Source organism: Halococcus sp. AFM35, assembly GCF_051195015.1.
GTDB lineage: Archaea > Halobacteriota > Halobacteria > Halobacteriales > Halococcaceae > Halococcus.
Window position 1 is genome coordinate 1 of the sequence record NZ_JBNTJU010000020.1, and the last position, 50,394, is coordinate 50,394.

Genomic DNA, 50,394 nt, shown 5'->3' on the forward strand with positions numbered 1-50,394 from the left:
AGTTCATTGGCTGCTTGGTTCGGTCGCATCAACTGACCAAGCAGCCCGTTCATCTAACCCGCTTTGTGAGGTACTGATATTTAATTTGATCGGGGGACAGGAGGACGGAGAGAAAGGAATATCTGACTGTGCCGGAGCCATATCTCAAGACTGTGGAATACTTGCTGATGAGAATCTAAGGGAGATGGGTGAAGACGCCTCGAAAAGAATGGACAATTTGAAAGAGCCTCTTTTCGACGATTGTGAATCTTTGATTGATGAAATAATGAAACTCAGGAACGAAGATCTACAAGCGGACTTCAAAGAGTGAGAACTCTCATATGGCAGCTTATTTGTGTCAATTTTACTATCTTTTTAGGTGGAATTGTCAAACTTTACACTCTGTAAAAATCGTTTTGCAGGACCTCTATTGACAATTCAGGCTTCGGCGCTCGACCCGGTGAAGAGTTTGTGCGCGCTGAACACGACGAATCCGAGGACAGCGGCGTACCAGAGCGTGCCGACGCGGATGACCATCGTCGCGCCGACCGCGATTGGTTCGGCAATGCCGAAGGTGAGCAGCAATCCGGCCATGCTCGCCTCCGCGGCACCCAGCCCGCCGGGCAGCATGCTCACCGCGCCGACGACCGACCCGAGCGCGAAGACGAACGCGCCCACCAGCAGAGAGGTCTCGATGCCGAACCCGCGCAGGGTGAGCCAGAGCGCGACACCTTCGAGACCCCACGCGATGAGACCGAGCACCGTGGCCACCGAGAGCGGGCGGAGCCGGAAGAGCGCGTACGTGCTCTCGTACAGCGTTTCGAGTGCTTGAGCGTGTTCCCCCACGACAGGCAGCGACTCGGCCCACGAGAGTAGGCGCAGACAGCCCGCCCGCCACTGGAGCAACCCGATGCCGAGCGCGAAGACGACGGCGACGGCCACCAATACCACGGGCGAGCGCCCGTAGGCCACCACGCCGAGCGCGGCGAGCAACGACAGCGAGAGCAGGTCGGTGATTCGTTCCGCGCCTACCACGGAGGTCGTTCGGCTCGCGGGCACGCCCGCCTCGTCGCGCAGCAGCCACGCCTTCCAGACCTCCCCCGCTTTGCCGGGCGTGACGACCATCATCAGCCCGCTGAAAAAGACCGTCAAACTGGTCTTCAGCGGCACGTGGATGTCGAGTTCGCGCAGATAGAACTCCCACTTGGCGAAGCGAAAGCCGTAGCCGACAGTCGTGAGAGCGATGACCGCGCCGAAGGCCCACAGCTCGAAGCGCGAAAAGGCCGCTATCACCCGCTGAGCGTCGGCGACGACGAACAGCGCCGCGAACACCACGACTGTGAGCATCGCCGTTACCCAGACGCCGTGCTCGCTCACCAATCGCCGGAGGCGTCCCGTCGGCTCGTCCTCGCCCAAGCCCTCGTGGGACTCGCTCATCGCAGCCCCCCGAGTGCCCGCCGACCCTGTTGGAGCTTCGTGGCGACGTGACCGGAGAGATAGCGCCCACGCCCGCACGGCGTCGTCGTCCCCTCACGAAGCGCCTCCCGAAGCGTCCCATCGAACTCGGTCGCGGCGCGGCCGACCTCCATCGGGAAGTGTGCATCGCTGCCGCCCGTGATGGCCAGCCCGTGATGGGTGGCGAACGCGCGCGCCTGCCGGTTGAACAGCGGGCGCACACACCGGGAATTCACCGCTTCGACGCCGTCGACCGCCGCCGCGATGGCGGGAAGGTCCCGCTCGTAGAACTGCCGCATCGTGTCGAAGGGATGGGAGAGCACCGCAATCCCCCCTTGGTCGTGTATCGCATCGATGACGGTCAGCGGGTCGGCCTGCGGCGGCACTTCCTCGACGTCGATACCGAGCAGGTGACCCTGCGTGGTCGTCACCTCGACGCCCGAGACGACGTCCAACCTGTCGGGCGCGTGCTCGCGGACGCGGGCGACGTTCGCGAGCGTGTCGTGGTCGGTGACGACGATGCCGTCGAGTCCCGCGTCCGCTGCCGCCCCAGCGACTTTTTTCGGGGGAGTGGCCGAACACGGCGAGGCGTCGGTGTGTACTTGGAGGTCGTACCGCATCAGCCGAACACCCCGACCACCCACGCGCGCGGGCGACCGTAGAGGACGAGTACCGCGATGAGACCCCAAAAGAGGAAGTTGACGAGGAGCTGTCGGTCCACCAACAGCGCGCCGGGCGATGCGCCACCCTTCGTGGTGTAGACGAGGTGGTGATAGCGGAAGACGCCGAAGAAGGCAAAGGGCAGCGTGAGCATCATCGCCAGCTTCGCGCCCGTGAACGTGTAGATGGAGTAGGACATCAACAGCGTCGAGATGACGATACCGAGCAACTGGTCCAGCGTCTCGGGCGTGTACTCGGCGAGGGTCGCGCGGGTCTCGCCGGGCACCTCGCTCGCGGCGAACTCGTGGCGGCGCTTGCCGAGCGCGAGCAGGAGCGCCGCGAGGAACGTACAGACGACGAGCCACGGGCTGAGCGCGACGCCGATGGCGACGACACCCGCGACCGCTCGCAGGACGAACCCGATGGCGATGAGCAGCACGTCGACCAGCACGACGTCCTTGAGGTACAGCGAGTACGCCGCGTTCTGGACGAGATAGGTGGCGATGACCGCAATGAACAGCGGGCCGAGGGTGTACGAGAGCGCGAAGCCCGAGACGAGCAGGGCGACTGCGAACGCACCCGCCGTCTGGACGCTCACCTGCCCGCTGGCGATGGGACGGTTGCGCTTTTCGGGATGGTTGCGGTCCTCCTCGACGTCGCTGATATCGTTGAAGATGTAGGTCGCGCCCGCGACCGCACAGAAGGCGGCGACGGCGAGGGAGACCCGCCCCCACGCCATCGGGTCGAACAGCCGCTTCGAGAAGACGATGGCGATGAGTATCACGCCCTGTTTGTACCACTGCCACGGACGGATTTCGTAGGCGAGACCGGCGGCCGTCCGCACGAACCCGGCCTGCTGTGTCTGCGCCTCACCCATTGCTCGTCATGGCGGGCCGCGAAGCATAAACCTGACCGATTGATACGCACCGTTTCGGATGGTTTCAGGCGTGATAATCACACACGAGCGGTCACATTGTATCGGTAGATAGTTGAAACGCCCCCCACTACCGCGAGCCAATGCAAGCAGACACACGCGACGACGAACGACTCGCCGACCCCGGCTCGCTGCTCGTGACTGGCGGCACCGGCTTCCTCGGTCTGCACACCTGTGAGTACTTCAAAGAGCGCGGCTGGGACGTGACGGCGCTCGACCTCAAGCCGTTCAAACCCGAGGACGAGATCGAGGGCGTCGAGTTCGTCGAAGGCGACGTGCGCGACGAGGAGTCCGTTAGTGACGCCATCGAACAATCGGACGCGGACGCAATCGTCCACACCGCCGCCGCGCTCCCGCTATGGGACGACCAGCGCATCCGCGAGACGACCATCGACGGCACGCGCAACGTACTCTGGGCAGCCAACGATTCTGACGTCGAGCGCGTGGTCTACGTTTCCTCGACCGCGGTGTATGGCACCCACGACTCCCATCCCATCACCGAGGAATCGCCGCTCGACGGTGTGGGAGCCTACGGCGAGGCGAAGATCGAAGCCGAGAAGATCTGTCGAGACTTCCGCCGGATGGGGATGTGTGTGCCCATCCTGCGACCGAAGACGTTCATCGGCCCGAAACGCCTCGGCGTCTTTCAGGTCCTGTTCGATTGGATCGAGTCGGGCGCGAACGTCCCGATGGTCGGCTGGGGCAACAACCAGTACCAGCTGATGCACGTCTACGACCTCGTGCGCGCGATGGAGTTCATGTTCGCAAAGGACGAAGACGACGTGAACACCACGTTCAACGTCGGGGCCGAGGAGTTCGGCACGATGAAGGAGGACTTTCAGGCCCCCATCGATTATGCAGGAACCGGCAAGCGAACGGTGGGAACGCCCACACCGCTGACCGTCACCGCACTCCGGGTGCTCGAAAAACTGAACCTCTCGCCGCTGTATCCGTGGGTCTACGAGACCGCCCACGAGGACTCCTACGTGTCCGTCGAGAAGCTGCAATCGCTCGGCTGGGAACCCAGCTACTCGAACAAGGAGGCGCTGGTCGAGACCTACGAGTGGTATCTCGAAAACTACGACGACCCCGAAAGCGAGGGCACGGGATTGGACCACCGCGTCGCGTGGGACCAAGGCGCGCTCACGCTCGTCAAGGGCGTCTTCAAACGCATCTGATACTGTCGGTCAGAAGGATAGCAACGGTCGTCGCCCCACATCGATTGGTACGACCGAAACGATTGAATCGATGACGACATGTCTCTGACCGACAGTACAACCGTCGCCAACCAAAGCGCGGATACCGCGCCGCCGCCAACCTTCCGCAACCGTGACGAACACGCAGATCACCCTCGTGCAGATCGACAACTACGGGCCGTGGACGGTCACGCCGGAGCCACGGCGCGAGGTCGACCTCCAGACCCTCCAATCGCGGCTGTACGCCGACCTTTCCCAACTCTTCGGCAACCGCGACGGCTACGTCTTCTTCTCGCGGTTCGACAACATGGTCGCCGTCACGAACGGTATCGACGAGGACACCCACGCACTCATCCAAGAGTCAATCGGCAATCGCTACCCGGTGACGGTGAGCCTCTCCATCGGCACGGCCCCAGCACCCACCGCCGCAATCGAGACCGCGAGCGAGCAGCTCCAAGCCGCCGGCAGCGCTCAGGCCAGCGACCGCCGGGAGATTCTGCGCGGCAAGCCGATCCCCGAACCCGACCGCACCGAGGGGGACGTCCAAATCGCCCACTTCGACGTGAACGACGCCACCGGCAAATACACCGATAGGTTGAACGAGTTCGACACGTTCATCAACATCGAACAGAGCTACGCCGAGTTGATGCGCTATCTGCGCGAAACGCACGACTCGCTGTCGTTTTTCGTCGGCGGCGACAACATCATCTCGCCGTGTCCGGCGCTCGACGAGGATGCCTACCACGACGCCATCGGCCACGTGCGCGAGACCGTCGGCGTCGACCTCAAGGTGGGCGTCGGGCGGGCCGCGGACGCTCAGTCGGCGGGCATGGACGCCAAACACGCGCTCGAAACCTGCCGGTACGACGGTCGTGATGTCGTTTTCGGGGACCGGTAGCACCGGACCGCGGATCACCCGAGGTTGGCCCAGACGACCACGACCTGCATGCACAGCGTTCCCACGAGCACGAACAGTACACAGCCGTCGTAGAGCGGGCGGACCGCGCCCAACTCCCCGGTCCGTTCGAGGCGGGTCCCGAGCCAGCGACCCCCGACGTAGAACCCGGCGATGAGCAGCGAGAACGCGGCCAGCACGACCAGCGTCGGAGCGAACTCGGGACCGTAGTAGGGTCCTCCGAACGACCAGTGGACGCGCATCCGACCGGGGAGTGCCCCGGAGGCGAGCACGCTCGTGGCGATACTCGACACGGCGACCAGTGCTCCACCCGCATTCAACGGCCCGCGGGACGGCGGCGTACGGCTGGACTGAGTTGCTGTCTCCGTCATTGCGTCCGGCGGTACGAACCGAAGGCTAATATATCAATCCAGCATCACAGTACAGTAAGAGAGTTGACAACTCGTGGTTCGACGCGAACGGGCGTCGCATACGGTCTCGGAACCGTGCTCCGCCGTCGGAACGCTTGTAACATCCCGTTGCGTACTGCTCGGTATGGCCGATGCGGACCCGCCCCGGCGTGGGTTCGACGTCCTGAGCGACGAGACCCGTCTCGGAATCGTTCGGGCGCTCGCCGACCGGCTCCGGGAGACACCCGAAGACCCCACGGTCGGATTCGCCGACCTCCGCCGGCAGGTCGGCGTCAGCGATTCGGGGAACTTCAACTACCATCTCGAACGACTCGACGGGCGGTTCGTGAGAAAGACCGCCGACGGCTACCGCATCGCGCCGGCTGGCATCATGGTCGTGGCTGCCCTCATCACTGGCGTCTACGGGGAGAGTAGTCAACTCGGACCGACCGAACTCGACGACACCTGTCCCGCCTGCGGCGAAGTGTTCACCGCGACGTACGAGGAGAGCGTCCTTCGCGTTACCTGTCCAAACGAACACACGTTCCAGCACGCCCTCCCGCCGGGTGTAATCGACGACCGCACGCTGGCGGACCTCATCGAACTGTTGACGCTCAAAACCAGACACGACCTGCAACTGGCACTCGAAGGCGTCTGCCCGTTTTGCTATGCGCAGTTGGCGTGGTCGTTCGACGCCGAGGTCCGCACCGAGATGCCGAAGGTCGAGACACGCTGTTCGCGGTGCGGCGTCCACTTCACGGTCCCCATCATCATGAGCGTGGTACACCACCCCATCGTCGCGTCGTTCTACCACGACCACGGAATCGACGTTCGAAAACGCCCGCTCTGGGCACCCGAGTTCTTCGACGGCGTCGACGTGACCGTCCCGGACTCCGACCAGGTTCGCGTCACCATCGAGCGCGGCGACGGGACGGTTACTGTGACGCTCGACCAGTCGCTTTCGGTCGTCGAGGTCGTTCGCAAATAGGCGACCGATGACGTAGGAAGGCTGCGGTCTTAACCCTACTGGAGGTAGTTTTTAGCACATGCGAGCGGAACGGATTGGTATGAGTAGTGCTGTCACTGTTCGTGAGGTGATGACGCGGGAGTTCCTCGGCGTGAGCGAGGGCGACGATTTGCTCGAAACGGTCGAACTGCTCCTTGCGGAGGGGACCGACTGTGCGGTCGTCCTCCGGGGACGGGACCCCGTCGGGGCGCTGAACGAACGCGATGTCCTCTCGGTGCTCGTCGGCGACACCGACCCGGACACGGCGACGGTCGGCGACGTGATGAGCGACGGAGTCGTCCGCATCGCGTCTGACGCCTCGCTCGCGGCGGCTGCCGGGGCGATGGCCCGCGAGGACGCCGGCTGGCTGCTCGCCGTCGAGGACGGCCCCGTGGGAGTGGTCTCGGCGTACGACGTCGTCGCCGCCTCGACGATAGCACCCGACGCCAACGGGATTCCGACGGCGACGGCCGATTCGGCGACCTACGATACACAGGGCATCTGTGAGACCTGTGGGACGCTCGCGAGCGACCTCGTGAACGTGAACGGACAGTCGGTCTGTGCGAACTGCCGCAGTACCTGAAAAACCGACCGAAGAAGGTGCCAACTAGAGGGAAGACTTATATCGGTATCAACGAACACTACTGTTGACATGGCACGTAATCGCAAGCGACGGGAGTTCCTCGTCGGTGTCGGGGCAGTCGGTATCGCCGGCTTCGCCGGTTGTATCGGCGGCGGTGGTGGCGGAGGCGGGAACAACGGCAGCGGCGGCGGAGGCGGTGGCACCGACAGCGGCGGTGGCGGTGGCGGAGGCGGGAACAGCGGCAGCGGTGGCGGTGGTGGTCGCGCCATCAAGGTCGGCGTGCTCCAGCCGACGACCGGCGACCTCGCCTCGGTCGGCAAACCGATTCAGCAGGCCGCGCTGTTGCCTGCACGGCAGTTACAGAACGCCGACATGGGCTTCACCATCGAGACACAGACTGAGGATACCCAGACCGACCCGCAAGCGGGTATCAGCGCCGCCCAAGCGCTCGTCGATGCGGGCTTTCCCGCCATCACCGGTGCAGCGTCCTCGGAAACGACGATTCAGGTGGCCAAAAACGTCACCATTCCCAACCAGGTCGTGTTGACCTCGCCGGCGAGCACCTCGCCGGCGATCACCACGCTCCAGGACAACGGGTACGTCTATCGGACGCCGCCGAGCGACGCGCTCCAGGGCGAAGTGCTCGCACAGGTCGCCAGCCAGCGCGTCAACGCCTCGTCAGTGTCGGTGCTGTACGTCAACAACTCCTATGGGCAGGCGCTCGCCGACAGTTTCGTTCAAGCCTTCGGTGGAAACGTCCCCGCACAGGTCTCCTTCGAGAAGGCACAGTCCTCGTATACCTCGAAGCTCCAGGAGGCGATGGCGTCGAGTCCCGATGGCCTGTTGATCATCGGCTATCCCGAGAGCGGCAACCAGCTGTTCCGGGATTTCTACTCGAACTACAGCCGCGACACCACCATCATGGTAACCGACGGGCTGCGCGCACCCGAGCTGCCGGGCGACGTCGGCCAGTCGATGACGAACGTCATCGGCACCGCACCAATCGCCGCCGGCCCGGCCCAGCAGTTCTTCACGCAGTCGTTCAAAGAGGAATTCGGCAACGAACCCGGCGTGTTCACCTCACAGGCCTACGACGCGACCGCCGTACAGATACTCGCCAACGCCGCCGGCGGCGAGAACACCGGCTCGGCCGTCAAGGAGAACATGGACAAGGTCGCAAACCCCGGCGGGAGGCAAGTCACGCCGAAGAACCTCGCCGAAGGCATCCGGATGGCTGCCAACGGCGACGACATCAACTACCAGGGCGCATCGAGCAGCGTCAACTTCGACGAGAACGGCGACATGGAGTCGGTCGGCTACGAGATATTCACCTACACCGAAAGCGGCGACATCGAACAGCAGGACACCGTCGAGTTCACTGCCGGCGGTAGCGGTGGCGGTGGCAACAACAGCAGCGCGGGCACGACGAGCGGCTGAACGGGAGTCTCAGCCGCCGAGGAACTCCCGTCGCACTTCCTCGTCATCGAGCAGCGCCGCACCGGTGTCAGTATAGCGGTTCTGGCCTTGGACGAGGACGTAGCCACGGTCACAGCGCGAAAGCGCCTCCATCGCGTTCTGCTCGACCATCAGGACGGCTGTACCGGCGTCGTTGATGGTGTCGATGCGGTCGAACATCTCGTCGACGAGGTCCGGCGCGAGTCCCGCCGACGGTTCGTCGAGCAGCAGCAGTTCGGGGTCGAGCATCAGCGCCCGGCCCATCGCCAGCATCTGGCGCTGCCCACCGGAGAGGGTGCCCGCACGCTGGGACTGGCGCTTCTCCAGGATGGGAAAACGCTCGAACACGTCGTCGAGTCGCTCTTCGGGCACCGAATCGAGGATGTACGCACCCATCTCCAGGTTTTCACGTACCGAGAGTCCGGCGAAGACGTTCTCGTTTTGGGGGACGTAGCTCACCCCGCGACGGATGACCGCCTCGGGGGCGAGTTCACTGATGTCCTCGCCGTCGAAGGCAATCGTCCCATCCATATAGGTCGCCAGTCCGAAGACCGCCTTCATGACTGTGGATTTCCCGGCCCCGTTCGGCCCGACGATGGTGACGTACTCACCGGATTCGACCACGAGGTCGACAGCCGAGAGGATTTGGAGGTCGCCGTAGCCCGCATCGAGGCCCGTGACCGAGAGCAGGCCTTCGGTAGTCGTTTCGCTGTCAGCGTGAGCGCTGGCGTTGCCCTCGGCCGTACGCTCGTCGCTCATACGTTCGCTCCGAGGTAGGCGTCGATGACCTGTTCGTTCTCCCGAATCGCCGCCGGCGTGTCGTCGGCGAGAACCCGGCCCTGATGCATGACGATGACGCGCTCGCAGTTGTCCATGATGACGTCGATGTCGTGTTCGACCAGCAGGAAGGTATACCCCTGTTCGCGGAGTTCGTGAATCCGTTTCAGGAGTTTGCGTTCGAGCGTCGGGTTGACCCCCGCGAGCGGTTCGTCGAGCAAGACGACCTCGGGGTCGGTCAGGAGGGCGCGAGCCATTTCGAGGAGTTTGCGCTGGCCGCCCGAGAGGTTGCCCGCCTGCTCCTCGGCGAGATGGTCGATTTCGAAGAATTCGAGCGTCTCCCACGCCCGCTCGCGTAGTTCGCGCTCTTGGACCTCGACCGAACGGCGCGCACCCGGCAGCACCGACCGCCAGAGCGACTCGCCCTTTTGGGCTTTCGGCGCGAGCAGCATGTTTTCGAGCACCGTCATTTCCTTCAGTTCGCGGGCGATCTGGAAGGTGCGAACCAGCCCACGGTTCGCTATCTCGTGTGGGCGCAGCCCGGTTATCTCCTCGTTGTGGAGCTTCACCGAGCCGCCAGTCGGGCGATGAACACCAGTGATACAGTTGAACGTGGTCGATTTTCCCGCGCCGTTCGGCCCGATGAGTCCCGTGAGCGACCCTTCCTCGATGGCGAAGGTCGCCCCGTCGACCGCCGTCAGGCCGCCGAAGGCCATGCGGAGGTCGTCCACCCGGAGCGGCCGCCCGGGTGGGGTCTCGCGGGCGGCGCGTTCGACGTCCGAGTCCTCTTCGGGGTCGACCTCCGGGATGGTCTCGGGACTCTCACCCTCGATGGCCGCCCGCGTGTCGGGCGTGTCCGTGCTCTCACTCATCCCCGCCCTCCCCGGACCCATCGGCCCGGCTCGCCTCGGTCCGGTCGCGCGCGAGCGAGACGGCCGCAGCGGTCTCCGTGCGGTGGCCGAGCAGTCCCTCCGGTCGATTCTGCACGAGATAGACCAACACGACTCCCACGAGCACGAACCGGAGGCTGGCGATGTCCGCGAGCGTGTAGGCGAGCAGCGGGCCGAAATCGAGCGCGCCGAGCGCCCCGACGGCGTCGGTGAACGTGTTCGGCGCACCGCCGAGGTCCACCGTTTGTTGGACGAGCCGCCGGACGAACGTCGGTCCCTCGAAGAGCAAGCCCGCAAACAGCGCGCCGCCGATGACGCTGCCGGTATTCGACCCCGAGCCGCCGATGATGAGCGCGATGAAGATGTAAAAAGTGACGATTGGCAAGAACAGGGCAGGGCTGACAAGCGCCTGACTGCCCTGCCAGAGAATCCCGCCCAAGCCCATCAGCGCACAGCCGAGCATGAACGTCTTGATCTTGAAGCGGTTGGTGTTTTTGCCCAGCGAGTTCGCCACGAGTTCGTCCTCGCGGATGGCCTTCAACACCCTGCCAAAGGGCGAGTTGCCCACGCGCGTGAGCAGGAGGTAGAACAGGCCGACGAAGACCACGAGCACGAGGGTGTAGGTCCAGTCGACGACGACCGGTTCGCCGAGTCCGAGAGTCCCGAAGAGGCCGAAGACGCTCTCGCCGAGGGCCGTTGTTCCCGATGCGGGACTCGACGGGGTGGTGTAGTACAGCGCCATCACGGGGTTGGTCGGCGTCTGAATGCCTTGAGATGCGCCGGTTCCCATCTCCAGACCCGCAATCGAGAACGTCTGAAAGGTGGTGGAGTTGTACGTGAGCCGGATGATTTCCGAGAGACCGAGCGTGACGATGGCGAGGTAATCGGCCTTGAGTCTGAGTGCGGGCAGCGCCGCGAGCGCGCCGACCAGCGCCGACGCGACCATCCCGCCGACGACGCCGACCCACAGCGGCAGTCCGAGACCGGGCACGCCGCCGGCGGCGGGACTCGCGGGCGCGGTGAGCATCGCCATCGTGTAGACGCCGACGGCCATGAACCCCGCGACGCCGATGTTCAACAGTCCGGCATATCCCCACTGGAGATTCAAGGCGAGCGCGAGCAGCGCGTAGACCGCGGCGAAGAAGGTGATGCGCTGGAGGGTGCTCGCAAGCCCCGCGACGTCGAGGCCGAGCGCCATCCCCAACACCGTGAAACCGACGTACAGCCCGAACAGCACGCCGAGAATCAGCACGGCATCGTTGTCGGGCAACTTGGCCGCGACCCGCTCGGTGGCGCTGCTCATCGACCAACCACCTCGATAGCCGTCCGCTCGGGAGCGTGCTGACGGTTCATGCGGTCGTCACCCCGCCGAACAGCCCCGACGGTTTTACTAATAGCATGAGAATCATCACGAGAAAGGCCGCGACGGTGGTGAAATCGGAGGGTATCCAGACCAGCGATACCGTACTAGCGAGTCCAATGAGCAGGCCGCCGAACATCGCGCCGTAGACCGAGCCGATGCCACCGAGGATGACCGCGGCGAAAATGAGGAGGAGGAGGACCCAGCCGAAATCGAAGGCGATGGTCCCGGTCTCAAGGGTGATGAGATAGCCCGCCGCGCCGGTGAGACCGCCGCCGATGACCCACGTGGCGCGGACAACGCGCTCGGTCGGAATGCCGGTAACGCGCGCGAGGTCGCGGTTGTCGGCCATCGCGCGCATCGCCGTGCCGAGTTTCGTGTACTGGAGCACGACGTGGACGCCGACCAGCAGTCCAATCGCACAGACCGCGAGCGTTGCCTCGTGGGCGTTGATCTGGATACCGATGCCCGGAACGGTGACAGCCGGGAGCGACCCGCCGGTGACACCCGGTCGGCTGGTGCCGAAGACGAACGCGAGCAGGTACCGCAGCGCGAGCGCGACGCCGATGCTGGCGATGAGCAGCGAGATTCCGTCTTGGTCGCGCATCGGCCTGTAGACGATTCGGTCGATGGCGAGCGTGAGGAGCACAGTAAAGACCGCCGCGACGACGAGACCGACGAGAACTGCCAGCGGCGTCGAGACGACGCTTACGCCGACCGTGCCCGCGTTCGCGTCGCCACTGACGCCGAGCAGGAGGAGGTCACCCACTGAAAGCGTGCCGAAGCCCGCGACGACGTAGGTGGTCGCCCAGCCGGCGAAGGCCCCACTGGAGATGTAATCGCCGTGGGCGAAGTTGGCGAAGCCGAGGATGGCGTAGGTCATCGAGAGACCAACCCCCGCAAGCCCGATGACCAGCCCGAGGATGAGACCGTCCTTCAGGAAGATGGCGAGACTGAGCACCGACAGCGACCCCCCTACCAGTTTGCCGACCAGATCGAGCGCCAACAGCACACAGACGACCGCGACCAGCAGCGTGAGGGGTTGTTCGGCGACGACGCTCCGGCCGCGAGAGTAGGTTTCAGCAATACCCATGATACGATTCCACATGAAACGGTGGGGGAGACCATAATAAGTGTTGCTCCCTTCGTCCGTCGAGCGCCGGAGGGAAAGGGATTTGCCGGCGGCCGGAGGAGTGCGGGCAATGATACGAACCCTCGACGACCTCGATGTGGAGGGCGTCGCCGTCGGGGTGCGCATCGACATCAACAGCCCGCTCGCCGAGAGAGGATTGGCCGACGACGCCCGCCTGCGCGCCCACGTCGAGACCCTCTCGGAACTGCTCGAACGTGGCGCACGCGTCGCGATACTCGCCCATCAGGGCCGGCCCGGCGACGACGATTTCTCGACGCTCGCGGCTCACGCCGACCGCCTCGACGAGCTGCTCGCCGCTCCCGTCGACTACTGCGATGCCACCTTCTCGGCGGCCGCCAGAGAGCGCGTCGCGGAACTCGATGCGGGCGAGGCCGTCCTGCTCGAAAACACCCGCTTCTATGCCGAGGAGTACATGGAGTTCGCCCCCGAGCGCGCGGCCGACACCCACCTCGTCGAGGGGCTTTCGCCCGTGCTCGACGCCTACGTCAACGACGCCTTCGCTGCCGCCCACCGCTCACAGCCCTCGCTCGTCGGCTTTCCGCAGCGCCTGCCGGGCTACGCCGGCCGGGTGATGGAGCGCGAACTCGACGTGCTCGCGAACATCGAGGAGACCCCACGCCCCCGCGTCTACCTGCTCGGCGGCGCGAAAGTCGGCGACTCCATCGGCGTCGCGCGCAGCGTCCTCGAACGTGACCTCGCGGACACGGTGCTGACAGCGGGGCTGGTCGGCAACGTCTGTCTGCTCGCAAGCGGCGCGGAACTCGGCACGGCGAGCGCGGAGTTCGTCTACGACCAGGGCTACTGGGACGAAATCGACCGCGCGGGCGAACTGCTCGATGCGTACGACGAACTCAGGGTTCCGGCGGACGTCGCCATCGAGCGCGGCGGCGAGCGCCACGAGATACCGGTGAGCGACCTCCCACAGGAGACCGAAACACCGGCCAAGGACGTCGGTAGCGAGACCATCGCCGCCTATTCGGAGGTCATCGACGCCGCCGGCACGGTCATCCTGAACGGACCGGCGGGCGTCTTCGAGGAGGAGACCTTCGCCCACGGGACGCGCGAGCTGTACTCGACGGCCAGCGAGGCCGAGCATAGCATCGTCGGCGGCGGCGACACGGCGGCGGCGATTCGACGGTTGGGCATCGATGGGTTCGACCACGTGAGCACCGGCGGCGGCGCGTCGCTCGCGCTGCTCGCGGGTGATTCACTGCCGGCCGTCGAGGCACTCGGCGAGTGAGCATCGAAGCGCCCGACACCGAAGCCGCTGGTGCGGTCGCGGACCTCTGGGTGAAGCTGGCGCGCGAACAGCACGCGTTCGGCTCGCATCTCCGCGCCGAGGCAAACCGGGCGACCATCCGCGAGGCGGTCGTCCGGGACATCATCGCCGACGGCTTGCTGGTCGCCCGCGAAGAGGGTGAGATAGTGGGGTTCGTCATGTTCGGTCCCGACGCCGAACGCTTCGAACAGGACGTCTCGCGCGGTGTCGTCCGCAACATCGTCGTCCGTCCCGACTACCGAAACGCCGGCATCGGCGCGGAACTGCTCGCGACCGCCGAGGCGAAACTCGCCGAATCGGGCTTCGACGTCGTCTCGCTGTCGGCGCTCTACGAGAACCGGGCGGCGCGGCGCTTTTACGCGCGGGCGGGCTACGAGCCACACCGCATCGACCTCGAAAAGCGACTCGAAAGCGACACCGACAAACCCGAGCGCAGGTAAGCGAGAGTGCGCCAGGGGAGCTTGGGCGGTGCAAGCACTCGATTTGTAATCGAGAATTCGTGGGTTCAAATCCCACCCCTGGCTTGGAGACGAGTTTCTGCAAACGCGACCGAGTTGCCGTTCCAGACGAACCTCCGTTGGGACCGGATTTACTTTCACTCCGGTACCCAGAGATTTATTAGGTGATCAACAACACACAACTGTTGTGCCATGGAATTACATACTCGATAGAGGAACGATGCAATGCGCGTGCTGACGAAACTGTCCGCCCGCGCGGACGCGGCCTACGATAACGCCCACCATGCGAAGCTCCGCGGGCGGCTCTGGGGCGCGCTCGACGGGACCGACTACGACGCGCGCCACGACACCGACGAGCCGCCGGGGTTTTGCTTCAGCCTCGTCTTCCCGCCGCGAGACATGGAGGAAGGCGACGAGCGCTGGCTGCTCGTCGCCTCGCCCGACGAGGAGCTGCTCGCCCACGTCGCCCGCGACCTGAAGCGTGACCGGGAACTCAACGTGGGCGAGATGCCGTTCGAAATCGAGCAGGTGCATGGACTCGCGCCGGACGTCGGCGAACCCGGCACGCGAGGAGTGCTCGAATCAGGTACAGGGGTACTCGTGCGGATTCCGCCGTGGCAGCGCGAACGCTACGGCATCGACGACGGTCACGGCGACTCGGCGACGTTCTGGCGGCCCGAACACACGATGGAGCCGTTTCGCAAGCAGGTCCGGGCGAACCTCGACCGCAAGCACGGGCTGTTCGCGCCCGACTACCTCTCCGGTCCGAGCGACTGCGAGGGCGGGTTGTTCGACGAGTATGACCTGCTGAAGACCTACGCGCTGCCGGTGGATGTGACCGAGGGCGAGCGGATGACCTACATCGTGAGCAAGTGGAAACTCGGCTACACCGTGCGCGACGACGACCACCGCCGACATCTGAATCTCGCGCTGGACTGTGGCATCGGCGAGCGCAACTCGCTGGGATTCGGGTTTCTGAACATCATGGAGGACGACGATGAACAGTGAGGCGCTCCGCGAACTGCCCGACTCGGAAATCGAGGCGGCGCTTCCCGACCGGCCGGTCACCTCGGTCCGAGACGTGGAATCGCTATATGGCAAACTCTACACACTGGGCCGTGGATTCACCGGCGAGTACGGGCCGTTCCTCTCGCCGGATGCCGCGAGCGAACTGGTCGGCGAGGAACGCCTCGTGGTCGTCCGTGTAGACCTGACCGGCGGGGCAGCGTCGCTTCCTGAGGACCCCGTTCGAGTCGTCACCTATGCGTCCGAAGTATCAAGCCCAACCCGTGGAGGACTCGTTCCGGACATCGAGCACGTCGCACACGCGAAATTCGAGGCCGCCCGCGGCGTTGACCACAGCATCACCCACCTCTCTGGACAGACGAACACTCCCGAAAAGCACGCCGACCACGCCATCGAGCGATTCACTCGCTGGCCGAACGAGGATGCCGTACTGGCCGAGGCGGGCGTTCACGACGATGGCGAGCTGCTCGACGCGCTCGATGCGTTCGGGGAAAACGAGGACTCGATGGAACGAATCGCGTCCGCCGTCAAGGAGCAGACCGAGGAGGGTCAGTTCCTTCACACCGTCGCGTTCAAACTCGACGCCGACGCGGTAGCGACGACCGAGCAGTTCGACCCGGCTGCGACGTGGCATCTGCCGGGCGAAATCGAGGTGTTGCAGGAAGCGATGGTTCGTCGGAAGACAACGAAATTTCGGGCGAAGAACGAAGCGGAGGACGCAAGCGGCGATGGCGTCTGTTACGTTGAAGACACCGACGAGGAGGTGTACGGCGTCGTGGACGACCCGCTGAAGTGGTATCTCTCGAAACAGATGGAACGGTTCCCGCGATTCGACCCAGACCAATCGTGGCGGACGCAGGGACTCGGCCGCGAGGCCGCCATCGCCGCCCAGAACGCGACGACGTTTCTCGACGCCTGTGCAGAGTCCGGCCCTGGTGTTTCGGCGTTCTACTTCCCGTACTTCGAGGGCGAACTCGATGCCGAGGACGCCCGCGAGTTGTATGCCACACTCGCTGAGCAGGCTAACGAACTCAACGACCGGAACGCGGTTGCGGCACTATATGACTACATTCGTTCGGAATTGCCGGACAGTGATGTCGGCGACCTCCGGTTCGTTTTCATGGTCGTCAACAAGTACCAGAAGGACCGCTGGCGACTCCTCGCGTTCGAACCGAACGGAACCGTTCACTACGGTGACGAACTCGCTCGCAAACACCACGACGCTGTAAATAGCTCCATCTTCGGTGAAGACGGGCCATTGCCAATCCGTGAAAATTTCGACCTGCTCAACACGGGTCGCTCATCGCTGGAATGGCTGGACACCGTGACTGGCGTCGGCTACTTCGCCGAGACCTGTTCACCGCCCGATACCGACGACGAACCGAGCAGCGACGACTTCCGGTTTCGCGCGACGAAAAAAGTGGTCGGCGGAGAAGGTATTGAGGTACATTCGCTGCTGGCGGCGTACGTCGACCGCATCGCCGACCGATTCGATCCGGACGGCGAGTACCCGTTTCCTGGCACAATCATCGCCGAACAGCACGCACAGCTCACCGCACTCGCAAACACGGGGTTGCTCGACGCGCGCGGCGACACCGACTTCACCGCAGACACAGCCATGACAGAAAGCACTACGACTGATGAGACGGAAATGAACCGTACCGAACAGTTGAAGGAATTCATCGACAGGCATGACGCGCTCCGAGGGGAGGAATCGTATGAACGTCGTGCGGTGTTCCTACTCGGTGCACTCAACGGACGAATCACAAGACAGCAACGGCAAGACGAGAGAGGTTCGACAGCCGTGACAACGTATCCCGTCGAAAATATCACGAAACACAACATCAAACGAACCGCGAGGGAGCTACTGACATCCAACTTTGTCCGTACTGAGGAGGCCCGCAAAAGGGACGGAATTAAGGTCAGCGGCACGCTGTTTGCGGAACTCGTCCGTGAAATCGTGGACGATATGGAGCGGGAAGAGCCAACCGGCTGGGACCTTACTACCGATGACCTCCGATACCACTACGCGCTGGGAATCGCCTACGGACTGAACGACCGCAGCACTTCCGGGTACGACAATGAGTGAAAGAGATTCAGCAATCGTCGAGAACCGTTCGGAGATCGTCTTCCTGTACGACGCCGTGGATGCAAATCCAAACGGCAACCCCCTCAGCGGGGCGAACCGTCCACGAAAGGACCCCGTGACCGACCAAGCGGTCGTCACCGATGTCCGCCTGAAACGGTATCTCCGCGACCAGCTGGAAGACGACGGTCACGGCGTCTATATCACGAGCACCCGTAACTCGGAGTACGCCAAGACCCGTGAGGAGATGTTGAAGGACTCGCTGGGTATCACCGACCCGGAGGAGGTCGGCGAGGACGCCTTCGACGGCTTTCTCGACAATGCCGTCGATGCCCGCTATTTCGGTGCGACGCTGAGCATCGACACCGACGACGAGGGAATCATCGCGGCCGTCGAGGACCAACTCCCAGACCATCTCACCGGCCCGGTGCAGTTCTCGCCCGGCAAGAGCCTCCATCCCGTCGTCGAAAACGAGGAGTACAACAGCCTCACGAGCGTCATCGGAACCCAAGAAGGGAAAGAGCAGGGTGGGTTCGACCTCGACGACCACCGACTGAAATACGCGCTCATCGGCTTTCACGGACTCGTTGACGAGCATGGAGCCGAGGACACGAACCTCTCCGAAGACGATGTGGAGCGTCTCGATACGCTCTGTTGGCGCTCGATAAAGAACCAGACCATCACGCGGAGCAAGGTCGGACAGGAACCGCGGCTCTACCTCCGCGTCGAGTACGCCGACGAGCGCTTCCACATCGGTGGGTTGACACACGACCTCGACACGGTGGGCAACGACGATGACGCGCGCTCGTATCGCACCGTGCGGGACGTGACGCTGGATGCGACCGGCCTGCTCGACCGTCTCAAAGACCACGACGACCACATCGAGCGGATTCATCTCGTGGCCGACAGCGCGCTCGACGTCGAGGTCGATGGTGAGCCGGCCGACCTCGCCACGGCGTTGACTGGCTGGTTCGGCGAGGACCGAATCCACGAGATCGACGTGTACGACGAACACGAGGAAACTCGTCCGTGAGATGAGGACCGAACGCACACTCCGCACGGACGGTGGTGCTTCACCGCACGAGAAGTCACCGGAGCGCTGCCTGTCGCTCACCGTCGCCGGACCGTGGGGCCATTTCCGTCGAGTTGACGGAAACACGATAAAGGCAACCTATCGACTCCCGCCCCGGACGACCGTCGCCGGACTGCTTGCCGCCATTGCGGGTTACGAGCGGGACGGCTACTACGACGTGTTCGGCCGCGGCCGTTCGGGAATCGCTATCCAGCCGGTCGGTGGTCAGGCTGCTGGGGGTGTCGGCGAACAGGAGTCGGCAATACGGACGATGAACCTGCCCGAAAACAGTCTGACCACCTCGAACGAGGGAATGAAGGCAGTCAACAGCCGCGGGAAGGTAAGCATCCGTTATCCGAATCCGGCGACCGACCGCCAACGGATAAACTACGAGGTTCTCGTGAACCCGGCGTACCGATTCGACATTTGGCTCGCCGACGACGCGGCCTACGACCGACTCCACGACCGACTCGCCGACGGGCGCTCCGAGTACGTCCCGTCGCTCGGACTCTCGGAATTTCTCGCCTCGGTGACGTTTCACGGCGAATTCGCGCTCACGCCGAGTGGGGAAATCGACGGGCCGGTTGCCGTCGATTCCGCACTACCGAATCCCGAGGGCATCGTGCCAGCTCCCGGCCGACCACACGGAACCGAACGGTCGCCGGGCGATATGGAGCGAACGATCCGCGCTGGCGAGTTCGCCGGACGGAAGACGACCAAGTTCCTCCGGTGGGCGTACAGTCGAGACGGCGAGCCGCTTCGAGCGGGCGGTGTCGATGCCTACGAAGTCGATGGCAGGACGGTAGTGTTCTCGTGACCCTCGACGCCGACGACCCGAACTGGTCCGAATTGCTGTCACATCCGGCGGAAACCGACCACGAAGGCGGCGAAATCATCCGCGAGGCGATGCCGCTTGAACGCCATCTGCTGGCGGTTGCGCGGCGGGCACGAGAAGCAACTCCCGCTCACGCCGAGACCGCAGACGGCGAGTCGTTGCGCGACGCCGCCGAAATCGTCGGGCTGGTACACGATTTCGGAAAGGCGACCAAGTGGTTCCAGACCCATATCGACAACGGAACCGACGACAGCGGCCCGAGCCATCACGCGCGGCTCGGTGGATTGCTCGCCTACTATGCGCTCAGACAGCGTGGCTACGGATTGCGGGTGCGCTTTGCCGGTCTCGTCGCCGTGGCGAAACACCACGGTTCGTTGCCGGATTACGATAGATTCGCCGGGAACGCAATCGCACAGCAATCAACATGGCGGCAGGCCGAGGCACGAGGTGCGGCCAGCAGTGCGTACAACGGCGCGGCCGCGCGGCAGGCCGCACATATCGACGAGAAGCGTCCGGCGTTCGCCGATGCGGTCGTCGAGCGTCTCAGCATCGAAAACGGGTCGTGGACCGACTTCTGTACCCGACTGACGGCAAGTAACGATGCTATCAAGGCGGATAAGGCGGATGGGTTCGTGGAGGCAACGCTCTACGAGTGGCTCCGCGAGGATTTCTTCCGCGGAAAGCGTCGGCCACGGGTTGATGGTACCCTGTTCGACGACGGCCGAGCGTATCTCGACGAACTCAGGCTGTACGGAGCACTCACGTTTGCCGACAAAACCCACGCCGCTGGCGTTCGCTCCGATGACGACCGACTTCACGCCGACCCACTTACCACAGCACAGTTAGACGAGCACATCGCGGACCTTGGAGATGACGCCCCCGCGGCGACACTCGAAGCACGGCTGAACCGCCTTCGAGGTTCGATACAGGACCACATTCGCGGGCAATCGACGAACGACGACCCGATTGCCGCGTTTCTCGATGCGAAATCGCAGGTGGCGACGCTCACGCTGCCGACCGGCTACGGCAAGACGCTGACCGGCCTGCTCGCCGCGGCGCGCATCCGCGAGGCGACCGATGGCGACCGCATCATCTACGCGCTCCCGTTCACCTCGGTCATCGACCAGACGGCGGACGTGCTTCGGGAGGTGCTGAGCGACGAATCGGACGCGGACCCAGCGATGGGACGTCAACTGACGGTCCACCACCACCTCTCGGAATCCCTGATACTTTCGGACGACGAGGAAAAAGAGTCCGAGGGAACGGATGCAGACGCCGATAGGGCTGTGATGCTCGCCGAGAGCTGGCGGGCCGGCGTCACGCTCACCACGTTCGTTCAGTTGTTCGAAAGTCTCGCCGGCCCTCGAAACAGTCAGAGCATGAAACTGCCGGCGCTGTACGAGAGTGTCGTCATCATCGACGAACCACAGGCACTCCCACTCACGTGGTGGCCGCTCGTCGAACGACTCATCGAAGCGCTCGTGGCCGAGTACGACGCGACCGTCGTGTTAATGACCGCGACACAGCCGCGCATCGTCGGCGAGGACGATACCTTCTCGCTGCTCGATGGCGAGACGCTCGGCGCGCTCGAACCGGAGGGGGACAATGCACTTCCGGATCGCGTCGAATACGGATTCCACCCGACCGCGTTGGCAACCGGTACTGAGGACGGACTGCTCGACTACGATGACGCGGCCGCGACGCTGGCGGTGGCCGCAACCGGGACGGCCGATGCGACGCTCGCCGTCTGTAACACGGTCGATAGCACCAGCGAACTGTTCGACAGCGTGACCGAGGCGTTGGGAATGGATACCGACTCCGAGGCCGCCGTGACCGCCAATGGGCCAGTCGATATCGCGGCCCGATTCAAGAGGGAAATCATCGATGACGAACGATTCGGCGTCCCTTCGAGCACGGACGATACAGAACAGGTTCAAGATGCGTTCGTCCGTTCTATCGTCTTTCGGGCCGATTCGAACGCTCCTGCCGTACTATACCTTTCCACGCGGTTACGTCCGTGTGACCGCCGATTCTTGCTCGCTGTGGCTTCGGAACTGACCGCCGCCGAGATTCCGTTGCTCGTCGTCTCCACCCAACTCGTCGAGGCCGGGGTGGACGTGAGCTTCGACCGGGTGTTTCGAGATTTCGCGCCGCTCGACAGCATCGTCCAGGCAGCCGGGCGATGCAACCGCTCGTTCGAGCGGGCACCCGATACTGGTGGCGTAACTGTCTGGCGGCTCGGTCCACCCGAAGATAGTACCACGATTCCCGGCGAGGCGGTGTACGCCCGCAGAGAGGGTGATACGGACCTCGACCTGTTGGCGAAGACCCGCGAAGCGCTCACCGACGTGCCGACCGACGAGACAGTTTCGGAGGAAGTCGTCGAATCCGCCGTCGATACGTATCACGATATCGTGGGCGATGCGGTCGGTACAGTTTCCGCGGACAACGCTCTGCGTCGGCACTTCGAAAGGGCGGACGGAGCCGCGCTTCGTCGGGAATCACTCATCGATACACGATTCACTTTCGAAGTGTATGTCTGTCGGTCACAGGCAGATCACATGATGGTCGATATGTATCGCAGAGCCGAGAAATCATACAACTTCGATGGAACAAGTCGGTTGAAAAAGCAGCTTGCGGCTATCCGCGTTTCCGTTCCGGCGTACCGTCCCGACTCCGATACAGCAGCAAAACTGGTTCGGCTCGACCCACTCTCATGGGATGGCGAGAAGCGGACTGCGACGGAGCGAGTGTGGGAAGCTGATGCTGGGTTCGAGTCCTACTTCGATACGAGAACGGGTATCGACATTCCCGAGAGCATCGTGGATACGCTGATCTTATGAGCACGACAACTGATCCCGTCGACCGCCTGCTCGCCACGGCCCGCGACGACACCACCGAGGCGTCGTTCAGAGTCACGGGCGTGATGATGCAGTACTATCACGCCTGCGAGCGCGAGCTCTGGTTCGTCAGCCGCCAGCTCGAAATCGACCGCGAGAACGCCGCCGTCGTCCGCGGGACGCGCGTCGACGACACCGCCTACGGCGGCCGCGAGAGCAAACATCTCGGAATGATCGCCATCGACCTGCTGGAGGACGGACGGGTCGTCGAAGTGAAACCCTCCTCGAAACTCGTCGAACCCGCGCGGATGCAACTGGCCTACTATCTCTGGTATCTCGACCGGGTGGCCGACATCCAGCGCGATGGTGTGCTCGCCCATCCCCGTGAGCGAAAGCGCGAGTCGGTCGAACTCACCGACGATCTCGCCGAACGTGTCGAGGAAGCGATTCGCGGGATTCACGCGGTCGTCACGAGCGGGACGCCGCCGCCCGCGAAGGAAAAACCGTTCTGTGGGTCGTGTGCCTACCACGATTTCTGTTGGTGTTGAGATGGATAGAAACTATCACGTGTTCTCGAACGGGCGGCTGGAACGGCGCGAGGACACGCTCAGACTCGTCACAGAGGACGACGAGAAAAAGCATATTCCAATCGAGAACGCCGAAGCCATCTACCTCCATGGGCAGGTGGATTTCAACACGCGACTGATGGGGTTTCTCAACGAGAATGGCGTCGCGGCCCACGTCTTCGGCTGGTACGACTACTACTCGGGGTCGGTCATGCCCGAGCGCGGCCAGACCTCCGGCCAGACGCTCGTCGCGCAGGTCCGCGCCTACGAGGACGCTGCCCACCGACACGACATCGCCGCCGCGTTCGTGCGGGGGAGCATCCACAACATGCGCGCGAACGTGGCCTACTACGACGGCCGCCGAGGCGAGTTCGGGGCGACGCTCGACCGACTCGACGCGACCCGCGAGCGCGTTGCGAAAGCGGATGGGGTCTCGGAGCTGATGGGTGTCGAGGCGACAGCCAGAAAGGCCTACTATGGAGCGTTCGACCGAATCCTCGACGACGAGTTTACGATGGGGGGACGCGAATACAACCCGCCGCCAAACGAGGTGAACAGCCTGCTTTCCTTTGGGAACTCGCTGGTCTATGCGAACTGCGTGTCGGCGATCCGCGCGACGGCGCTCGACCCGGCGGTGAGCTTCCTCCACGAACCGGGCGAGCGACGCTATTCATTGTCGCTCGATCTGGCGGACCTGTTCAAGCCGTTGCTCACTGACCGAGTGACGTTTCGGCTCGTGAATCGCCGGCAGCTCACGACCGACGACTTCGAGACCGAGTTGGGGGCCTGCCTTCTCACCGACCGTGGTCGAAAGACCTACGCGAAGGCGTTCGAGGAAGCACTCGAACGCACGGTTCAACACCCCGCCCTTGACCGGAAGGTGAGCTATCAGTATCTGCTCCGCCTGGAGGCCTACAAGCTCAAAAAGCACCTCCTGACGGGCGAATCCTACGAGCCGTTCGAACGGTGGTGGTAGCGTGTACGTCGTCCTCGTCTACGATATGGAGGCCCACCGAACGCAACTGATGCTCAAACTCTGCCGACGATACCTTACCCACGTCCAGAACTCCGTCCTCGAAGGCGAGATCTCGAAGGGAGACCTTCAACAGCTTCGTGGGGAAATCGAAGACGTTCTCGTCGCCGGCGAGTCGGTCATCGTCTACGAACTCTCCTCGGATACGCTGTTGAATAGAACTGTGTACGGCGAGGACCCGACCGAAGACAGCCGCTTTCTCTGAGTCGTCGACCCCACGGGGCACTTGGCGTATCGACGGTCGACGGAAGAACTATACCACCGACAGCCAATACGGCGCGTGTGCCCTCTCAATCGGGCATGGTTTCAGACGAACCCTCGTGGGGTTGAAGCTACGAGGATTTCTGCCGGGGGTGGGGCCTGAGTCGTTTCAGACGAACCCTCGTGGGGTTGAAGCGTCAACCTCGCCCGGCAGTCTCTCCCAGTATTCCGAGTTTCAGACGAACCCTCGTGGGGTTGAAGCATCAACGCGGGCGGCCGTCGGGGTAGCGCGTACCGGGTTTCAGACGAACCCTCGTGGGGTTGAAGCGGCCGCGCGACGCTCTCTATCGAGAGCATCCGCGAGCGTTTCAGACGAACCCTCGTGGGGTTGAAGCGGCCGCGCGACGCTCTCTATCGAGAGCATCCGCGAGGTTTCAGACGAACCCTCGTGGGGTTGAAGCGTGGGTATCTTCGCGCTCGATCCATCCATAGACCGAGTTTCAGACGAACCCTCGTGGGGTTGAAGCGGCGCTCTTGATGTCAGCCACCCGCTCGTCGATCTCGTTTCAGACGAACCCTCGTGGGGTTGAAGCCGTCGACAGCCGAGGGTCCAATCGAAGATGTGGTTTCAGACGAACCCTCGTGGGGTTGAAGCGACTCGAACCCCATCCCCGACGACGCCTACCAGACGGTTTCAGACGAACCCTCGTGGGGTTGAAGCGGGGCGATGACTGTCTCGCTCGATAACGAGACCGAGTTTCAGACGAACCCTCGTGGGGTTGAAGCTTGATGGCACAGGGTGGACTCCGCACGAAAGAAGTCGTTTCAGACGAACCCTCGTGGGGTTGAAGCGTTGTCTGGCTTGAATATGAGCAGTTCGGCCTGACCGTTTCAGACGAACCCTCGTGGGGTTGAAGCCCGGTCTCGGCGGCGTCGAGGACGTTGAGATAACGAGTTTCAGACGAACCCTCGTGGGGTTGAAGCGCCGCCGACCTGCTGGAGCGTGCGATAGTCGGCGCGTTTCAGACGAACCCTCGTGGGGTTGAAGCGACGAGCGGCGGCTCGCCTTTCGCGACCGCGCCACAGCGTTTCAGACGAACCCTCGTGGGGTTGAAGCCTCACCGCCACCGGCAACGCTGCGGGCGAAATGGGCGTTTCAGACGAACCCTCGTGGGGTTGAAGCGAGAACCGCCGCGAGTGCGATGAACGCGATGGCGAGTTTCAGACGAACCCTCGTGGGGTTGAAGCGCGCCTTTAGCGATAGCACCGACCAATAAGTTCCATGGTTTCAGACGAACCCTCGTGGGGTTGAAGCCCGCTCCGATTGATGCCACGGAGCGGCAGGCGGTCGTTTCAGACGAACCCTCGTGGGGTTGAAGCGCAACTGGAGGAGGCGCTCGGAATCGACGTTCCCGGTTTCAGACGAACCCTCGTGGGGTTGAAGCGTGGACAAAGTGGGCGGCATGACCATCGACCTGCCGTTTCAGACGAACCCTCGTGGGGTTGAAGCGCCGGTCGAAGGCGGCGCTGGAGTTCTCGACGGCGTTTCAGACGAACCCTCGTGGGGTTGAAGCATCCGTCACATTCCGTCGAATCAAGAAATCTCAATTGTTTCAGACGAACCCTCGTGGGGTTGAAGCCATGACGGATGGGATGTCGACATCAGCATCGGAGAGTTTCAGACGAACCCTCGTGGGGTTGAAGCACCGGCATAGCGCACTTCTTTGGCTGTCACCTTTATCGTTTCAGACGAACCCTCGTGGGGTTGAAGCTTGTTGCCCTTACAAGTAAAGTCGCCTGAGTAGCTTGTTTCAGACGAACCCTCGTGGGGTTGAAGCTGGCGAGGGAACGGCTGTATGTGCGACGACTACTGGTTTCAGACGAACCCTCGTGGGGTTGAAGCGCCACGCAGGCGTTTTTCGCCGCGACCGACAGCCACGTTTCAGACGAACCCTCGTGGGGTTGAAGCTCGTTCGATGCAGCGACAGGCCGATGTCGTTCACGTTGTTTCAGACGAACCCTCGTGGGGTTGAAGCCCCTCAGACGGTCGCCACTCGATGGGGTTGATGGACGTTTCAGACGAACCCTCGTGGGGTTGAAGCGAGGAGATCGTCCAAGACGAGGACATCGACACGCCGGTTTCAGACGAACCCTCGTGGGGTTGAAGCGGGTGGGCCTCGTGGCGATGGTCGGCCGCGCGGGGGAGTTTCAGACGAACCCTCGTGGGGTTGAAGCTTACGGCTGCTCCGTGGCGGCCCCTTCGAACTCGTGTTTCAGACGAACCCTCGTGGGGTTGAAGCAGGACAATATGGCGATTCATCGGCTTTAGCTTCTTGTTTCAGACGAACCCTCGTGGGGTTGAAGCCGAAGGGACTGCTCACCGCCGTACACCAAGCTCTCGTTTCAGACGAACCCTCGTGGGGTTGAAGCCTGAGAAGGCTAAATAGACACCTATGTACGGCAATGTTTCAGACGAACCCTCGTGGGGTTGAAGCCTCGGCGACCAAGTCGAGCGCATCGAGTACGTCGATCGTTTCAGACGAACCCTCGTGGGGTTGAAGCGTCTTTCGGACGGTCTGTCGCATCATCCGCCATGAGCGTTTCAGACGAACCCTCGTGGGGTTGAAGCGAGTATAACGACGACGGCCAGATGGTCGGGCGGTTGTTTCAGACGAACCCTCGTGGGGTTGAAGCTTCGAGAGCCAGCTACTATGAAGTGATGAAGATAACGTTTCAGACGAACCCTCGTGGGGTTGAAGCATGGGCAACCAGAACCGGCCGTGGATGTTCGCCGGGTTTCAGACGAACCCTCGTGGGGTTGAAGCTGGAGGCCCACCGATGAGTCAAGTGTGGAGCGACGGTTTCAGACGAACCCTCGTGGGGTTGAAGCGCGTTGTCGAACACGCCGCGCTCAGTCGCCTCTTTGAGCGTTTCAGACGAACCCTCGTGGGGTTGAAGCATCCATCGAAAACTGTGCGTAGGTGAATGAGTAGGGGTTTCAGACGAACCCTCGTGGGGTTGAAGCGCGGCTACGCTGGTGGCTACGGAAGTGGCTACGGTTTCAGACGAACCCTCGTGGGGTTGAAGCCTCCTCACCATCGTACGCACTACCGTACTTCCGAAGGGTTTCAGACGAACCCTCGTGGGGTTGAAGCGACGTTGATTGGGTGAGGTTGTTGTTCGCTCATGCTGTTTCAGACGAACCCTCGTGGGGTTGAAGCGGCCATATCGGCCATCCAGTCCATGAGCTCGTCCGGGTTTCAGACGAACCCTCGTGGGGTTGAAGCATCGAACGCGAGGCGGACGACGTTGCCAAGCGCGAGTTTCAGACGAACCCTCGTGGGGTTGAAGCTCGGCGAGGCGTTCTCGCTTGATGGGTCCAACGACGTTTCAGACGAACCCTCGTGGGGTTGAAGCATCACGAGCGCAAGGTGGTCGAGCGCGGGTTGCCGCGTTTCAGACGAACCCTCGTGGGGTTGAAGCGCCGACGGTGCTGCGCCATCTCCGCACTGTGAGCCGGGTTTCAGACGAACCCTCGTGGGGTTGAAGCCTCATCCGTCAGGAACACTCGGTCTTCATCTTTGCCGTTTCAGACGAACCCTCGTGGGGTTGAAGCCCAGCAACAACTGGAATTTGGAGGTACTCCGTACCGTGTTTCAGACGAACCCTCGTGGGGTTGAAGCTCGTCGCTGCCGGAGCGCGGTCGGTCACATCACGTTTCAGACGAACCCTCGTGGGGTTGAAGCGACGGCTTCGGCGAGCGCCGGCAGCATCGCCTGCGTGTTTCAGACGAACCCTCGTGGGGTTGAAGCCGAACTCCGCCATCGCCGCCCGGTTGCCGAGGCCCACGTTTCAGACGAACCCTCGTGGGGTTGAAGCGCGCTTCAGGTCGGTGAAGTGCGGTGTGTCGTCCGAGTTTCAGACGAACCCTCGTGGGGTTGAAGCATGCTTGTTGATGCCGACCGCACCCCAGCAGAGTTGGTTTCAGACGAACCCTCGTGGGGTTGAAGCTCGATGACGTGACTGCTCTCGGTGGCGGGTATGTTGTTTCAGACGAACCGTTTCAGACGAACCCTCGTGGGGTTGAAGCGAGCGTGCCGTCCGCGACCACCAAAGCCGCACCGCGTTTCAGACGAACCCTCGTGGGGTTGAAGCATCAAAGACCTCGAACAGTCCGAGCTGGCGCTGCCGTTTCAGACGAACCCTCGTGGGGTTGAAGCCGTGAACGACCGCTCGGCGTCGTCACCGAAGTCCACGGTTTCAGACGAACCCTCGTGGGGTTGAAGCCGCGGCGGGCGAACCCCGACACCCAGCGATAGAGGTTTCAGACGAACCCTCGTGGGGTTGAAGCCGAACAGTCCCATGCCGTTGCACTACGCGCCCGCGTTTCAGACGAACCCTCGTGGGGTTGAAGCTCCGGTCACTCGATGGCGCAGTCCGTTGGCGATACAAGTTTCAGACGAACCCTCGTGGGGTTGAAGCTCTTGCCGATAGTGCTTGGTCAACCGTCAGTTCTCGAGTTTCAGACGAACCCTCGTGGGGTTGAAGCGCGGGTGTGGTCGCGTGGGTGGCTGGCGATATGCTCGTTTCAGACGAACCCTCGTGGGGTTGAAGCGTCCAGTCGAGCGGCAGCTCGAAGAGGAAGCGCAGCGTTTCAGACGAACCCTCGTGGGGTTGAAGCGGCAAAGTCGAACACGGGTTCGGCGGCACGCCGCGTTTCAGACGAACCCTCGTGGGGTTGAAGCCCCGCTGACCCGACGCTCCCGCTCTCGGAGTTGGAGGTTTCAGACGAACCCTCGTGGGGTTGAAGCGCCGCCAAGAGGATCGACAAGAGCCGCCCCCACGTCGTTTCAGACGAACCCTCGTGGGGTTGAAGCCGGCGTGGGGTTGACCGCGCGGAGTCGTCGGCGACGTTTCAGACGAACCCTCGTGGGGTTGAGGTCACCGACGATGGCTGTAAGATTGTAGTACCTCCCCACCATTGAGAGGACGATGACGAACGTCTCAGCTAACGAAACCACGCCGGTGACGGTCGTGAACGGTGCGCTCGGTGCGGGCAAGACGACGCTCCTCAATCGCCTACTCGCCGACCCCGGCGGCCGCGACATTGCCGTCGTCGTCAACGATATGGGCGAGGTGAACGTCGATGCCGACCTCCTCGCCCGCTCGGCGGAGACCGACGACCCGGGCATCGTCGACCTCTCGAACGGCTGCATCTGCTGTCGGCTGCAGGACGACCTCCTCACCGAGACCGCACGGCTCGCCGAGACCCGCGACTTCGACGTGCTGGTGGTCGAATCGTCGGGCATCAGCGAGCCGGTGCCGGTCGCACGGACGTTTCTCGACGGCTCGGACGAAAGCGACATCGACCCGACCGAGCACTACCACCTCGACACGATGGTGTCGGTGGTCGACGCCTACGGCTTCTGGAAGGAGTTCGATGCCGGTGCGTCGCTGCCCGAGCATGCAGAGTCCGCGATGGACCGCCCGCTCGCCGACGTCCTCGTCGAGGCAATCGAGTTCTGTGACGTCCTGCTCTGCAACAAGTGTGACATGGTTCCCGAGGCGCAACTCGACGGAATCGAGGCCGCACTCCGCCGGCTCCAGTCCCGGGCCGAAATCGTCCGCACGACACACGCCGACGTCGACCCGGAACTCGTGCTCGACACCGACCGATTCGACTTCGCCGAAGTCACGCGTTCGGCCGGCTGGAAGCAGGCGCTCGCGGGCGATGGCCACGACCACGACCGGCCGGCGGCCGCCGCACACGGCGTCTCGTCGTTCGTCTATACGTCAGAACGACCGTTCCACCCCGAACGATTCGACGAGTGGCTCGATTCGTGGACCGAGTCCGTGATTCGGGCGAAAGGCGTCTTCCGGCTCGCCGGCCGCGAGGACGTGATGGGACTCAATCGGGCCGGGCGGTCGGTGCAGGCCGGTCCCATCGGCGAGTGGAGCGATGAGGACGACCGACGGACCCGGCTCGTGTTCATCGGCAGCGAGATGAACGAGGACGCTATCGTTGCGGACCTCGATGCCTGTCTGCTCGCCGACGAGACGGACGACCGCGCGTTCGACGACCCGTTCCCGACGTGACTACGGCGACACCTGCTCGCGGAGGTCGTCCCACGACTCGTGGAAGCCGTAGTTCGACGCCGTGGTGTCGTCCCCGCGGACGACTTCCTGATAGGTGTCGTCGTATTCGAGGAGCTTCCCCCAGCCGTCCATGTCGTAGCTACAGTAGATGCACATCGTTCGGCAGTAGGCGTCGTACCATCGCATGAAGCATAATGCTTGCGTCGAGAGCGAGGACGCGCAGCCAACGCAGGTCGGTCTCAGCGCCCGGCTTCGGTTTCCTCGGTGGACTGCTCGCTCCCCGTGGCGACGAGCGAAACGCCGCCCAGCGCCAGGTAATCGTAGAGGAGCGCCCCGGCGGCCGCCCCAATGGCGGGACCGAAGAGATAGATCCAGACGAACCGCCACCAGTTGGGACCGCCGAAGATCGTGTTCGAGACGTACGGGCCGATGGTGCGTGCGGGATTGAACGACGCCCCGCTGATGTTGCCGGTCGTGAGGACGCCCATCGCGACCACGAACCCGATGACGAGACCGGCGTGCTGGCCCGGTCCGTCCTCGTCGATGGCGAGCGCCATGATTACGACCATCAGGAAAAACGTGATGACGATCTCGTTGGCGAACGCCTGCCAGACGGAGACGCCGGGGAACGGTGCCGTTGCGCCGGAGACGCCCATCGTCGCCGCTTTGGTGCCACGGATGAGAACGAAGACGACCGCGCCGGCGACCCCGCCGAGCAACTGGGCGACGACATAGACGCCCGCCGCAGCCGAACCGATCCGGTCGGTCAGCCAGAGCGCGAACGTGACCGCGGGGTTGATGTGCTGGCCGGAGACGCTGCCGAAAACGTAGATCGGAATCGTGACGGCCGCCCAGAACGCGAGCGCGACCCCGACCCAGCCGAGCGCGCCGAACCCGAGCCCATTGAAGACGAACGTTCCGTCACCGCCTCCCTCTGGAGCGGTGAGGATGTCGATGGCGACCGCCCCCGCGCCGAAGAAGACGATGCTGAACGTTCCGATGAACTCCGCGAGCGCCTTCTTCGCGAGCGTGTGGTCGTCTGCCATGGAAAATGATGCGTGCTATGGGAACCGCGCTACGGTTCGAGCAGTACCTTCGTGACGCCCTCTTCGCGGTTGTCGAAGCGCTCGTACATCTCGGGGGCCTCGTCGAGACCCACCCGGTGCGATACCAGAAAGCTCGGGTCGGCGCGGCCCTCGACGATGAGGTCCCGCAGCTGGCGGTTGTAGGATTTGACGTCGCATTGGCCCGTTCCCAACTTCTGGCCCTTCTCGAAGAGTTTGCCGAAGTCGATGCCCAGTCGCCCTTCGGCGGACATCTCGTCGGGTGCGCCGGGGTCGTCGGGGACGTAGAGTCCGACGATGCCGAGTTGGCCGGTCGGGCGTACGGTTCGAATGAGGTTGTTGAGCACGTTCGCCGGGTTCTCGCGGGCGGGGTCGTAGGCGTCATCGGCCTCCTTGTCGGGGTCCACGGCTTGGTAGCCGACCGCATCCACGCCCTTGTCGACGCCGCCGCCGTGGATCTCCTTGATCTGCTCGACGGGATCGCTTTCCTCGAAGTTGATCGGAGTGGCATCACAGTACTCGCGCGCGAGGTCCAGCCGACTCGGCACGCGGTCGACCGAATATATCTCCGATGCACCCTGAATCTTCGCGCTGTAGGCTGCCATCAGGCCGACGGGACCCGCGCCGTAGACCGCGACCGACTCACCTGGCTGGAGGTCCGCAAGCCGCGTGCCGTGCCACCCCGTCGGGAAGATGTCGGCCAACAGTGCGAACGAGTCCTCGTTGCTGCCGCCCTCGGGGAGTTTGAGCGCGTTGAAGTCCGCGTACGGGACCCGGAGTTTCTCGGCCTGCCCACCTTGATACGGTCCCATGCCGACATAGCCGTAGGCACCGCCGGCCGGCACGCTGCCTTCCTCGTTGACGTTCGTACAGAAGGCGGTCTTGCCGCTCTCGCAGTTCTTACAGAACCCACACGCGACGTTGAACGGGAGAACGATGCGGTCGCCCTCTTCGAGGGTGTCGACGCCGTCGCCGACCTGCTCGACGGTGCCCATGTTCTCGTGGCCGAAGACGATGCCCTCCTCGGCCCCAGTCCGCCCCTCGTACATGTGGAGGTCCGACCCACAGATGGCGGTGGTCGTGATATCGATGACCACGTCGTTTGGATGTTCGATTTCCGGTTCGTCGACGTCCTCGACCGCGACGTCGTGTTCGCCCTTGTAGACGACTGCTCTCATTGACATTGTGTCCCAATCCACATGGTGGCGAGAGATCCTTCAAGCTTTCGTAATTATCGGTATATATTCGCCATGGACGAACCGGAAGGCTCCTCCGCCGTCCGGGCGAATCGTGTCCGTGAGCGACAGCAATCGACGGTTCGTTCTCGGCAAGCGACCCGAGGGAAGACCCGACCGCGACACCTTCGAGCCGGAGGAGACCGAGCTACCGGAGCCGAACCGCGGCGAAGTCCTCGTCCGCACGCTGTATCTCTCGGTCGACCCGTACATGCGCGGGCGGATGCGCGACCGCGAATCCTACGCCGACCCGTGGGAGGTGGGCGAGGCGATGGCGGGCCACGTCGTCGGCGAGGTCGTCGACTCCGCACACGACGACTGGCAGGGCGGCGAGTTCGTCTTCGCCAATGGCTACTGGAGCGAGTACGCCACCCTCGACGGCGACGACCTCACACCCATCGAACCGAGCGAGAACGCCCCGCTCGAATCGTACCTCGGCGTGTTGGGCATGCCCGGCCGCACCGCCTACTTCGGCACGCGCGAGGTGCTCGAACCCACGCCGGGCGATACGGTCGTGGTCTCGGGCGCGGCCGGCGCGGTCGGCTCGACGGTCGGCCAACTGGCGAGTTTCGCCGGTGCGCGCGTCGTCGGCTTTGCGGGGAGCGACGAGAAAGTGCGGTATCTCGAAGACGACCTCGGCTTCGATGCCGGCATCAACTACAAAGAGACCGACGACTACGGTGACGCGCTCGACGAGGCGGCTCCCGAGGGCGTCGACGGCTACTTCGACAACGTCGGCGGACCCATCACTGACGGCGTTTTCACCCGGCTCAACGTCGACGGGCGGGTCGCGGTCTGTGGTCAGATAGCCACCTACAATGATGAAGGCGTTGCGACCGGTCCCCGAAAGCTCCCGCTGCTCATCCCCTCGCGCGCCCGCGTCGAGGGACTGCTCGTCGGCGACTACGTGGCCCGCTTCGAGCAGGCCAACGCGCGACTCCACGAGTGGGTCACGAACGGTGACCTCGCCCACCGCGAGACCGTCGTCGAGGGCTTCGAGAACGCGCCTGACGCATTTCTCGGCCTGTTCGAGGGCGACAACATCGGCAAGCAAGTGGTGCAGGTCGCCGAGCCGAGCGAGTAGTCCCGTCCGCAAGCGACGGGTCTACCCTTCACCAGCGCCAACCGAGAGGTGATGGCATCCGCTGACGGCACGATACTGCCGGCCGACGACGTTCCTGCCGACACGACGGCGCTGTTCACGGTCCGCGAACTGGATGGAGAGCAAATCCACGAGGCCGTCCTCATCGACACCGACGACGGCATCGAGGCGTGGCTGAACCGCTGTATGCACTTCACGCACATCGGACTCGACAAGGGGTCGGGCGCAGAATACCGGGACGGCGAAATCGTCTGTACGAACCACGGCGCGATGTTCGCAGCCGACACCGGCTACTGCACGTTCGGCCCGTGCGAGGGCGCATATCTCGATTCGGTTGCCGTCGCGGTCGAAGACGGCCAAGTGAAACTCGCCGACGGGCGCTACGAGTTCGTCGCCACCGGGCCGAACGAGGACGACGGCGACCTCACCTCGACCTCGAACGTCGAGTTCTGAGTGGGTCGGTTCCCGAATCCGCGAACTGACTTCCGGCGAATCGTCTGGAGACGAGCGACGGCTATCGGTCGCGCGCGACCGTCTCGTTCGGGTTCGTCCGCGTGCCGGCATCGAGCACGACGCCCGGATAGAGCGTGGTGTGAACGCCGGTCTTCGTCCCGTCGCCGGCGACGACGCCGTATTTCCGTCGCCCCGTCGAGACGCGCTCGCCCTTCACCGTTTGATTCACCGGTTCGTCGTCGTGGCGGAGGTTGGCGACCGTCGTGTTGGCCCCGAAGTTCACTTCCCTCCCAAGGACGCTGTCGCCGACGTAGGAGAGGTGCGGAACGTGCGTCTCGGCCATCACGACACTGTTTTTGATTTCGACGGCGTTGCCCACGCGGACCCCCTCGCCGAGCAGTGTCGCCCCGCGAACGTAGGCGTTCGGGCCGACGTGTGCGCCCGAACGAATCAGGACTGGTCCCTCGACGACCACGCCCGGCTCGACGTGTGCGCCCTCCTCGACGACAACTGGTCCCCGAAGTTCGGCGCGCTCGCTGACCTCGCCCCGAACGTCGCTATCGAGGTCGGCGAGCTTCCACTCGTTGGCCTCCAACAACTCCCACGGCCGGCCGACGCCCATCCAGCGGTCGAGTTCGGTGTAGGAAACCCCGTACTCGGCGAACACCCGGTCGAGGACGTCCGTGAGTTCGTACTCGCCGCGCTCGCTTTTTTCGACGTCGAGCCACTCCCGAGCCTCGCCGGGCAGGACGCAGGCCCCGGCGCTCACGAGGTTCGTTTCGGGGTTTTCGGGCTTTTCCGTGACGCCGACCACTCGCTCCCCATCGGTATCGAGAACGCCGTAATTTTCGGGGTTCTCGGCACGATAGGAGGTAATGCCCGGTGCGTTCTCGAACAACTGCTCGATGCTCGCCGCGTCGTAGAGGTCGTCGCCGTAGAGGACGGCGAAGTCGCCGTCGAGGTGGTCGCGGGCGGCGCGGACGGCGTGAGCAGTCCCCAACTGTTCGTCCTGTGTGGCGTATTTCACTGGGATGCCGCGATACTCCTCGCCGAAATACTCCCGTACTGTGTCGGCCTCGTAGCCGACGACGAAGACCAGTTCGTCCGTGCCGGCGTCGATGGCGGCGTCGGCGGTGTGGGCACAGAGCGGACGGTCGGCGACGGGAAGCATTGGTTTCGGCGTGTGGGCGGTCAGCGGGCGCATTCGCGTGCCTTCGCCGGCCGCGAGGAGCACAGTCTGCATACCGGGGCCGACTCGCCGGTGTGAAATAGGCCTACCGTTCGTCGCTGGCAGCGAGCATCGGAAGCGGTGCCGTGCTGTCGGTTGCGGTGGCGCGCGTTCGCGCTCGTGTGCGAGTGGAACGAGCACGAGCGCGAACACCGTGCGAGTCGGTTGGGGAGGGTGTGGACGGTCGTCGTGGCTCGTCGTTCGTTCCGCCACATGGGCTGCGATGAATGGGAGATACGCCTTCGCTGACTCAGACGAGGCTCTCCGGCGGGTCCGGGAGCTCCTCGAAGTGTTCGCGGTCGTGGGCGAGATAGACGGCGGCGTCCTCCTTCCGTTCGAGGTTGTGAACCCTGCGGTTCGAGCGAATGGCGTATTCGGTGTCCCACGCAAAGGCCGGCTGAAGTTCCTCCTCGTAGGCGCGCTGGGTGAAGGCGAGGTCGGCCGCGAGGATGACTGTGCCCGCCTCTTCGAGTTCGACTTTCACCGCCTGATGGCCCGGCGAGTGACCGGGCGTCGGGATGCACTCGATGGTTCCATCGCCGAAGACATCGTAGTTTCCGCTGATTGCGGTAACGCTGTACTCGGCGTCGTGGAACACGCCGAAGTCTCCCTCGACGTAGAGGTTCTGCTGGATGGGGTCGGCGGGCCACCACGCGTATTCGAGTTCGTCCTGCTGGACGACGAACTCGCTGTCGGGAAACTCGCGGATGTCGCCCGTGTGGTCGAGATGGAGGTGGGTCATGACCACGGTGTCGATTTCGGCGGGATCGTACCCGAGGTCTGCGAGTTGATTGACCGCCTTTCCGTCCTCGCTCATCTCGATCTCGTCAGCGGCGAACTCGTCGATGTAGCCCGCGCCGTAGGGGCCGTAGTCGGCGGGGTTTTCGAGCATCTCGTAGCTGGTGCCCGTATCGATCAATACTGTCCCCTCGGGGTGGTCCACGAGATAGAACGGCGTGAGCGAGGGGTAGGTCTCGCCCGGCTTCTGGTTGCGCATCATCGCGCTGTACTCGTACTCCCAGTCGGCGCTGTTCATCGCGTACAGCTCCGGTTGCGCCATACACCGAACCAGACGCTCGACGGCACTAAAGGTAAGCCATGAATATGTCGCATGGCACGTCACGAACTGCCGCTTTCGTCGGCAGTCGATGGACCTACGGACGATGTGTCGAACCACAACCGAACACCGACAAGCGTTTTTCGCTCGCCAGCCTCTCTTACTGTGTGACGGAGCTTCGGGGACCGCTCGTCGAGGTCGATGAGAAAACGAGTGTGAGTACCGACTACGGCGAGCGCGACCTCGCGGAACTCACCATCAGACCCGAGCGCGGGCGGGCCGCCCCCGTGACGCTCACCCTGTGGGGCAAGTGGACCGAAACCGTCGAGTACGCCGAATCGGGCATGGAGCTGCTCGCCGTCGGCGTCGAGCGCGAGGAATACCGGGGCGAGGTTCAGTATTCGACCACGGCCGATTCACGAATCGTGGTCGAACCCGACTACCTCGTGAACGTCACGGACGTGCGCTCGTGGGTGCAATGCCCGCGAATGCACTACCTCAACAAGCTCTCCGGCGTGCCGCTGAACTACCCCGTGGTCAAGGGAACAGTCGTCCACGAGGTGTTTTCCGATCTGCTTCGCGGCGGCGACGTCGAGACGGCAATCGACGACCGAGTGGCGGAGGCGGGACTGGATTTGGGACTGCTCGAACGCGACGCCGACGTGGTCAGGAAGGACGTGGCCGACCACGCCCGCGCCATCGACGGGTGGCTCCGGCAGGGCACCCTCGACGGCGGGGACGAGTGGCGCTCCGAGCGAACGCTGATTTCCGAGCAGTATGGCCTGAAGGGACGGGCCGATGCCGTGCGCGGCGGCTCTCCTGTGGAACTCAAAACGGGCAAGAACACCAACAGCGAACCCCGATTTCAGGACAAGGTGCAGGTCGCCTGCTATGCACTCCTGCTCGACGAGATGGGCGAAAAACCCGACACTGGGACGCTGATATACACGAAAAACGCGGCGCTCGACAGAAACGAGGCGGATGGTGATTTATCGCCAGCGAAGGATTTCTCGCTGTCGGATGGATTGGTCGAGTACGTCCTCAGACAGCGCAACGAACTCGCCGCGATGGGCGCTAGCGACGAGATTCCGACCGGCTACGAGGCCAACGCGACCTGTAACTACTGTTTCGAGCAGGACACCTGCATGGTGGTTTCGGGCCGTCTCGACCAAGAGTCGAAGGCCGGACAGGTGGGCAGCGCACTACCCGCCGAGGAACGGGCGTATTTCGAGCGGTTCTATCGCGCCATCGAGAACGAACGCCGGGCGGTCCATCACGAATACGCGAAACTCTGGACACAGAGCGCCGACGAGCGTACCGACGCCGACCGGGCGCTCATCGACCTCGAACCGATAGGAAGGAAGGAAGCCGATGGCCGGTGGGAGCTACGCGCGCGATGTGCGAACCCGGTCTCGAAAATCCGCGAAGGTGATGTCGTACTCGCGAGCGATGGCCACCCCGTCAGAGGGACCGCCGAGATGGCCCGCGTGGTGGAGTTGGGTGAGGAAATCGTCGTGCGGACCGACGAACCCGTCGAACTCCGCCGGCTCGACGTCTATCCCTCCGAGATGGGCGTCGACGGGATGCTCACGGCGCTGCACGACGCGGTGCTCGCCGGCGACCCCAGTCAGAAAGACGTGTTGTTCGGGCGACGCGAGCCGGAATTTCGCGATATCGAGGAGGAGTTCATCGACAACAATGCCGCCCAGAACCGGGCCGTGAGCCGCGCAGTCGGGGCCGAGGACTGTGCGCTGATTCACGGCCCACCGGGAACGGGCAAGACCTACACCATCGCGCGTGCGATACGGGCGCTGGTCGACCGCGGCGAGCGCGTGCTGCTGTCGGCCTTTACCAATCGGGCGGTCGACAACGCGCTCGAAGCGCTCGAAGCACAGGGATTCACGGATTTCGTTCGCGTCGGCACCGAGCACGGCGTGCGCGCGGACATGCAGGAGTACCGACTCGAATCGCGCGGTGACCCCGCAAAACGGGCGCGCGAACTGCACGAGGCTCCGGTGGTGGCGGCGACGACGGCGAGCTGTGGCTCGCGCGTGCTGCGCGAGGCGGACTTCGACGTGGCGCTCGTCGACGAGGCGGGCCAGCTCACCGAGCCAGCGACGCTCGCGGCGCTCGCGCTGGCCGACCGGTTCGTTCTGGTGGGTGACCACCAGCAGCTCCCGCCGGTGGTGCAGGCCGAAGACACCGAGCAGGCGAACGATCCGGCGTCGACGGACCCGGCTGCGACGCGCTCGGACGGCGGGCACGCCGACCTCCAGCAACCGACCGAGCCATCGCCCGACAGCGAGCAGGTGGCCGACCTCTCGCGGTCGCTGTTCGAGCGATTGATTGACGAACATCCGGCAGCATCGGTGTTGCTCGATACCCAGTACCGGATGGCCCAGCGGATTCAGGCGTTCTCCTCCCAGGAATTCTACGACGGTGCGCTCAGGCCCGCGAGTGGAGCGGTCGCCGCCCAGCACGTCACCGACCTCCCGACGGTCGACGCCGACGCACTTCCCGAGAGTCTCCAAAAGCGCGTCGCGTTCGTCGATCCCGACGGCGCGGCGCAGGGCAACACGAACCCCGCGGAGGTCGAGGCGGTCGCGGAACTCGTCGAGCGATCCGTCGCGGCCGGCGTCCCGCGCGAGGACATCGGTATCATCGCGCCGTTCCGCGCACAGGCGGCAGCCATCCGTCGGGAAGTTCCCGACATCGCCGTCGACACCGTCGACCGCTTTCAGGGCTCGGCGAAGGAGGTCGTTATCGTCTCGTTCGTCGCCACGGGAACTCTCGACTCGCCGATCTTCGAGGATTACCGGCGAGTCAATGTTGCGCTCACGCGCGCGAAGAAGGCGCTCGTGCTCGTCGGCGACGAAAACGCGCTCGCCGCCGACGAACGCTACGCGCGGATGGTCGAATGGGCGAGATAGGACCTACCGCCGTTCGATGACAGTCCCCTCGGTACCGACCGCAACAGCTCCCGCGTCGTCGATGGCGATGCCGTGCAGATCGGCGTCGGCCGGCGTCTCGACCGATTCCCATCCGTCATTCTGTTCGTACACCGCTCCGCCGTCGCCGGCCGCGAGACCGGTTTCGCCCGCGAGAGCGACCGCCGAGAGCGCGCGCTCGCCGGGCTGGAGCCGCGTCCAGACCGCCCCGTCGTAGCGAAACAGCGAGCCGTCGTCGGCCGCGACGAGGGTTTCGGAGTCGCTGGCGGCGACGCCGGTGAAGGCGGCGTTCGCGTCCTCGATGCCGATCTCCTCGTAGCTCGCGCCGCCGTCGGTCGTCTCGTAGACCGACTGGTTGGTGTCACAGATGTATCCACGGTCGGTATCGAGAAATTCGATGGCCGCGATGCTCGACCCGCTGCCCGGTTTCTCGATGTCGCCCCACGAGACCGTGCCGTTCTCGTAGCTTCCTCGCAGGAGTTCGCCGGAGCCGTTCACGAGATGGAGCCGCTCTTCGCCGCTATCGCCCGTCACGGCGACGTCCGCCCACGTGCTGGTCTGGTCTTCCGGTGCGGAGTGGTCGGTGAGTCGACCATCCGCGTAGCGCCCGAGGACGCCGCTGTCGCCGGCGAACCAGACGGTTTTACCGTCGTCAGTCGCGTCCACGCCGCGAAGCACGTTCGCGTTCGCCGTCGGACCGTCGTCGAGCGCTACCTCCCAGCCGTCGTCGCGGGCGAGCACGACGCCACCCTCGCCGGCCGCGTACGCGCCCCCGCGGGTGGCGACGACGTCGAGCAGCGACTGGTCGGTCGGCGTGTCGATGGCGTTCCAACCGGGGTCGGTCGACCCACCGCTGTCGGTTCCCTCACCGACTCCGGCTGCGCGTTCGTCGTCCGCATGGTGGTCCTCGGCATCGTCTACGTCGGCTGTGGCTGCCGCGTTCGGAGCATCGCGGTCGGTCGAGCTGTCGGGTGTGCTATGGGTCGCCATGTCGACATCGGAACCATCGGCGCGACTGGCTGGTTCGGTGGCGTTACTGGCCGAACCGCGGTGGCTGCCGGCGCGGTCGTTGCCGGTTCCGCCGTCGAGCGGTTCGTCGGTACTCGTGTCGGGTTGGTCCGTGCTCGTTCCGGTCTCGCGCGTCTCGTCGTCGCCGACGACCGACGGGACGTTCTCGCCCTCGCCGGTGAGATAGAGGAGCACCGGCGGAAGGACGTAGACGGCGATTGCCAGCAGGATGAACCAGCGGTTGCCGGTGAAGCTGGCCCATAGCCCGAGGGCGGTGAGCGCGGCCGCACTCGCGGCGTGGACGCCAGAGCGCGCGTACTGGCGGTAGTACGCGAAAAAGCCGCCGCCAGTAGACGAGTCTGCCATTGGTTTCCGTCGGTCGGTAGCGCTCATGAGCCTTCGGCTTGAACACGACACGTCGGCGAGTGCCTTTTCCGCCGTGCCGTCGCCCATCCACCATGCGCGTGACCTTCCTCGGAACCGGCGCGGCGATGCCGAGCGGCCGGCGTGCCCAGACCGGACTGCTGCTCGAAGCCGGTACTGATACGCTGCTCGTCGACTGCGGCAGCGGCGTCCTCAACGCGCTCGCGCGCACTGACACGGGCTACGAGGGCGTTTCGACTGTGCTCTTGAGCCACCACCATCTCGACCACGTGGCCGACCTGCTTCCCCTGATGAAAGCCCGGTGGCTCGCTGGCGCGGACTATCTCGAAATCGTTGGCCCGCAGGGGACGAAGGACCTGCTCGACGGCCTGCTCTCGGTCTTCGAGTACATGGACGGCCGCATCGACCTTCGAGTACGCGAAATCGGTGAAGAATCGTTCTCGGTTGCGGGTTTCGACGTCGAGGCGAAGGAGACCCGCCACTCGATGGACTGCCTTGCCTATCGCTTCACTCACGGGGCGGACACACCGGCCTTCACGTTCAGCGCCGACAGCGAGGCCTTCACTGGGCTGGCGAACTTCGCCGATGGCTCGGCCATACTGGCCCACGACTGTTCGTTTCCCGACGAGGTCGACGTCTCGAACCACCCGACGCCGAGCCAGTTGGGCCGAGTGCTCGCGGAGTCGGGAGCCGACGTCGGCCGGGTCTATCTCACGCATCTCTATCCCCACACCGAGGGCCGCCACGAGGAGATGCTCGAATCCATCGGGGAATACTACGACGACGATGTCCGGTTCGCGCGCGACGGACTGACGGTCGAAATCGAATAGTGGGGCTACTCCAATCGATACCGCAACAGCGCCGCAATCCCGCCCAACGAGTTCAACTGATTGCCGGGTGCGAACTCGCTCGAAAACACGGTGACTGAGCCGCCCTGCTGTTCGACGCGCTCGATGATCTCGTTCACGTCGATGGCCCAGTCGCCCTCGCCGGCGCGCTCCGCGCGGAGTCGGTCGTCGAGCACCAGCAGCTCCTCCACGGCCCCGAACTCGGTGGCCTCGGCGACTTCCTCGATGCCGTACGTGGCCTCCGCGCCCTGTGCGATGCGGGCGGTGAGGTCGTCGATTTTCTCGGCTTCCTCGGCGATTCTGGTTTCGGCTTGGACTTCCTCGACTGCACCGCGTTTCAGCACTTCGTGAACGCCCCGGTCGCCGATGGCGCTCGTGTCGACCGTGGCACCGAGTTTGTCCATGACTTCAGGTGCGTTCCGCTCGATGTACGTTCTGGCGTCCTCTTTCGTGAATCCCGGTCCAGCGAGCAGGATGGCATCGACATCGAGATGCGAGAGGGCGCTTGCGAGGTCGGCGAAGAGTTCGGAGCGCTCGCGGGCGTACTCGCCCTTGCCGGTGGGACCGGTGAAGGAGGCGTACTCCTCGGCCCCGTACTGGGCAACGGTGTGAATCGACGCCGCGCCCTCTTCTACTGTGGCGATGGCGACGTCGGCGTTTTCGGTCGCCTCGACGGCTTCCTCGACGCGTTCGCGCTGGTCGGGTTTCCAGACCTTTTCGATATCGACTTCTTCGCGTTCCTCGACGTTCAAGGTGTGGTGATGGCCCACTTGGTCCTCGCGGGAGGCTGATTCAATGGTGCCAGAGACTCGAAGACGGTTGGCGAACTTGTGGAACTCGCTCTCTTCGACGCTGATGGTCACCGACATCGGCTCGCGCTCGCCGCCGGTGTCGCGCATGCGGTCGTCGTTGCGCTGGATGCGCCGGGTCGTCTCACCCGAGACGAGGTCGCCGGGTTCGAGCACGTACGAGAGATGCCAGAGGTCGTCCAGACTCTCGGGGACGAGCGTCCAGCGTTCGCGCTCGCCGTCGAGACGGGTCCGGTCGTTGATGTGCATACTTCGACTGGGGAGGCCGAGCAGTAAGTGCGCTGTCGTTGGGCCTACTCGACCACGCGACTCCCGCCGGGTGGCAGGAACTCCGCGATGAGGTCCGGGCTCGCCACCTTGCGGACGAACGAGGTGTCCTGAAAGCGCTCGCGGAACTCCCGATAGAGCCGTTTCGCCGCGTCGTTCTGGGCGTACTGGCCGGGTTCCACAGTGATATCGGTTTCAGTGCGGTCGACGATGGCCGACGGTGGCCCGCCGATGACTCGTGTTTCCGGTTCGCAGGTGATGCCGACGGCGACGCCGACAGGTATATCCCGGAAGTAGGTGCGGTCGCCACGGATGGCGAAGCCCCCTTTTTCGAGATACTCGCCGCTCTCTGGGGTCTTCGAGACTTGGTCGGGGGCGGCCATGTACGCGTCGCCGGCGAAACGGCCGTTCTTCCAGACGGTCGAATACGAGACGGCGAACTGGGCGGCCTCTTCGAGACTCCCGTCCGGAACGTCCACTTCGCGCGTGGGTTCGCTCGGTCCCGTCGCCTTGAGCACCGTGACCGGTCCGCCTTGGACCTGCGTGTGGAAGAAACGGTCGCCACGGTCGAGATATTTCTTCACCAGTTCCTCGTTCTGGTCGGCGTTACGCCCGCCGAGGACGAGGAATCCGTCCGCGGTGTGAAACCACCGGAATCGCTCGTACCACTGCTCGTTTTGCCTGACGGGAATCGACCGTCGTGAGAGCCAGTCGACGTCTTCGGCTTCGTCGTCGGGTTCACTCTCGGCGTCGCCGGCCTCCCACTCCTCGCGGCGGCGCTCGATTGCTTCGAGTTCGGCGCGCGTCTCGGCGATGGCTTCCTCCGCGCCCTCCTTCTTCTCGACGACGCGCTTGGCCTCGCCGTAGAGGCGGTCTGCGTTCTGCTCGACGCCCTCCTGCGGGTCGAGTTCGACATCGCGGCCGTCGATGTCCATCCTGACCGTGCCCTCGCTCGGTTCGACCCCCGAAACGGTCTCGGCGGCCGCGATGCCGCGCTCTCTGCCCTCGGCGAACCGCTCGTCGATGGCCTCCCAGCCGATACCCTCCTCGCGCGCGTTTCTGACCGTCGAGAGCACCTCGTCGACGAGTTCGTAGTTGGCATACAACGACTCGGCCTTCGCGCGCTCGCGGTCGGCCTGTTCCTCGAAGTCCTCGATGGCCCCCTCCTGTTGGTCGATGATGCGCTTTTGGCGCTCGATGTCCTCCTCGAAATCTGGTCTGCTTCGCCCGCCGCTTGCCTCGTCCTCGGTGGTATCGAGTTCGACGAAGTACGCATCGAGCGCCGCGGTGAACGAATCGAATTCCTCACTACTCAATCCAGCCCGCTCTTCGAGCGCGAACGGCGTGACGTCGACCGGCTCGCCGTCGTCGCGGTAGATGCGCGGTGCGAACGCACCACTTGAGAGCTGTTCGGACAGTCTGGTGAGCGCCTCGTAGAGCGCTTCGAACTCCGCCTCGCCCGCCTCGGCGATGGCGAGTTCCTTTGCGACGCCCGCACGGGTACAGAGTTCCTCGCCGTAGAGACCGCCGAAGTTCAACTGGGTGGCGAGCGTGCGCACGAGGTCGGTGTTCGATTCGCGCATTCGGGCGGCGAATCCATCGTAATCGACAGCGAGCGGGTCGAAGCGCGCGGAGGGGTATTCGTACTGTGCGCCCGGGGCCACGGTACGGGACTGAAGACGAACAGTATTCAGGCAATCGACCACCTCGCCGGCAGCGTCGAGCACGGCGACGTTCCCTTCGCCGAACAGTTCGGCGACGACCTGCGTGTTCTGGTCCTCGCGCTCGAACTCGAAGGTGAGGACTCTGTCGAAGCCGAACTGCGAGACGCCGGCGAAATCAGCCCCCGAGAGTCGATTGCGGAGCATCTTCGCGAACCCCGGCGGGCGACCCGGTGCGTCGGGGACGTGCTCGGGCGAGACGACGTGTGCGCGCTTGGTCTCGCCGACCTCGACGATGAGTTCGACCCGACCACGGTCGAAGTCCCGGAGTTTCAATCTGAGGAGGTCGTCGCCGTAGAGATAGGCCTTGTCGAGTTTCGCGCCGGCGTACGCCCCGAGCTCGGTGACGAGGGCCGCGAGGTCGACGCTGGTTAGCTCGCGTTTCGGGTCCATGACTGCCCTGCGTGTGGACGAGAAAAAGGGGTGTCGTTACGAGCGCTCGACGATACGTTCGCCGGCGTCGAGACCGCTGTCGAGCGCGAGATGGATGCGTCCCTCACCGTCGACCCAATCGCCGGCGAAAAACAGGCCCGCCCGTTCGGCGCTATCGAGCAGGTCCCCGTCGACGCCGCCGTCGGGTTGGGCGAGCCGCCAGCCATGACCGTCGACCCAATCCGGCTCGGCGAGGCGCTCGTCGTCGAGCAGGTCCGCGACCATGTCAGCCGCCGCGGCCGCGATGTCGTCGGTTGGTTCGCCGTAGCGCTCGGTCGACCAGCCGGGAGCCATCTGGGCTATCAGGAGCGACTCGCCGTCGGGGACGTGGCTCGGCTTGCACTCCTCGCGGGAGAGCCAGCCGATATCGTGCTCACCATCGATATTCACGAGCGCGTAGTACGGCCGGTCGAGCGAGAACGGGTAGTGCAACACGGCGGTGATGGTCGTTCGATATGGCACCGTCTCGACGCTCTCGACGAGGTCGGCGCGGAAATTGCTCTCCCACGCCGCATCGGCGAGCAGGCTCGCCGTCTGTGGGGCGGGCGGTGTGAGTACCAACGAATCGAACGTTCCGGCATCTCCACCGCCCACGCTTTCGATCCGCCAGCCATCCGTCCGCTCGATACGCCCGATGCGGGTGTTCGTCTCGACGGTGGCATCGGTTCGCTCGAACAGCCGTTTCGCCAACTGGTCGATACCCTCCCGATACGTCCACTTCCGGTCGTCGGTGTCTCGGCCCTCGCTGACGTCGTTTTCGCCGTCGAACGTCCAGACCGGGGCATCGATATCGACCAACCCCTCCGTATCGAGGTCCGCGAGGAGGTCGGCAACCCTTCCTTCGTCCTTGCAGTAGTTCGCGCCGTAATCGTACCGACAGCCGTGATTGCGGCGGGTCGCGGTCCGCCCGCCGACCGTCGGTTCCTTCTCGAAAACAGTTACGTCCGCCGCGCCGTCGAGGGCGTACGCCGCCCCCGCCCCGGCCACCCCGGCACCGACGATGGCGACGGTCATCGCTTTTCACTCCCGTCCGTCGAAAACGAATCGTTCATCGGCCGGGCTACGCACTCCGAACGGTAAACGCGACCGCTCGGAAGAAAGGACTGAAAATCGACGGAGGGGTGCGAACCCCGAGCTGGCTCCGCGCCCCACGGGCGGGTCCGTCCGTGGCATCACCTGCGGTCGTCCCCGATCCCATGCGCTCACCCCATCTACATAAATCAACTGGCCGAATCGGCTGTGTACGCGGCTCGCACACCCGTTTTCAGCAACTCTGGTGAACTGAATCGCCGTTTACAATGCTTGCTCACGTACGGGCCGTCCTGCCGGTGGCCGCGGTTCCGATAGTATTCCCGCCGACCTTTTACTGCGCTCAGTCGTTGCACTCCCTCGCTGGCAAAAGGTCGATCAAGAGCCTGCACCGCTCCCGTTGGTCGCGCCTTGGCCCGCTCGCCCCCGCCGGTCGCTCGCGGTGGGGAGCTTCACAGCCGCTTGCTCACGTACGGGCCGTCCTGCCGGTAGCCGTGGTTCCGATAGTATTCGCGCGCACCGATGCCGCTGATGACGCTGAGCTTGTCGAATCCCGCATCGGCGGCCATCGCCTCGGCGTGGCGGAGGAGTTTCCCGCCGTAGCCCTTGTGCTGCCAGTCGGCGCTTTCGTTCCCGACTTCGACCATCGGCCCGTAGACGTGGAGTTCGCGCACGATGGCCGCGTTTTCGAGTTCACGGCGCACAGGGTTGTTGGGAAAGCGCAGCCGGCAGAATCCCACCAGCAGGTCGCGCTCTTCGTCCTCGTAGCTGATGAACTGCTCCGTCCCGCCACCCGATTCGTAGGTGAGCACGTCACGTTCGACGGTTTCGGGTGGTTGTTCGTTCATCCCGACCTCACGACACCGGATGCAGTCACAGCGCCAGCCGTGTTCGTCCATGCGCTGTCGGGCGAGCTGTCTGAGATTGGACTTCCAGACGCCCGCGTCGATGAAGTCCGCCGGAATGTCGCGCTGCACACGTTGGAGGCGGACGTACTTCGGTATCATGGACTTGATTTCGGCGACCAACTCGGCGGCCTCGTCGTTTCCGAGCGGCTCGAACTCCTCCTTGCGCCACATGTCGTAGGTCGCGGTGCCGCGCACGATGAGCATCGGGTAGATCTTGAGGTAGTCCGGTCGCCACTCGCTCTCCTCGAACAAGCGTCGAAAGTCCTCGATGCACATCTCCCGGCTCATTCCCGGTTGGCCGGGCATCATGTGGAAGCCGACCTTGAACCCCGCATCCCTGAGCCGGCGGTTCGCGTCGACGGAGGCCTGCGTGCCGTGGCCCCGATGCATCGCGCGATTGATCTCGTCGTAGGTGGTCTGGACGCCGACCTCGACTTTCGTCCCACCCAACGAAAGCATCCGGTCGATCTGCTCGGGGTCACACCAGTCGGGTTTGGTCTCGAAGGTCGTCCCGATGTTGCGAACCCGCGCCGTCTCGTTGTCGGCGATCACGTCCTCCAGATATTTGAAGTCGTACTCCTCGGGGTCCTGTGCGAAGCTCTCGGTCTCGGAAGGGTTCGGCTCGGCGTCGGGGTCGAACTCGTTCAGCGCCTGCAACGCCCGCTTGACGAACCACTCCTGATAGTCGTGGCTTCGGGCGGTCATCGTCCCGCCCATCAGGATGAGTTCGACCTTGTCGACCGGGTGCCCGATCTCGCGCAACTGATTCAGCCGAAGGGTGACCTGCCCGTAGGGGTCGTAGTCGTTCTGGACGCCGCGCGCGGCGGCCGGCTCGTGGCCCGTGTAGGACTGAGCGCTCGAAAACTCGGACCCGGGACCGCCGGGACAGTACAGACACTGCCCGTGCGGGCACATGTGCGGGCTGGTCATGATGGCCACCGGCGAGACGCCCGACGCAGTCCGAACGGGCTTGCGCCGAAGCACCGTCTCAAGTTCCTCGCGGCGGTCATCGGACGCGTGGTCCAGAATTTCGGAGTTCTTGGGGACTTTCGGCGCGGAGTGGGTCGAACAGGCTTCGAGTTTCGCCGCCTCGACCTCGCCGCGTTCGACCTCGCCGTCGAGAATCCGCTGGATGAGCGCCTCGCAGGTCCGCTCGAATTCGTCTGACTCGGTCGGCGGAATCTCGGTACTCATCGCACTCGTGGAGACCAATCGCGTCGCGCGAATAAGGCTGTTGTTGCCGGCCTACGCCTGCTCGCCGACGGCTTCGAGGACCGCCTCGCGGACGGTCTCGCGCTCGCCGACGAGGAACGTCAGTCTCTCGTCGCCCGCCGCACCGACCGAGACGTCCGCCTCGAGCGTGCGCTCGGCGGTCGCCTCGGCCAGCCGGTCGATGTCGAGCTCGCCGGCGTGGCGGACGAGCAGTTCGTCCTCGCCGATTCCCAGCAGGACCGGTGCGTCGTCGCGCGTTCTCCGGAAGAGTTCGTCACAGAGCAGGTCCGTCGGCGGGAAGTCGTAGCGATGGGTGAACGCATCCGTATCGAGCACGTTCAGGACTGTGCCGTCGACCTCGTGCCGTTCGAGATGGGCCTCTGCGGTTTCGATGGCCGTGTCGAGCTTCTCGCGGAACTGTGTCGCAAGCCGTGCCGCGAGCGACTGTCGACCGTCGAACAACAGGTCGGCGACGAGTTCGCGCTTGTCCTCGTAGGCCTGATAGTTCGCCACGAGCGCCACGGATTCACGGAGGTCGCGCGCCCGCTCGGCGTCGTAGCCCGCCTCGGCGGCGAGGTCTGCGTACGCCTCGGGGGTGTCCACCCAGAAACTCACTGCCGGCAGGTGTTCGAGGTCAGTCCGTGCATCGGGATTGACGTGGACGGCGACGGTCGCCGCGAGCGCACTCGCGGTCGTCCCGTCAGTCTCGACGAGCGCTTCGGTCGCCCCATCGTCGGCCGCGTCGGCGATGACGGCCCGGTCGGCGTCGTACAGCGAGAGCAGCTCCAAGCCATCTCGGGAGGCTCCTGTCCCGCCGACGCCACAGAAGACGAAGAGTGGAAGTTTCTCGTCGTGGCGCTCGTTGGCATCGAGCATGTTCGTCACGTCGCGGGTCGCCGAATCCATGTCGTAGACGCCTTCGCCGAGCGGTCGGCGGTCGAAGTAGTGGTATTCGGCGTCGCTCTGGGCGTGTTCGTCACGGACCAGCGGGAGCGTCGCCCGTTCGATGGCGCTGGCGGCGACGTAGCCGTCGGCGCTGGCGTCGTGGCGAACGATGACGGGCCGCGAATCCAGTACGGCGCGGCGAATCAACCCCGCGAGGTCGCGGATTCCCTCGATGCGGTCGGCCACCGTGTCGTCCTCGGCGAGCGGTGGGACCTCCTCGGGACGGGCTTGCTCCGCGAGAGCCTCTTCCATCCGATTCTCGACGGTCTCGCGCTCCTCGCCGTCCAACACGGTGAGTCCCGATGCCTCGACCTGGAGGTCCTCGCGGTGGCGCTCGACGCGGCCCTCGATGGCGACGACCGCGCCCTGCTCGACGTCGGGATACGCACGGACGCCGGCCTCCTCGAAGGCCGCACAGTCCACAGCCCCGGTTTCGTCGTGGAGCGTGAAGACGGTCGGGCCGCCGGTCTGGCGCACGGCCGCGACCTCGCCCTCGACCCGCACCGGGTCACCGACGCGGGATTCGAGGTCTTCGATGGGGACGCGCTCGCGGTCGGCGTCCGGTTCGGCGAGCGTCGCGTCACCGGTGTCGGCCGTCGTCTCGGTGCCCGTGTTACCGTCCGTCCGCGGTTGGTCGGCCGTCACCTCGTCGGGTTCGGCCGCCGGACGTCCGGCGACCGCGTGCTCATTTGGGTCGGGAGCCTCCGCCTCGTCGGGAAGTTCGTCACCCTCTGGCGTGTCGACGAGACTCCCCCGAAATTCGCGGTCGGCCTGGCGAATCGACCACGTGAGGTCGACGTTGCCGTTGTCGTGGACGTCCGTGACCTGGACGTACACCGAGTCACCCGAATTCCAGTCGAGACTCTCCAGCCGGCTGTCGAGTTCGCTGCGGTGGAGCAAGCCGGTGACGCTGTCGCCGATGTCGATGAACACGCCGAAGTCGGCGAAGCCGTCGACCGAGCCGCGGTAGAAGCGTCCGGGCGTGAGTTGGTTCGCGTGCGAGCCTTCGAATTCGAAGACGACGTCCTCCTCGTGGCTCTCGCAGATGTAGCCATCGGTGGAGGAGCCGCAGATGATACAGCTACCCATTAGCGGAGAGAACGGCCGGGGATTAAAACGGTTGTCGAAACGCAACGCGCACACGGGTCCAGTCGAACAGTGCTCCGCAATCGTGTCAGTTGTTGCTGGACGTTGCGGCGGCGCGCGATGAATCCGGCCGAAGGCCGGAGGACGCGCGAGGGATGAGCGAACGTAGTGAGCGAATCGGCTGGGGAGGGTGTGGCCGTCGTGGTGGGTAGCGGAAGGTCAGCTCTCGAACACCGGACTCTCGTCTTCGAGCGCTTCGATATCATCTTCGATTTTTCGGGCCTCCTCGGGAAAGAGCGCGACCTGCACCTCGTTTCCCTCGTCGTCCTCGAAGACGGCCCTGCCAAGGAGTGTGTTGTTGAAGACGAACGTAGCTATTCTCGCTCAGTGAGATATTGACCTGAAACCTCGGC

41 protein-coding genes, 1 tRNA gene and 1 CRISPR repeat array are annotated in these 50,394 nt (G+C 64.2%); of the genes, 23 read left to right on the forward strand and 19 right to left on the reverse strand.

The annotated features are described in order from the left end of the window. On the forward strand, positions 1-310 hold a 310-nt coding region (locus ACQUQO_RS13725), incomplete at its 5' end, for a hypothetical protein (RefSeq protein ID WP_435078589.1). Between the two features lie 107 nt (positions 311-417). Here the strand turns inward: ACQUQO_RS13725 and ACQUQO_RS13730 are convergent. The 3 genes from ACQUQO_RS13730 to ACQUQO_RS13740 are packed head-to-tail and all read right to left on the reverse strand — an operon-like array spanning position 418 to position 2,971. Beyond that, a complete protein-coding gene (locus ACQUQO_RS13730; RefSeq protein WP_435078590.1) occupies positions 418-1,416 on the reverse strand; it encodes a lysylphosphatidylglycerol synthase transmembrane domain-containing protein in 999 nt (332 codons plus the stop codon). After that, entirely contained in the window at positions 1,413-2,054 is a 642-nt protein-coding gene (locus tag ACQUQO_RS13735; RefSeq protein WP_435078591.1) for a PHP domain-containing protein, read from the reverse strand. Before ACQUQO_RS13735 ends, ACQUQO_RS13730 begins: the two co-directional genes overlap by 4 nt. Further along, positions 2,054-2,971 carry a decaprenyl-phosphate phosphoribosyltransferase gene (locus ACQUQO_RS13740; protein WP_435078592.1) on the reverse strand — a complete coding sequence of 306 codons (918 nt, stop codon included), beginning with the start codon at positions 2,969-2,971 and terminating at the stop codon, positions 2,054-2,056. Before ACQUQO_RS13740 ends, ACQUQO_RS13735 begins: the two co-directional genes overlap by 1 nt. 140 nt (positions 2,972-3,111) lie before the next feature. On the opposite strand from ACQUQO_RS13740, the gene ACQUQO_RS13745 reads away from it, so the two are divergent. Both ACQUQO_RS13745 and ACQUQO_RS13750 read left to right on the forward strand, forming a co-directional pair. Continuing rightward, positions 3,112-4,206 (forward strand): NAD-dependent epimerase/dehydratase family protein, encoded by a 1,095-nt coding sequence (locus ACQUQO_RS13745; RefSeq protein WP_435078593.1) that lies wholly within the window; start codon positions 3,112-3,114, stop codon positions 4,204-4,206. A gap of 151 nt (positions 4,207-4,357) precedes the next feature. After that, complete coding sequence (locus ACQUQO_RS13750) at positions 4,358-5,122, forward strand: GTP cyclohydrolase III (protein ID WP_435078594.1); 765 nt, start codon at positions 4,358-4,360, stop codon at positions 5,120-5,122. Between the two features lie 14 nt (positions 5,123-5,136). Here ACQUQO_RS13750 and ACQUQO_RS13755 read toward each other — a convergent pair whose 3' ends face one another. Continuing rightward, positions 5,137-5,511: a hypothetical protein gene (locus tag ACQUQO_RS13755; RefSeq protein WP_435078596.1), complete on the reverse strand. Its 375-nt coding sequence runs from the start codon at positions 5,509-5,511 to the stop codon at positions 5,137-5,139. A 163-nt stretch (positions 5,512-5,674) separates the two neighbouring features. On the opposite strand from ACQUQO_RS13755, the gene ACQUQO_RS13760 reads away from it, so the two are divergent. The 3 genes from ACQUQO_RS13760 to ACQUQO_RS13770 all read left to right on the forward strand — a co-directional run bounded on the left by ACQUQO_RS13760 (position 5,675) and on the right by ACQUQO_RS13770 (position 8,555). After that, a complete protein-coding gene (locus ACQUQO_RS13760; RefSeq protein ID WP_435078597.1) occupies positions 5,675-6,517 on the forward strand; it encodes a DUF7351 domain-containing protein in 843 nt (280 codons plus the stop codon). 79 nt (positions 6,518-6,596) lie between these two features. Continuing rightward, positions 6,597-7,118: a CBS domain-containing protein gene (locus tag ACQUQO_RS13765; RefSeq protein WP_435078598.1), complete on the forward strand. Its 522-nt coding sequence runs from the start codon at positions 6,597-6,599 to the stop codon at positions 7,116-7,118. 69 nt (positions 7,119-7,187) lie between these two features. Then, a complete protein-coding gene (locus tag ACQUQO_RS13770) occupies positions 7,188-8,555 on the forward strand; it encodes an ABC transporter substrate-binding protein (RefSeq protein ID WP_435078599.1) in 1,368 nt (455 codons plus the stop codon). 9 nt (positions 8,556-8,564) lie between these two features. Here ACQUQO_RS13770 and ACQUQO_RS13775 read toward each other — a convergent pair whose 3' ends face one another. From ACQUQO_RS13775 to ACQUQO_RS13790, 4 genes are read right to left on the reverse strand one after another with little or no spacing between them, the layout of a single operon-like run. After that, complete coding sequence (locus ACQUQO_RS13775) at positions 8,565-9,332, reverse strand: ABC transporter ATP-binding protein (RefSeq protein ID WP_435078600.1); 768 nt, start codon at positions 9,330-9,332, stop codon at positions 8,565-8,567. Continuing rightward, a complete protein-coding gene (locus ACQUQO_RS13780; protein WP_435078601.1) occupies positions 9,329-10,222 on the reverse strand; it encodes an ABC transporter ATP-binding protein in 894 nt (297 codons plus the stop codon). Before ACQUQO_RS13780 ends, ACQUQO_RS13775 begins: the two co-directional genes overlap by 4 nt. After that, positions 10,215-11,543 (reverse strand): branched-chain amino acid ABC transporter permease, encoded by a 1,329-nt coding sequence (locus ACQUQO_RS13785; protein WP_435078602.1) that lies wholly within the window; start codon positions 11,541-11,543, stop codon positions 10,215-10,217. Before ACQUQO_RS13785 ends, ACQUQO_RS13780 begins: the two co-directional genes overlap by 8 nt. 46 nt (positions 11,544-11,589) lie before the next feature. Beyond that, on the reverse strand, positions 11,590-12,693 hold the full coding sequence (locus ACQUQO_RS13790; RefSeq protein ID WP_435078603.1) for a branched-chain amino acid ABC transporter permease: 1,104 nt from the start codon (positions 12,691-12,693) through the stop codon (positions 11,590-11,592). Between the two features lie 109 nt (positions 12,694-12,802). On the opposite strand from ACQUQO_RS13790, the gene ACQUQO_RS13795 reads away from it, so the two are divergent. From ACQUQO_RS13795 to ACQUQO_RS13850, 12 genes are all read left to right on the forward strand, one after another. Next, positions 12,803-13,993, forward strand: a complete 1,191-nt coding sequence (locus tag ACQUQO_RS13795) for a phosphoglycerate kinase (protein ID WP_435078604.1) — start codon at positions 12,803-12,805, stop codon at positions 13,991-13,993. Continuing rightward, positions 13,990-14,472, forward strand: a complete 483-nt coding sequence (locus ACQUQO_RS13800) for a GNAT family N-acetyltransferase (RefSeq protein ID WP_435078605.1) — start codon at positions 13,990-13,992, stop codon at positions 14,470-14,472. The genes ACQUQO_RS13795 and ACQUQO_RS13800 overlap by 4 nt, the downstream gene beginning before the upstream one ends. Positions 14,473-14,482: 10 nt before the next feature. Continuing rightward, positions 14,483-14,556 (forward strand) — tRNA-Thr (locus ACQUQO_RS13805). Between the two features lie 159 nt (positions 14,557-14,715). Next, positions 14,716-15,498 carry a CRISPR-associated endoribonuclease Cas6 gene (gene cas6 / locus ACQUQO_RS13810; protein ID WP_435078606.1) on the forward strand — a complete coding sequence of 261 codons (783 nt, stop codon included), beginning with the start codon at positions 14,716-14,718 and terminating at the stop codon, positions 15,496-15,498. After that, the gene (locus tag ACQUQO_RS13815; protein ID WP_435078607.1) at positions 15,488-17,605 is read left to right on the forward strand and encodes a TM1802 family CRISPR-associated protein; all 2,118 of its coding nucleotides are present in this window, start codon (positions 15,488-15,490) and stop codon (positions 17,603-17,605) included. Before cas6 ends, ACQUQO_RS13815 begins: the two co-directional genes overlap by 11 nt. Next, positions 17,598-18,635, forward strand: coding sequence for a type I-B CRISPR-associated protein Cas7/Csh2 (gene cas7b, locus ACQUQO_RS13820; protein ID WP_435078608.1), 1,038 nt, complete (start codon positions 17,598-17,600; stop codon positions 18,633-18,635). The genes ACQUQO_RS13815 and cas7b overlap by 8 nt, the downstream gene beginning before the upstream one ends. Position 18,636: 1 nt before the next feature. Further along, entirely contained in the window at positions 18,637-19,491 is an 855-nt protein-coding gene (gene cas5b, locus ACQUQO_RS13825; protein ID WP_435078609.1) for a type I-B CRISPR-associated protein Cas5b, read from the forward strand. After that, on the forward strand, positions 19,488-22,352 hold the full coding sequence (locus ACQUQO_RS13830; RefSeq protein ID WP_435078610.1) for a CRISPR-associated endonuclease Cas3'': 2,865 nt from the start codon (positions 19,488-19,490) through the stop codon (positions 22,350-22,352). Before cas5b ends, ACQUQO_RS13830 begins: the two co-directional genes overlap by 4 nt. Continuing rightward, a complete protein-coding gene (gene cas4, locus ACQUQO_RS13835; protein WP_435078611.1) occupies positions 22,349-22,897 on the forward strand; it encodes a CRISPR-associated protein Cas4 in 549 nt (182 codons plus the stop codon). Before ACQUQO_RS13830 ends, cas4 begins: the two co-directional genes overlap by 4 nt. Position 22,898: 1 nt before the next feature. Next, the gene (cas1b, locus tag ACQUQO_RS13840; protein WP_435078612.1) at positions 22,899-23,891 is read left to right on the forward strand and encodes a type I-B CRISPR-associated endonuclease Cas1b; all 993 of its coding nucleotides are present in this window, start codon (positions 22,899-22,901) and stop codon (positions 23,889-23,891) included. 1 nt (position 23,892) lies between these two features. After that, entirely contained in the window at positions 23,893-24,153 is a 261-nt protein-coding gene (gene cas2, locus ACQUQO_RS13845; protein ID WP_435078613.1) for a CRISPR-associated endonuclease Cas2, read from the forward strand. 98 nt (positions 24,154-24,251) lie between these two features. Then, a CRISPR array of direct repeats spans positions 24,252-29,091; the repeat unit is 30 nt; unit sequence GTTTCAGACGAACCCTCGTGGGGTTGAAGC. A 50-nt stretch (positions 29,092-29,141) separates the two neighbouring features. Continuing rightward, entirely contained in the window at positions 29,142-30,245 is a 1,104-nt protein-coding gene (locus ACQUQO_RS13850) for a CobW family GTP-binding protein (protein WP_435078614.1), read from the forward strand. Here ACQUQO_RS13850 and ACQUQO_RS13855 read toward each other — a convergent pair whose 3' ends face one another. The 3 genes from ACQUQO_RS13855 to ACQUQO_RS13865 are packed head-to-tail and all read right to left on the reverse strand — an operon-like array spanning position 30,246 to position 32,487. Beyond that, positions 30,246-30,431, reverse strand: a complete 186-nt coding sequence (locus ACQUQO_RS13855; RefSeq protein WP_435078616.1) for a hypothetical protein — start codon at positions 30,429-30,431, stop codon at positions 30,246-30,248. Between the two features lie 53 nt (positions 30,432-30,484). Continuing rightward, positions 30,485-31,291, reverse strand: coding sequence for an MIP/aquaporin family protein (locus ACQUQO_RS13860; RefSeq protein WP_435078617.1), 807 nt, complete (start codon positions 31,289-31,291; stop codon positions 30,485-30,487). A gap of 29 nt (positions 31,292-31,320) precedes the next feature. Next, positions 31,321-32,487 carry a glutathione-independent formaldehyde dehydrogenase gene (locus ACQUQO_RS13865; protein ID WP_435078642.1) on the reverse strand — a complete coding sequence of 389 codons (1,167 nt, stop codon included), beginning with the start codon at positions 32,485-32,487 and terminating at the stop codon, positions 31,321-31,323. 118 nt (positions 32,488-32,605) lie between these two features. Between ACQUQO_RS13865 and ACQUQO_RS13870 the strand changes: the two genes are divergently transcribed. Together ACQUQO_RS13870 and ACQUQO_RS13875 are read left to right on the forward strand one after the other, a co-directional pair. Continuing rightward, positions 32,606-33,628 carry an NADP-dependent oxidoreductase gene (locus ACQUQO_RS13870; protein ID WP_435078619.1) on the forward strand — a complete coding sequence of 341 codons (1,023 nt, stop codon included), beginning with the start codon at positions 32,606-32,608 and terminating at the stop codon, positions 33,626-33,628. A 51-nt stretch (positions 33,629-33,679) separates the two neighbouring features. Further along, positions 33,680-34,099, forward strand: a complete 420-nt coding sequence (locus ACQUQO_RS13875; RefSeq protein ID WP_435078621.1) for a Rieske (2Fe-2S) protein — start codon at positions 33,680-33,682, stop codon at positions 34,097-34,099. A 61-nt stretch (positions 34,100-34,160) separates the two neighbouring features. Here the strand turns inward: ACQUQO_RS13875 and glmU are convergent, their stop codons facing one another. Together glmU and ACQUQO_RS13885 are read right to left on the reverse strand one after the other, a co-directional pair. Continuing rightward, complete coding sequence (glmU, locus tag ACQUQO_RS13880; protein ID WP_435078623.1) at positions 34,161-35,342, reverse strand: bifunctional sugar-1-phosphate nucleotidylyltransferase/acetyltransferase; 1,182 nt, start codon at positions 35,340-35,342, stop codon at positions 34,161-34,163. Between the two features lie 235 nt (positions 35,343-35,577). Continuing rightward, positions 35,578-36,387, reverse strand: coding sequence for an N-acyl homoserine lactonase family protein (locus tag ACQUQO_RS13885; RefSeq protein ID WP_435078624.1), 810 nt, complete (start codon positions 36,385-36,387; stop codon positions 35,578-35,580). A 164-nt stretch (positions 36,388-36,551) separates the two neighbouring features. Here ACQUQO_RS13885 and ACQUQO_RS13890 point away from each other — a divergent pair, with 164 nt between their 5' ends. Then, positions 36,552-39,314 (forward strand): AAA domain-containing protein, encoded by a 2,763-nt coding sequence (locus tag ACQUQO_RS13890; protein ID WP_435078626.1) that lies wholly within the window; start codon positions 36,552-36,554, stop codon positions 39,312-39,314. A 3-nt stretch (positions 39,315-39,317) separates the two neighbouring features. On the opposite strand, the gene ACQUQO_RS13895 is transcribed toward ACQUQO_RS13890, so the two are convergent. After that, complete coding sequence (locus ACQUQO_RS13895; RefSeq protein WP_435078627.1) at positions 39,318-40,706, reverse strand: WD40/YVTN/BNR-like repeat-containing protein; 1,389 nt, start codon at positions 40,704-40,706, stop codon at positions 39,318-39,320. Positions 40,707-40,798: 92 nt separating this feature from the next. On the opposite strand from ACQUQO_RS13895, the gene ACQUQO_RS13900 reads away from it, so the two are divergent. After that, positions 40,799-41,554, forward strand: a complete 756-nt coding sequence (locus ACQUQO_RS13900; RefSeq protein ID WP_435078629.1) for an MBL fold metallo-hydrolase — start codon at positions 40,799-40,801, stop codon at positions 41,552-41,554. Positions 41,555-41,559: 5 nt separating this feature from the next. Here ACQUQO_RS13900 and ACQUQO_RS13905 read toward each other — a convergent pair whose 3' ends face one another. From ACQUQO_RS13905 to ACQUQO_RS13925, 5 genes are all read right to left on the reverse strand, one after another. Further along, a complete protein-coding gene (locus tag ACQUQO_RS13905) occupies positions 41,560-42,630 on the reverse strand; it encodes an mRNA surveillance protein pelota (RefSeq protein ID WP_435078631.1) in 1,071 nt (356 codons plus the stop codon). A gap of 44 nt (positions 42,631-42,674) precedes the next feature. Next, the gene (rqcH, locus tag ACQUQO_RS13910) at positions 42,675-44,762 is read right to left on the reverse strand and encodes a ribosome rescue protein RqcH (RefSeq protein ID WP_435078633.1); all 2,088 of its coding nucleotides are present in this window, start codon (positions 44,760-44,762) and stop codon (positions 42,675-42,677) included. 36 nt (positions 44,763-44,798) lie between these two features. Beyond that, positions 44,799-45,815: an NAD(P)/FAD-dependent oxidoreductase gene (locus ACQUQO_RS13915; RefSeq protein WP_435078634.1), complete on the reverse strand. Its 1,017-nt coding sequence runs from the start codon at positions 45,813-45,815 to the stop codon at positions 44,799-44,801. 467 nt (positions 45,816-46,282) lie between these two features. Then, the gene (locus tag ACQUQO_RS13920) at positions 46,283-47,932 is read right to left on the reverse strand and encodes a tRNA uridine(34) 5-carboxymethylaminomethyl modification radical SAM/GNAT enzyme Elp3 (RefSeq protein WP_435078636.1); all 1,650 of its coding nucleotides are present in this window, start codon (positions 47,930-47,932) and stop codon (positions 46,283-46,285) included. Positions 47,933-47,983: 51 nt separating this feature from the next. Next, on the reverse strand, positions 47,984-49,984 hold the full coding sequence (locus ACQUQO_RS13925; RefSeq protein WP_435078638.1) for an OB-fold nucleic acid binding domain-containing protein: 2,001 nt from the start codon (positions 49,982-49,984) through the stop codon (positions 47,984-47,986). A 165-nt stretch (positions 49,985-50,149) separates the two neighbouring features. Between ACQUQO_RS13925 and ACQUQO_RS13930 the strand changes: the two genes are divergently transcribed. Further along, the gene (locus ACQUQO_RS13930; RefSeq protein WP_435078640.1) at positions 50,150-50,380 is read left to right on the forward strand and encodes a hypothetical protein; all 231 of its coding nucleotides are present in this window, start codon (positions 50,150-50,152) and stop codon (positions 50,378-50,380) included. The last annotated feature ends 14 nt before the right edge of the window (positions 50,381-50,394 follow it).

What these genes read in the sequence shown, in the direction of transcription:
- ACQUQO_RS13730 (WP_435078590.1), bottom strand. Translation starts at nt 1,416, where the DNA reads ATGAGCGAGTCCCACGAGGGCTTGGGCGAGGACGAGCCGACGGGACGC.
- ACQUQO_RS13735 (WP_435078591.1), bottom strand. Translation starts at nt 2,054, where the DNA reads ATGCGGTACGACCTCCAAGTACACACCGACGCCTCGCCGTGTTCGGCC.
- ACQUQO_RS13740 (WP_435078592.1), bottom strand. Translation starts at nt 2,971, where the DNA reads ATGGGTGAGGCGCAGACACAGCAGGCCGGGTTCGTGCGGACGGCCGCC.
- ACQUQO_RS13745 (WP_435078593.1), top strand. Translation starts at nt 3,112, where the DNA reads ATGCAAGCAGACACACGCGACGACGAACGACTCGCCGACCCCGGCTCG.
- ACQUQO_RS13755 (WP_435078596.1), bottom strand. Translation starts at nt 5,511, where the DNA reads ATGACGGAGACAGCAACTCAGTCCAGCCGTACGCCGCCGTCCCGCGGG.
- ACQUQO_RS13760 (WP_435078597.1), top strand. Translation starts at nt 5,675, where the DNA reads ATGGCCGATGCGGACCCGCCCCGGCGTGGGTTCGACGTCCTGAGCGAC.
- ACQUQO_RS13765 (WP_435078598.1), top strand. Translation starts at nt 6,597, where the DNA reads ATGAGTAGTGCTGTCACTGTTCGTGAGGTGATGACGCGGGAGTTCCTC.
- ACQUQO_RS13770 (WP_435078599.1), top strand. Translation starts at nt 7,188, where the DNA reads ATGGCACGTAATCGCAAGCGACGGGAGTTCCTCGTCGGTGTCGGGGCA.
- ACQUQO_RS13775 (WP_435078600.1), bottom strand. Translation starts at nt 9,332, where the DNA reads ATGAGCGACGAGCGTACGGCCGAGGGCAACGCCAGCGCTCACGCTGAC.
- ACQUQO_RS13780 (WP_435078601.1), bottom strand. Translation starts at nt 10,222, where the DNA reads ATGAGTGAGAGCACGGACACGCCCGACACGCGGGCGGCCATCGAGGGT.
- ACQUQO_RS13785 (WP_435078602.1), bottom strand. Translation starts at nt 11,543, where the DNA reads ATGAGCAGCGCCACCGAGCGGGTCGCGGCCAAGTTGCCCGACAACGAT.
- ACQUQO_RS13790 (WP_435078603.1), bottom strand. Translation starts at nt 12,693, where the DNA reads ATGGGTATTGCTGAAACCTACTCTCGCGGCCGGAGCGTCGTCGCCGAA.
- ACQUQO_RS13795 (WP_435078604.1), top strand. Translation starts at nt 12,803, where the DNA reads ATGATACGAACCCTCGACGACCTCGATGTGGAGGGCGTCGCCGTCGGG.
- cas6 (WP_435078606.1), top strand. Translation starts at nt 14,716, where the DNA reads ATGCGCGTGCTGACGAAACTGTCCGCCCGCGCGGACGCGGCCTACGAT.
- ACQUQO_RS13815 (WP_435078607.1), top strand. Translation starts at nt 15,488, where the DNA reads ATGAACAGTGAGGCGCTCCGCGAACTGCCCGACTCGGAAATCGAGGCG.
- cas7b (WP_435078608.1), top strand. Translation starts at nt 17,598, where the DNA reads ATGAGTGAAAGAGATTCAGCAATCGTCGAGAACCGTTCGGAGATCGTC.
- cas5b (WP_435078609.1), top strand. Translation starts at nt 18,637, where the DNA reads ATGAGGACCGAACGCACACTCCGCACGGACGGTGGTGCTTCACCGCAC.
- cas4 (WP_435078611.1), top strand. Translation starts at nt 22,349, where the DNA reads ATGAGCACGACAACTGATCCCGTCGACCGCCTGCTCGCCACGGCCCGC.
- cas1b (WP_435078612.1), top strand. Translation starts at nt 22,899, where the DNA reads ATGGATAGAAACTATCACGTGTTCTCGAACGGGCGGCTGGAACGGCGC.
- ACQUQO_RS13850 (WP_435078614.1), top strand. Translation starts at nt 29,142, where the DNA reads ATGACGAACGTCTCAGCTAACGAAACCACGCCGGTGACGGTCGTGAAC.
- ACQUQO_RS13855 (WP_435078616.1), bottom strand. Translation starts at nt 30,431, where the DNA reads ATGCGATGGTACGACGCCTACTGCCGAACGATGTGCATCTACTGTAGC.
- ACQUQO_RS13860 (WP_435078617.1), bottom strand. Translation starts at nt 31,291, where the DNA reads ATGGCAGACGACCACACGCTCGCGAAGAAGGCGCTCGCGGAGTTCATC.
- ACQUQO_RS13865 (WP_435078642.1), bottom strand. Translation starts at nt 32,487, where the DNA reads ATGAGAGCAGTCGTCTACAAGGGCGAACACGACGTCGCGGTCGAGGAC.
- ACQUQO_RS13875 (WP_435078621.1), top strand. Translation starts at nt 33,680, where the DNA reads ATGGCATCCGCTGACGGCACGATACTGCCGGCCGACGACGTTCCTGCC.
- glmU (WP_435078623.1), bottom strand. Translation starts at nt 35,342, where the DNA reads ATGCAGACTGTGCTCCTCGCGGCCGGCGAAGGCACGCGAATGCGCCCG.
- ACQUQO_RS13885 (WP_435078624.1), bottom strand. Translation starts at nt 36,387, where the DNA reads ATGGCGCAACCGGAGCTGTACGCGATGAACAGCGCCGACTGGGAGTAC.
- ACQUQO_RS13895 (WP_435078627.1), bottom strand. Translation starts at nt 40,706, where the DNA reads ATGGCAGACTCGTCTACTGGCGGCGGCTTTTTCGCGTACTACCGCCAG.
- ACQUQO_RS13900 (WP_435078629.1), top strand. Translation starts at nt 40,799, where the DNA reads ATGCGCGTGACCTTCCTCGGAACCGGCGCGGCGATGCCGAGCGGCCGG.
- ACQUQO_RS13905 (WP_435078631.1), bottom strand. Translation starts at nt 42,630, where the DNA reads ATGCACATCAACGACCGGACCCGTCTCGACGGCGAGCGCGAACGCTGG.
- rqcH (WP_435078633.1), bottom strand. Translation starts at nt 44,762, where the DNA reads ATGGACCCGAAACGCGAGCTAACCAGCGTCGACCTCGCGGCCCTCGTC.
- ACQUQO_RS13915 (WP_435078634.1), bottom strand. Translation starts at nt 45,815, where the DNA reads ATGACCGTCGCCATCGTCGGTGCCGGGGTGGCCGGGGCGGGGGCGGCG.
- ACQUQO_RS13920 (WP_435078636.1), bottom strand. Translation starts at nt 47,932, where the DNA reads ATGAGTACCGAGATTCCGCCGACCGAGTCAGACGAATTCGAGCGGACC.
- ACQUQO_RS13925 (WP_435078638.1), bottom strand. Translation starts at nt 49,984, where the DNA reads ATGGGTAGCTGTATCATCTGCGGCTCCTCCACCGATGGCTACATCTGC.